The organism is Arthrobacter sp. MP_M4, assembly GCF_035984855.1.
In the GTDB taxonomy this organism is placed as follows: Bacteria; Actinomycetota; Actinomycetes; order Actinomycetales; family Micrococcaceae; genus Arthrobacter.
Map to the genome: position 1 here is coordinate 1 of NZ_JAXCHX010000003.1, position 55,514 is coordinate 55,514.

The 55,514-nt window shown below is 66.5% G+C and carries 55 protein-coding genes (1 of these 55 running past the window's edge); 20 read left to right on the forward strand and 35 right to left on the reverse strand.

The window, feature by feature from the left end:
• Positions 1–563: 563 nt before the first annotated feature.
• Genes rpsN through rpmB form a run of 3 tightly spaced genes read right to left on the reverse strand, consistent with a single transcriptional unit; the run spans position 564 to position 1,277 of the window.
• Positions 564–869 (reverse strand): 30S ribosomal protein S14, encoded by a 306-nt coding sequence (gene rpsN, locus RCH15_RS04575; RefSeq protein WP_011693742.1) that lies wholly within the window; start codon positions 867–869, stop codon positions 564–566.
• 4 nt (positions 870–873) lie between these two features.
• A complete protein-coding gene (rpmG, locus tag RCH15_RS04580; protein ID WP_011693743.1) occupies positions 874–1,041 on the reverse strand; it encodes a 50S ribosomal protein L33 in 168 nt (55 codons plus the stop codon).
• Positions 1,041–1,277 (reverse strand): 50S ribosomal protein L28, encoded by a 237-nt coding sequence (gene rpmB, locus RCH15_RS04585; protein WP_056342125.1) that lies wholly within the window; start codon positions 1,275–1,277, stop codon positions 1,041–1,043. The genes rpmG and rpmB overlap by 1 nt, the downstream gene beginning before the upstream one ends.
• A 477-nt stretch (positions 1,278–1,754) precedes the next feature.
• On the opposite strand from rpmB, the gene RCH15_RS04590 reads away from it, so the two are divergent.
• The 3 genes from RCH15_RS04590 to RCH15_RS04600 all read left to right on the forward strand — a co-directional run bounded on the left by RCH15_RS04590 (position 1,755) and on the right by RCH15_RS04600 (position 4,583).
• On the forward strand, positions 1,755–3,191 hold the full coding sequence (locus RCH15_RS04590) for a ferredoxin reductase family protein (RefSeq protein WP_326958525.1): 1,437 nt from the start codon (positions 1,755–1,757) through the stop codon (positions 3,189–3,191).
• Complete coding sequence (locus RCH15_RS04595; protein WP_326958526.1) at positions 3,188–3,712, forward strand: FMN-binding protein; 525 nt, start codon at positions 3,188–3,190, stop codon at positions 3,710–3,712. The genes RCH15_RS04590 and RCH15_RS04595 overlap by 4 nt, the downstream gene beginning before the upstream one ends.
• 109 nt (positions 3,713–3,821) lie before the next feature.
• Positions 3,822–4,583, forward strand: a complete 762-nt coding sequence (locus RCH15_RS04600) for an FAD:protein FMN transferase (RefSeq protein ID WP_326958529.1) — start codon at positions 3,822–3,824, stop codon at positions 4,581–4,583.
• Here the strand turns inward: RCH15_RS04600 and RCH15_RS04605 are convergent.
• From RCH15_RS04605 to RCH15_RS04615, 3 genes are read right to left on the reverse strand one after another with little or no spacing between them, the layout of a single operon-like run.
• Complete coding sequence (locus tag RCH15_RS04605; RefSeq protein WP_326958532.1) at positions 4,580–5,341, reverse strand: SGNH/GDSL hydrolase family protein; 762 nt, start codon at positions 5,339–5,341, stop codon at positions 4,580–4,582. The two genes, RCH15_RS04600 and RCH15_RS04605, sit on opposite strands and share 4 nt — an antisense overlap.
• Positions 5,342–5,382: 41 nt before the next feature.
• Positions 5,383–7,200 (reverse strand): glutaminase A, encoded by a 1,818-nt coding sequence (glsA, locus tag RCH15_RS04610; RefSeq protein ID WP_326958534.1) that lies wholly within the window; start codon positions 7,198–7,200, stop codon positions 5,383–5,385.
• Positions 7,201–7,243: 43 nt separating this feature from the next.
• Positions 7,244–7,732, reverse strand: coding sequence for a MarR family winged helix-turn-helix transcriptional regulator (locus RCH15_RS04615; RefSeq protein WP_326958536.1), 489 nt, complete (start codon positions 7,730–7,732; stop codon positions 7,244–7,246).
• A 102-nt stretch (positions 7,733–7,834) separates the two neighbouring features.
• Between RCH15_RS04615 and RCH15_RS04620 the strand changes: the two genes are divergently transcribed.
• Entirely contained in the window at positions 7,835–8,122 is a 288-nt protein-coding gene (locus RCH15_RS04620) for a YciI family protein (RefSeq protein WP_326958538.1), read from the forward strand.
• 15 nt (positions 8,123–8,137) lie between these two features.
• Here the strand turns inward: RCH15_RS04620 and RCH15_RS04625 are convergent, their stop codons facing one another.
• From RCH15_RS04625 to RCH15_RS04665, 9 genes are all read right to left on the reverse strand, one after another.
• Positions 8,138–8,986 (reverse strand): SGNH/GDSL hydrolase family protein, encoded by an 849-nt coding sequence (locus tag RCH15_RS04625; protein WP_326958540.1) that lies wholly within the window; start codon positions 8,984–8,986, stop codon positions 8,138–8,140.
• A gap of 78 nt (positions 8,987–9,064) precedes the next feature.
• On the reverse strand, positions 9,065–10,075 hold the full coding sequence (locus RCH15_RS04630; RefSeq protein ID WP_326958840.1) for a siderophore-interacting protein: 1,011 nt from the start codon (positions 10,073–10,075) through the stop codon (positions 9,065–9,067).
• Between the two features lie 65 nt (positions 10,076–10,140).
• Positions 10,141–10,977: an ABC transporter ATP-binding protein gene (locus RCH15_RS04635; RefSeq protein ID WP_326958542.1), complete on the reverse strand. Its 837-nt coding sequence runs from the start codon at positions 10,975–10,977 to the stop codon at positions 10,141–10,143.
• 1 nt (position 10,978) lies between these two features.
• Positions 10,979–12,004 carry a FecCD family ABC transporter permease gene (locus tag RCH15_RS04640; RefSeq protein WP_326958545.1) on the reverse strand — a complete coding sequence of 342 codons (1,026 nt, stop codon included), beginning with the start codon at positions 12,002–12,004 and terminating at the stop codon, positions 10,979–10,981.
• Between the two features lie 89 nt (positions 12,005–12,093).
• Positions 12,094–13,167, reverse strand: a complete 1,074-nt coding sequence (locus RCH15_RS04645) for a FecCD family ABC transporter permease (protein ID WP_326958547.1) — start codon at positions 13,165–13,167, stop codon at positions 12,094–12,096.
• 10 nt (positions 13,168–13,177) lie between these two features.
• Positions 13,178–14,278, reverse strand: a complete 1,101-nt coding sequence (locus RCH15_RS04650; RefSeq protein ID WP_326958549.1) for an iron-siderophore ABC transporter substrate-binding protein — start codon at positions 14,276–14,278, stop codon at positions 13,178–13,180.
• A gap of 175 nt (positions 14,279–14,453) precedes the next feature.
• Positions 14,454–17,936 carry an ATP-binding protein gene (locus RCH15_RS04655; RefSeq protein WP_326958551.1) on the reverse strand — a complete coding sequence of 1,161 codons (3,483 nt, stop codon included), beginning with the start codon at positions 17,934–17,936 and terminating at the stop codon, positions 14,454–14,456.
• Positions 17,933–18,772 carry a DUF4194 domain-containing protein gene (locus RCH15_RS04660; RefSeq protein WP_326958553.1) on the reverse strand — a complete coding sequence of 280 codons (840 nt, stop codon included), beginning with the start codon at positions 18,770–18,772 and terminating at the stop codon, positions 17,933–17,935. The genes RCH15_RS04655 and RCH15_RS04660 overlap by 4 nt, the downstream gene beginning before the upstream one ends.
• A gap of 2 nt (positions 18,773–18,774) precedes the next feature.
• On the reverse strand, positions 18,775–20,223 hold the full coding sequence (locus RCH15_RS04665) for a DUF3375 family protein (protein WP_326958554.1): 1,449 nt from the start codon (positions 20,221–20,223) through the stop codon (positions 18,775–18,777).
• Between the two features lie 263 nt (positions 20,224–20,486).
• On the opposite strand from RCH15_RS04665, the gene RCH15_RS04670 reads away from it, so the two are divergent.
• The 3 genes from RCH15_RS04670 to RCH15_RS04680 all read left to right on the forward strand — a co-directional run bounded on the left by RCH15_RS04670 (position 20,487) and on the right by RCH15_RS04680 (position 23,920).
• The gene (locus RCH15_RS04670; protein WP_326958556.1) at positions 20,487–20,825 is read left to right on the forward strand and encodes a hypothetical protein; all 339 of its coding nucleotides are present in this window, start codon (positions 20,487–20,489) and stop codon (positions 20,823–20,825) included.
• Between the two features lie 64 nt (positions 20,826–20,889).
• Entirely contained in the window at positions 20,890–22,902 is a 2,013-nt protein-coding gene (locus RCH15_RS04675) for an acyl-CoA dehydrogenase family protein (RefSeq protein ID WP_326958558.1), read from the forward strand.
• Between the two features lie 163 nt (positions 22,903–23,065).
• Entirely contained in the window at positions 23,066–23,920 is an 855-nt protein-coding gene (locus tag RCH15_RS04680; RefSeq protein WP_326958560.1) for a YrzE family protein, read from the forward strand.
• Here RCH15_RS04680 and RCH15_RS04685 read toward each other — a convergent pair.
• Entirely contained in the window at positions 23,917–24,348 is a 432-nt protein-coding gene (locus tag RCH15_RS04685) for a YchJ family protein (RefSeq protein WP_326958562.1), read from the reverse strand. The two genes, RCH15_RS04680 and RCH15_RS04685, sit on opposite strands and share 4 nt — an antisense overlap.
• A gap of 220 nt (positions 24,349–24,568) precedes the next feature.
• Between RCH15_RS04685 and RCH15_RS04690 the strand changes: the two genes are divergently transcribed.
• The 4 genes from RCH15_RS04690 to RCH15_RS04705 all read left to right on the forward strand — a co-directional run bounded on the left by RCH15_RS04690 (position 24,569) and on the right by RCH15_RS04705 (position 28,423).
• Positions 24,569–25,276 carry a hypothetical protein gene (locus RCH15_RS04690; RefSeq protein WP_326958564.1) on the forward strand — a complete coding sequence of 236 codons (708 nt, stop codon included), beginning with the start codon at positions 24,569–24,571 and terminating at the stop codon, positions 25,274–25,276.
• A 40-nt stretch (positions 25,277–25,316) separates the two neighbouring features.
• Positions 25,317–26,321 (forward strand): aldo/keto reductase family protein, encoded by a 1,005-nt coding sequence (locus tag RCH15_RS04695; RefSeq protein ID WP_326958566.1) that lies wholly within the window; start codon positions 25,317–25,319, stop codon positions 26,319–26,321.
• Positions 26,322–26,325: 4 nt separating this feature from the next.
• Positions 26,326–27,180: an SDR family oxidoreductase gene (locus RCH15_RS04700; protein ID WP_326958568.1), complete on the forward strand. Its 855-nt coding sequence runs from the start codon at positions 26,326–26,328 to the stop codon at positions 27,178–27,180.
• A 112-nt stretch (positions 27,181–27,292) separates the two neighbouring features.
• Positions 27,293–28,423: a sulfite oxidase gene (locus RCH15_RS04705; protein WP_326958571.1), complete on the forward strand. Its 1,131-nt coding sequence runs from the start codon at positions 27,293–27,295 to the stop codon at positions 28,421–28,423.
• A gap of 23 nt (positions 28,424–28,446) precedes the next feature.
• Here the strand turns inward: RCH15_RS04705 and RCH15_RS04710 are convergent, their stop codons facing one another.
• The 9 genes from RCH15_RS04710 to RCH15_RS04750 form a co-directional block, all read right to left on the reverse strand.
• A complete protein-coding gene (locus RCH15_RS04710) occupies positions 28,447–29,226 on the reverse strand; it encodes an SDR family NAD(P)-dependent oxidoreductase (RefSeq protein ID WP_326958573.1) in 780 nt (259 codons plus the stop codon).
• An 82-nt stretch (positions 29,227–29,308) separates the two neighbouring features.
• Entirely contained in the window at positions 29,309–30,109 is an 801-nt protein-coding gene (locus RCH15_RS04715; protein WP_326958575.1) for an anti-sigma factor domain-containing protein, read from the reverse strand.
• A complete protein-coding gene (locus tag RCH15_RS04720; RefSeq protein ID WP_326958577.1) occupies positions 30,096–30,722 on the reverse strand; it encodes an RNA polymerase sigma factor in 627 nt (208 codons plus the stop codon). Before RCH15_RS04720 ends, RCH15_RS04715 begins: the two co-directional genes overlap by 14 nt.
• A complete protein-coding gene (locus RCH15_RS04725) occupies positions 30,722–31,141 on the reverse strand; it encodes a class F sortase (protein ID WP_326958579.1) in 420 nt (139 codons plus the stop codon). The genes RCH15_RS04720 and RCH15_RS04725 overlap by 1 nt, the downstream gene beginning before the upstream one ends.
• A gap of 425 nt (positions 31,142–31,566) precedes the next feature.
• Positions 31,567–32,403 carry a DUF4397 domain-containing protein gene (locus RCH15_RS04730; RefSeq protein ID WP_326958581.1) on the reverse strand — a complete coding sequence of 279 codons (837 nt, stop codon included), beginning with the start codon at positions 32,401–32,403 and terminating at the stop codon, positions 31,567–31,569.
• A 135-nt stretch (positions 32,404–32,538) separates the two neighbouring features.
• Entirely contained in the window at positions 32,539–34,197 is a 1,659-nt protein-coding gene (locus RCH15_RS04735; RefSeq protein ID WP_326958583.1) for a DUF4389 domain-containing protein, read from the reverse strand.
• A 37-nt stretch (positions 34,198–34,234) separates the two neighbouring features.
• Entirely contained in the window at positions 34,235–34,681 is a 447-nt protein-coding gene (locus RCH15_RS04740; protein WP_326958585.1) for a flavodoxin family protein, read from the reverse strand.
• Positions 34,678–35,733, reverse strand: a complete 1,056-nt coding sequence (locus tag RCH15_RS04745) for a zinc-dependent alcohol dehydrogenase family protein (RefSeq protein ID WP_326958587.1) — start codon at positions 35,731–35,733, stop codon at positions 34,678–34,680. Before RCH15_RS04745 ends, RCH15_RS04740 begins: the two co-directional genes overlap by 4 nt.
• Positions 35,730–36,032, reverse strand: coding sequence for a hypothetical protein (locus RCH15_RS04750; RefSeq protein ID WP_326958589.1), 303 nt, complete (start codon positions 36,030–36,032; stop codon positions 35,730–35,732). Before RCH15_RS04750 ends, RCH15_RS04745 begins: the two co-directional genes overlap by 4 nt.
• Before the next feature lie 402 nt (positions 36,033–36,434).
• Here RCH15_RS04750 and RCH15_RS04755 point away from each other — a divergent pair, with 402 nt between their 5' ends.
• Entirely contained in the window at positions 36,435–37,922 is a 1,488-nt protein-coding gene (locus tag RCH15_RS04755) for an amidohydrolase (protein ID WP_326958591.1), read from the forward strand.
• A 9-nt stretch (positions 37,923–37,931) separates the two neighbouring features.
• Here the strand turns inward: RCH15_RS04755 and RCH15_RS04760 are convergent, their stop codons facing one another.
• Positions 37,932–38,441 (reverse strand): hypothetical protein, encoded by a 510-nt coding sequence (locus tag RCH15_RS04760; protein ID WP_326958593.1) that lies wholly within the window; start codon positions 38,439–38,441, stop codon positions 37,932–37,934.
• 319 nt (positions 38,442–38,760) lie between these two features.
• On the opposite strand from RCH15_RS04760, the gene RCH15_RS04765 reads away from it, so the two are divergent.
• Together RCH15_RS04765 and RCH15_RS04770 are read left to right on the forward strand one after the other, a co-directional pair.
• Positions 38,761–39,378 (forward strand): uracil-DNA glycosylase, encoded by a 618-nt coding sequence (locus RCH15_RS04765; RefSeq protein ID WP_326958595.1) that lies wholly within the window; start codon positions 38,761–38,763, stop codon positions 39,376–39,378.
• A gap of 28 nt (positions 39,379–39,406) precedes the next feature.
• Positions 39,407–40,363: an L-lactate dehydrogenase gene (locus RCH15_RS04770; RefSeq protein ID WP_326958597.1), complete on the forward strand. Its 957-nt coding sequence runs from the start codon at positions 39,407–39,409 to the stop codon at positions 40,361–40,363.
• On the opposite strand, the gene RCH15_RS04775 is transcribed toward RCH15_RS04770, so the two are convergent.
• Positions 40,360–41,451: a cation diffusion facilitator family transporter gene (locus tag RCH15_RS04775; RefSeq protein ID WP_326958598.1), complete on the reverse strand. Its 1,092-nt coding sequence runs from the start codon at positions 41,449–41,451 to the stop codon at positions 40,360–40,362. The genes RCH15_RS04770 and RCH15_RS04775 overlap by 4 nt on opposite strands.
• Positions 41,448–41,783: an ArsR/SmtB family transcription factor gene (locus RCH15_RS04780; protein ID WP_326958600.1), complete on the reverse strand. Its 336-nt coding sequence runs from the start codon at positions 41,781–41,783 to the stop codon at positions 41,448–41,450. Before RCH15_RS04780 ends, RCH15_RS04775 begins: the two co-directional genes overlap by 4 nt.
• Positions 41,784–41,949: 166 nt before the next feature.
• On the opposite strand from RCH15_RS04780, the gene RCH15_RS04785 reads away from it, so the two are divergent.
• Entirely contained in the window at positions 41,950–43,266 is a 1,317-nt protein-coding gene (locus tag RCH15_RS04785; RefSeq protein WP_326958602.1) for an ATP-binding protein, read from the forward strand.
• 73 nt (positions 43,267–43,339) lie between these two features.
• Here the strand turns inward: RCH15_RS04785 and RCH15_RS04790 are convergent, their stop codons facing one another.
• On the reverse strand, positions 43,340–43,972 hold the full coding sequence (locus RCH15_RS04790; RefSeq protein ID WP_326958604.1) for an HD domain-containing protein: 633 nt from the start codon (positions 43,970–43,972) through the stop codon (positions 43,340–43,342).
• A gap of 9 nt (positions 43,973–43,981) precedes the next feature.
• On the reverse strand, positions 43,982–44,878 hold the full coding sequence (gluQRS, locus tag RCH15_RS04795; protein ID WP_326958606.1) for a tRNA glutamyl-Q(34) synthetase GluQRS: 897 nt from the start codon (positions 44,876–44,878) through the stop codon (positions 43,982–43,984).
• A gap of 326 nt (positions 44,879–45,204) precedes the next feature.
• Here gluQRS and RCH15_RS04800 point away from each other — a divergent pair, with 326 nt between their 5' ends.
• On the forward strand, positions 45,205–45,714 hold the full coding sequence (locus tag RCH15_RS04800; protein ID WP_326958608.1) for an Lrp/AsnC family transcriptional regulator: 510 nt from the start codon (positions 45,205–45,207) through the stop codon (positions 45,712–45,714).
• Positions 45,715–45,749: 35 nt separating this feature from the next.
• Here the strand turns inward: RCH15_RS04800 and RCH15_RS04805 are convergent, their stop codons facing one another.
• From RCH15_RS04805 to RCH15_RS04825, 5 genes are all read right to left on the reverse strand, one after another.
• Positions 45,750–46,106: a nuclear transport factor 2 family protein gene (locus RCH15_RS04805; protein ID WP_326958610.1), complete on the reverse strand. Its 357-nt coding sequence runs from the start codon at positions 46,104–46,106 to the stop codon at positions 45,750–45,752.
• Positions 46,107–46,178: 72 nt separating this feature from the next.
• Positions 46,179–47,168 (reverse strand): hypothetical protein, encoded by a 990-nt coding sequence (locus RCH15_RS04810; protein ID WP_326958612.1) that lies wholly within the window; start codon positions 47,166–47,168, stop codon positions 46,179–46,181.
• Positions 47,169–47,206: 38 nt separating this feature from the next.
• The gene (locus tag RCH15_RS04815) at positions 47,207–47,707 is read right to left on the reverse strand and encodes a DUF456 domain-containing protein (RefSeq protein WP_326958614.1); all 501 of its coding nucleotides are present in this window, start codon (positions 47,705–47,707) and stop codon (positions 47,207–47,209) included.
• Between the two features lie 96 nt (positions 47,708–47,803).
• The gene (locus RCH15_RS04820; RefSeq protein ID WP_326958616.1) at positions 47,804–49,012 is read right to left on the reverse strand and encodes an NAD(P)-dependent malic enzyme; all 1,209 of its coding nucleotides are present in this window, start codon (positions 49,010–49,012) and stop codon (positions 47,804–47,806) included.
• Between the two features lie 399 nt (positions 49,013–49,411).
• Complete coding sequence (locus RCH15_RS04825) at positions 49,412–50,737, reverse strand: MFS transporter (RefSeq protein WP_326958618.1); 1,326 nt, start codon at positions 50,735–50,737, stop codon at positions 49,412–49,414.
• Between the two features lie 186 nt (positions 50,738–50,923).
• Between RCH15_RS04825 and RCH15_RS04830 the strand changes: the two genes are divergently transcribed.
• The 4 genes from RCH15_RS04830 to RCH15_RS04845 all read left to right on the forward strand — a co-directional run.
• Positions 50,924–52,021, forward strand: a complete 1,098-nt coding sequence (locus RCH15_RS04830; RefSeq protein ID WP_326958620.1) for a thermonuclease family protein — start codon at positions 50,924–50,926, stop codon at positions 52,019–52,021.
• A 70-nt stretch (positions 52,022–52,091) separates the two neighbouring features.
• Positions 52,092–52,568 (forward strand): ribonuclease E activity regulator RraA, encoded by a 477-nt coding sequence (gene rraA / locus RCH15_RS04835; protein WP_326958622.1) that lies wholly within the window; start codon positions 52,092–52,094, stop codon positions 52,566–52,568.
• A gap of 103 nt (positions 52,569–52,671) precedes the next feature.
• On the forward strand, positions 52,672–54,327 hold the full coding sequence (locus RCH15_RS04840) for an MDR family MFS transporter (RefSeq protein WP_326958623.1): 1,656 nt from the start codon (positions 52,672–52,674) through the stop codon (positions 54,325–54,327).
• 133 nt (positions 54,328–54,460) lie between these two features.
• A protein-coding gene (locus RCH15_RS04845; RefSeq protein WP_326958625.1) for a sugar porter family MFS transporter crosses the window boundary here: on the forward strand, positions 54,461–55,514 show its 5' portion. Its footprint extends 398 nt past the window's final position; 1,054 of the gene's 1,452 nt are visible here — the first part of the coding sequence; the start codon lies at positions 54,461–54,463; its stop codon lies beyond the right edge, outside the window.

A 55,514-nucleotide genomic window follows, 5' to 3' on the forward strand; every position in this document is an offset into this window, starting at 1 on the left:
ACACCATGCGCCCCCGGGAAAACGGGACACACACAATGCACAAAATTTGAAACCAGCTGTAAAAACCAGACCACACCACGGGGTGGCGCAATCCAGTCAATTCAACCAATTCAATACAATAAACTGGTATCAACAAACTTGGCACACTATTGAGTTCTCAAACAACAGACACACCCGGCACCACCACAACCACAGGCCATGGATCGCTCCGGAGCAACTTCCCAAACTTACCCGATACCGCGAAGCTTCGCAAATCAACGTTTCCGCGATTCCCCACTCCACCAACAGGATCCCCACCCAAAAACAGCGCGTAACTCACCACGCCATATTCCAGGCCATTCAGAAGGGGGTCGGTCGCACTCTCCGCAACAGCGGCGGCGACTCGAACAACAATACACACCCCCACGACCAACCACAAATCCACCCCCCGCGCCCTCCATCACACGCAGCGCCCATCGGCGGCCGTACCCTTCCACGCATCCGCTGCCGGTCCTTAAGCGCGGGAAAGGCCGGCGCCATGAGGCGCCGGCCTTTCCCATGCCAGTGGCAAAAAGCTTACTGAGTTACCAGGAAGACTTCGTGATGCCCGGGAGCTCACCGCGGTGAGCCATGTCGCGGAAGCGAACACGGGAGATGCCGAACTTCTGGAAGGTACCGCGGGGGCGGCCATCGATGATGTCGCGGTTACGCAGACGTACCGGTGAGGCGTTGCGGGGCAGCTTCTGCAGGCCGAGGCGTGCAGCTTCGCGTGCCTCATCGGTGGACGCGGGGTCAACCAGAGCCTTCTTCAGTTCGAGGCGCTTGGCAGCATAACGCTCGACGATGACTTTACGCTGTTCATTCTTAGCGATCATTGACTTCTTGGCCATGTGTTTAGCGCTCCTCTCGGAATTCGACGTGCTTGCGGATACGGGGGTCGTACTTCTTCAGGACCATGCGGTCCGGGTCGTTACGACGGTTCTTGCGCGTCACGTAGGTGTAACCCGTGCCCGCGGTCGACTTGAGCTTGATGATCGGACGTACGTCCTTGTCCTTAGCCACTAGAGCTTCACTCCTCGTGCCAGGATGGCGGCTACGACGACGTCGATGCCACGCACGTCGATGGTCTTGATGCCCTTTGCAGACAGCTGCAGAGTGACATTACGGCGCAGGGACGGAACCCAGTAGCGCTTCTTCTGGATGTTCGGGTCGAACCGACGCTTGTTGCGTCGGTGCGAGTGCGAAATGCTGTGTCCAAAGCCCGGCTCGGCTCCGGTCACCTGGCAATGTGCTGCCATGACGACTCTCCTCAAAAAATATATGAAACGGCTGCAGAGTTCCCGCCAGACCGTGCGACAGGCGGCGTCCGCATCCAGCGCCCACACTCGATGGTTCCGCAATGTTCAAGCAGGCGGCGTAAGCCGGCTGTCTCGTTCACTACGGCGAAGATTGTGGACCACGGTCACCGGCCGCTGACTCCAAATGGAAGGCCGCGACGAAGTACCGGGATGCTGGGCGAATACAGGAATGCACGCAACTTGAGCCCCTAACTACCGGCCTACAGGACTCCCGGTATTACCGGAAAGTCCCGCCAACCGGAGCAATTGCGCACGCTCCGCGCCACCTAGCGCCTACCAAGTCTACGAGCCAGAGGAATTAAAGACCAATCCGGGAATCCCAGGTGTATAAGGCGAGCTGGCGCTCCGGCAGAAAGTCACATCGGCACCCTAGTGCTTTCACAGCAAATTGATAGGCCGCGGGCGGACGGTGGAACCATGAACTCTTTACTCCGGACGACCGAACGGGACACGGCCCGGCCCGCCCCTGTTGAGCGGTTCCGCGGTCAGTCCCGGCGCCGGCTGTTCCGGGCCGATCTGCTGACAGTGCTGGCCTGGGCATCGGTTGCTGCTGCCATTGCGCTCTGGCTCGCCGACGGCGGGGCGGCCGGGTTTTCGACCCTGGCTGGGACTTTCACCGCCCTCGGGATCGTCGCCGGCCTTGCCGGTATGGATCTGGTGTTGCTGATGTTGCTGTTGGCCGCGCGGCTTCCCGTGATCGACAGCGCCGTGGGGCACGACCGGGCCTTGGAATTCCACCGTAAGCTCGGCAAACCGTCGCTGTACCTGCTGCTCGCCCACGGCATACTGATCGCAACCGGTTATGGGATGGCCGAAGGGCTCAACCCCGTCAGCGAGCTGGTGTCACTGTGGGTCCTGGTTCCCGACATGTGGCTTGCGATCGTCTCCCCCGCGCTGTTCATTGCCGTCGTTGTCACCTCACTGGTGGCCGTCCGACGCCGGTTCCCATACGAGTTCTGGTACGCCGTCCACCTGCTGACCTACGCGGCCGTCCTGACCGCGATCCCGCACCAATTCAGCACCGGCGCTCTCTTCGCCGAGGGCACGTGGCAGCGCTGGTATTGGCTGGCCATCTGCATCGGTACCGGCGCCGCCTTGGTCCACTACCGGGTTCTCGAGCCCCTTGTCGCCACCGTCCGGCACCAGCTGACGGTGCGGCGCGTCGTGACAGAGGGTCCCGGCGCCGTAAGCATTGAACTGGCGGGCCGCCACCTCGACGAACTGGCCGGCAACGGAGGCAGGTTCTTCATCTGGCGGTTCCTCGCACCGGGCGCCTGGTGGCACCCGCACCCCTTCAGCCTTTCCGCGGAACCGGTAGTGTTCGATTCCTCCGGCCGCGGCACGCTGAGGATCACGGTGCGCAACCTCGGGCGGGGCTCGGCGCAGCTGGCGCGGCTGCGGTCCGGGACCAGGGTGGCCATCGAGGGTCCGTACGGGCTGTTCAGCACCGCGGCGCGCAGCAGGAACCACGTTGTGATGATCGGAGCCGGCATCGGCATCACCCCCATCCGGGCACTGCTGGAACGCACCCCGTTCGAACCGGGCAACGCCACGGTGATCCTCCGCGGGCACAGTGAGGCCGAGCTCTATCTGGGCACTGAAATCCTGGACCTTTGCCGCCGACGGGGCGCCACGTTGTTCCATGTCACAGGGCCGCGGAGCGCCGGCGGCCCGACCTGGCAGTCCGAAGCGGCCGTCAGTTCAGGGCACCGGCTGGCCAGCTACGCCCCGGACGTCGCGGACTCCGACGTCTACATCTGCGGCCCGTCCGCATGGGCCCGCAGCGCGATCAGCGACATCCGTGCGGCGGGCGTGCCCGACGAGCAACTCCACTACGAAAGGTTCGACTGGTGAGAATACGCCCAGCAGTTTCTGCAGCATTGGCCTCCGCGGGGATACTCCTCGCCGGCTGGCAGTCCGGCGCCCACGTCGCGGAGACGGGGAGTGCGGCGTCGGCCACGTCGGCCCCTGCCACGTCCGGAATAAGCAAGGGCGGCGGAACTACCGGTTCCAGCGGCACGGCCGGTGCTTCCGGAACCGCGAGCGGAACAAGCGGCTCGAGCGGCTCTTCCAAGACTTCCGGAACCGCGGCCCAGGCCGCCGGAACCTTCACCGGCGCGGAGGTCCAGACCCGTTACGGATCCGTCCAGGTGCAGATCACCGTGGAAGCCGGGGCGGTCTCGGATGTCACGGCTCTGCACTTGACCGACGAAGACCGGAAGTCGGTGCAGATCAGCAATCGGGCCGCTCCGCTGCTGCGTGCCGCTGTCCTCAAGGCCCAGTCGGCGCAGGTGCAGACCATCAGCGGCGCCACTGTCACCAGTGATGCCTATTTGACTTCGCTTCAGGCAGCCCTCGATGCAGCCAACCTTTAAGCCCTCGCCCGCCGCCATTCCGGCAGATGCCGGACTCAATTCGGCCACCGCCCGCCCAGCTGGCTCCGGCCAGGACGGTCCTGACCTGAGAAGCAGGACGTTCCGGTGCATGGGGACCGTCATCAGCCTGACCCTGCCGGTGGATGAGTGCGGAACGCGGGAGGCCGAGCCGGTGCTGGACGCTGCCACGGTCGCCGTCGAACGCGTATTCACCGGCTTGGACGAGACGTTCAGCCTGTACCGCCCGGATTCGGAGGCCAGCCGGCTGGCCCGCGGCGAAGTGACACTCCGGGACACCTCGGCGGCGTTCCGGGCGCGGTTTGCGGACGCCACGGGCTGGCGGTTGCTGACCGACGGCTTCTTCACCCCCGAGCGGCCCGACGGCGTCCTGGACCTCTCCGGCATCATCAAGGGGTACGCCATTGACCAGGCCGCCACTGCCCTGGCGGCTGCCGGCGTCACTGAGTGGTGCCTGAACGCCGGCGGCGACGTGCTGGTGAGCGGCTCACCCCAGCCGGAATGGGGGACCCCCTGGATGGCCGGCATCGTGGATCCGCAGGACCGCGGGGCACTGCTCTCGGGCTTCGCGCTCGGCGGCACCGAACGTTGCGCCGCCCTGGCGACGTCCGGAACCGCCGAACGTGGCAACCACATCTGGCGTGCCGGAGCGGGCCGCGCCGGCAGTCGACCCATCGAGTTCCGCCAGGTGTCGGTGGCCGCCCCGGACATTCTCACCGCGGACGTGCTGGCCACGGCGATCGTCGCAGGCGGCCAGCGGATGCTGGACTGGGCTACGGACAGCTGGGATGTCGAGGTGCTGGCCGTACGCGGGGGCGGGGAGCTGCTCGCGACGCCGGGCTTCCGCGCCTAGAGGTGCGTGAGCGTCCCGTAGCGCGGTGCCAGCCCGTCGCCCGAGGACTTCCCCGTGACCCGGCGGACCACCCAGGGTCCGGCGAATTCGCGTACCCAGCGGGCGTTGGCGCGCACTGCCTCGGCCCGGCCGAGCTCCGGAACAGGGGTCATGGGTGGAACGTCGATCGAGTGGTCATGTTCCAGGACGGTGAGGACGCGCTTGGCCATGTTCGCGTGGCCGGCAGGGGACATGTGCATCCGGTCGGTGGCCCACATGCCCCAGTCGTAATACTCGCTGAAGCGCCAGTAATCCACCAGCAGGGCGCCGTGGTCACCGGCGATTCCGCGGACCAGTTCGTTATAGATTGCCGTGCGGCCGCGGGTGGTGGCGAAGATCTTTGAACCCCGGGAGTCGAACCCCGTGAACATCACCACGGTGGCGCCGGTGGCCTTGAGCTTGCGGATCCCGGCGTCGTACTCCACCAGCAGATCGTCGATATCGACCTTGGGCCGGAGGATGTCGTTGGCGCCGGCGTAGATGCTCACGAGGGTGGGGTTGAGTGCAACGGCGGCATCGACTTGCTCTGCCATGATCTGGCGCAGTTTCCGGCCCCGGATGGCGAGGTTCGCGTAGCCGAAGGCCGGATCAGCGGCGCCAAGCTGCTCGGCGACCCTGTCTGCCCAGCCCCGGACTCCGTTGGGACGGGCTGGGTCGTCATCGCCGACGCCTTCCGTGAAGGAATCGCCAAGGGCAACGTAGCGGGACGTGAAATCCATGGCTCCAGTCTGCCAGCAGTTGCCCCAAGCAAACAAAAAAACTATTCCCGGATCCGTACCGCCGATTCGCGCAGGTACTGCTCCACCCGGGTGTAGGCATCGCGGGTCAAGGCCTTCCAAAGGGCGAGGGCCAGGCGCGGGTCGGCGGTTTCCAACTCGGCGATTGCTTCCGCGCTGAGCACCATGACCTCCACCGGCCCGACGGCGCGCACCGTCGTCTCCTGCCGGTTGCCGCTGCCCAGCGCAAGTTCACCGAACGTCATACCGGCGCTGAGCGTATTGAGCTTAACCCGTTCCGCAGTGGGCCCGGGTGAGGTGCTGCTGACCCGGCCCGCGGTGATGAAGTAAACCCCGCCGAACCGCAGGCCGATGCGCCGGATGACGTCGCCGTCGCCGTATGAGCGCGGGGTCATGAGGGCTTCCAAAGCCGCGGCGTCAGTCTCTTCCAGCGGCGCCAGGGCCGGCGACGCCGTGACCGGAACGTGGTCGGGCAGGAGCAGATGGTCCCCGTGCCGTTCCAGCAGACGGTTTTCGGAGTATTCGACGGCGGCGCTCCGGGTCGCGAAGGACGGCACCAGCCGTTGTTTCAGCGGTCCCAGGGCCTCCGCGACGGAGCCGTCCGCTTCAATCAGCACCAGCTCCCGGCCGGTATCGGCCATCCCCTGCCGGGCCTTGGCCAGCATGCGCACGGCTACCTCGCTGATCTGGTCGGTGCGGCGCAAATCCAGAACCACCAGGTCGACGTCGTCCGGCAGGCTGCTGAGCTCGCGCACCATGGACTCGGTTCCGGCGAAGAGGAGGTCGCCGTTGACCTCGATCACGCGGGCCCGGTGCCCATGGGCACGGAGGACATCCGCAGCTTCGTCATTCCGGCGGATGCCCGAGGGCGTTTCGGTCACGTCGTAAGCGGCGAGGATGGCGGACCGGCCTGTCCGGGCCGCGCGGACGAAGTGCAGTTCCATGTCCTGGGCGAGCCGTTGCGCGGTGGCCAGGCCGCGGACGCTGCTGCCGTGCTCATCCAGCGGCGGCGAATAGACCGCCAGCCCCACCTGTCCGGGCAGCACGGCGATGATCCCCCCGGCCACGCCGCTCTTGCCGGGCATGCCAACGCTGCTGATCCAGGCACCGGCGTCGTCGTACATTCCGGAGGTCATCATTACCGACAGAACGCGTTCCACCGGTCCGATCCCCAGCACCTGTTTGCCGCTGATCGGGTTCCGTCCGCCGTTGGCCAGGGTGGCGGCCATGATCGAGAGGTCGAAGCAGTTCACCAGCACGGAGCACTGGCGGAAGTAGTCTGCCAGCACCGGGGTGGGGTCGTCCTCGATGATGTCGAACGAGCGCAGGAGGTACGCGAGCGCCGTATTGCGGTGGCCGTGCTTGAGTTCGGATTCGAAGACCTGCTCACTGACCGAGAGCTGGCGGCCGGCGAAAGCGGAGTACGTGTTGAGGATCCGCTTGAAGCCGGACTGCCCGCCCGAGCCTCTGATGAGCGAGGTGGCAGTGAGGGCCCCCGCGTTGATCATTGCGTTGGCCGGCCGGCCGGTACCTTCGGCCAGGGAAATCTCATTGAAGGAGTCCCCGGATGGCTCCACGTCCACTTTGGCGTCCACGGCCTCGTCACCGAGGTCTTCGAGGGCCAGTCCGTAGGTAAAGGGCTTGGAAATCGACTGGATGGTGAATTCCTCGCGGGTGTCACCAATTTCGTACACCGTGCCGTCCACGGTCGCGAGGGCGATGCCGAAGTTATCCGGGTCCACATTGGCCATGGCCGGGATGGTGCTGTAGGGCAAGCCGTCCTTGAGCTGGGCGATCTCGGCGTGGATTTGGCGCAAGTAGCTGTCGATCGGCGATTCCATACTGCCAACACTAGGGGACATCGCACCGCGGCCGTTGCGGGCCCTAGGCCTGCTCACCCTCCCGCAGGATCCAATGGTCCCGGTCCAGCCTGCCCACGATCTTCTCGCCAATCCGGGCGAGTTCGGCGACGTCTTCCTCGCTCAGGGCGTCCAGGAAAAGCGAACGGACAGCGTCAACGTGGCTGGGGGCGAGTTCCTCAATGGTCTGCATCCCGGCGTCGGTGAGGTGCGCCGTCGTCACCCGGGCATCGCCGGGGTGCGGGCGGCGCTCCACCCACCCGCGGTTCTGCAGTTTGGTAACCACATGGGAGAGCCGGGACAGTGAAGCGCTGGTGCGGGCAGCGAGTTCACTCATGGGCAGGAAACGGCCGTCGGCCTCTGAGAGCATCGCGAGGACGTTGTAGTCGAAAAGGGAGAGTTTGCGCGCGTGATGAAGCTGGGTGTCCAGCGCTGCCGGCAGCAGGGTATTGATGCTCACTTGGGCCAGCCAGGCCCGTCGTTCGTCGGCATTCAGCCAGCGCGGTTCAGTCATGGCTACAGTCTAGGAGCATTGATGATTGACGGTTCAACTTCGGTGGGGCCTGCCCCGGATGATTCCCGTCACGGCGTGCGGGACTGGCGGTAGGCTGACCCTATGTATGTAGTCTCGCTGACCTACAAGGTCCCCGAAGAGATCGTTGACTTCCATCTGCCCGCCCACGTGAGGTGGCTGGAGGACGCGTTTGACCAGGGCATCTTTCTGGTTGCGGGGCGGAAGATCCCGCGCACCGGCGCCCTGCTGCTCTCCAATGCAGACCGTGGTGCCCTCGATACCTCCTTGGCCGGCGATCCGTTCTACGTCAACGGCGTAGCGGAATTCGACGTCGAGGAATTTCATGCGAGCCGGGTGGCGCAGGGCTTTGAGAACCTGCTGGACAGCTGACGCCGGGCGCCCAGATCAGGAGTGTGGACCAGCCGCCGGGACCTTGGCGGTCAGTTTCTTGAGTCCGGCCCTTGGCGGGACCCGGACGGGCTCCGGCCAGCGGGGGCTGAGCTCATCGCCCAGCGTGATTCCCCGGATCTTGCGCCCGAACAGCGGGACCACCCAGTCGGAAACCCAGCGGCGCTGCCGGCGTTCCCAGCCGCGCAGGCCAAGCCGGGCCGGCGGCGCCCATTCCTTGCGTTTGACCGTGTGCTGCACGCCAAGCTGGTCCAGGACCTGGCCGGCAAGATACTTGTGCCCCGCCTTGGACATGTGCAGCCGGTCCGAATCCCACATCCGCGGATCGTAAAACGCATCGAAGCACCAGTAGTCCACCAGCACGGCCCCGTACCGCTCTGCCACTTCGCGGACCCGCCGGTTGTATACCGCGTTTCGGCGTTTGAGGGGCTCCAGCAGGGCTGAGACCCTCACATCGAACCCGGTGAACAACACCACCGTTGCCCCGCTGGCGGCAAGCCGGGCGACGAGGAACTCATAATCCTTCATCAGCGCGTGGATGTCGGTGCCGGGATCCAGAATGTCGTTCCCGCCCGCGTACACAGTAACCAAGGTGGGTTCCATGGCAAGGGCGGCGTCCAGCTGTTCGGCCATGATGTGCCGCAGCCTCTTGCTGCGGATGGCAAGGTTGGCGTATTCCCATCCCGGGTCCGCTTTGGCCAGCTGCTCTGCCACGCGGTCCGCCCAGCCCCGGACCCCGTTCGGGAACCGGGCGTTATAGTCCCCCACGCCTTCGGTAAAGGAATCCCCCAGGGCAACATAGACCCGCCGCCCACCAGGACCAGGAGCTAAAAGGTTCTCGGCCATGCCGCCACGGTAGCCGGGCCGAACGACGTCGGGGTGAACAAGCGGGGCACAACAGGTGAGCCGAGCACAAGGCCGCGGTTAGAGCTCAGACTTCCCCTGCCGCCAGTACCCCATAAACGACACCTGCTTCCGGTCAATCCCTACGTCCCGCACCAAATACCGGCGCAGCTCCTTCACCACCCCGGCTTCCCCGGCGATCCAGGCGTAGAACGGCATGGCACCGGCCGGTATGTCCGGATTCCTGCTGGCACTGACCGCCGCGGCATCCATCCTGCCGGGGGTTTCCCACAGGATGTCGTGGTCCACGTTGACGTCCTCAGGTTCTGGCCCGGCCGCAGGTCCGCGGGCTGACCGCAACCCCACCCAGCCGGGCAGGCTGACGGCGGCCCGGACCGCTTCCTGCAGCAATTCTCCGTGCGGCCGTGAAAGGCCGGTCGCCGCACCGCGCGCAAGCCAACTGACCTCAACATCGGCAGCTGTGGTGAGGTCCTGGAAGTCGCCGGCTTCCGGAACCTCGAGGATGGCGTGCCCGCTTACGTAAGAGGGCAGGCTTGCGAGGATGGCGCTGATGGCGGGCACCGCTGTCTCGTCTCCGGCGAGCAGGATCCGCTGGGCCAGTCCGGGCCGCCATTCGATCCCGGAATACGTCTCCGCGGTGACGCAGTGCGCGGCCCGGTTGTTGGGTCCGATCAAGGTCAGGGAGTCCCCCGGTTTGGCGTTACGGGCCCAGGTGGCGGCCGGCCCGCCGTGGCCGGCGGCGTCAATGTGCAGCACGAAGTCGACGTCGAGTTCCGGGTAGACGGTGTCGAGGCGTTCCTGCCGCACGGTGTAGGTGCGCATGGTGCCTCGGGTCGCAGGATCCATGTCCAGCCACTCGCGGTACCAGCCGGGCTGCTCCGTCCGGAACTCCGGCAGGGGCAGGACGGTACCGTCGGAGGCCAGTGACGGGATCACCAGTTTGATGCGCAGGTCCAGAGTGTTGCCGTGGACGCCGAAATTACGCAGCGAGTAGCCGCCCAGCGTGATCCGCCGGAAGTGGGGCCCGAGCTGCTGCACCGCCGTGACCTGGACACCGAAGGCGCGGGTCATGGGTTCGGCGGCCCGGGGGGAGTCATGCTCTGTCCGGGTGCGGACCGGGGTGGCGTTTGTAGCAGTCATGGAATTAGCTCCAGGGTGGGTGGACGGCGTACATCGGCATGATGGCGGCCGAGCGGGATGATCAGGGGTGCGCCGGATACCGGGTCGGCGAGGACCCTGGAGTCCAGGGCAAACACCTCACGGACCAGGTCCTCGGTCACCACGGCGCGGGCTGCCCCTTGGGCAAGGATCCGCCCCTCCTTCATGGCGATGATGTGGTCTGCGTACCGCGCGGCGAGGTTGAGGTCGTGCAGCACAATGGCCACAGTGGTGCCGCGCCGGCGGTTAAGGTCGGTGATGAGGTCCAGTACCTCCACTTGGTGGGTAAGGTCCAGGTACGTGGTGGGCTCGTCCAGCAGCAGCACTTGCGTTTCCTGCGCCAGGGCCATCGCGATCCACACCCGTTGCCGCTGTCCGCCGGAGAGTTCATCCACGTTCCGCCCGGCAAGCTCCAGTGTCTCGGTGGCCGCCATGGCCTCCTGCACGGCCCGTTCGTCCTGCGCCGGTCCGTCGGCGGCCCGGCTCCGGAATCGGCCCTGATGCGGGTAGCGCCCCCGGCCCACCAGATCCCGGACGGTGATGCCATCGGGCGCGGTGGGATGCTGGGGCAGCAGGCCCAAAGTGCGGGCCACCTCGCGGGCGGGACGGCGGTGGATGTCCTGCCCGTCGAGGGTCACGGTGCCCCCGGCAGGCTTGAGCAGCCGGGCGAGGCCGCGCAGCAGGGTGGATTTTCCGCAGGCGTTGGCCCCGACGATCATGGTCACCTTGCCCTCCGGGATTTCCACGCTGAGTTCCTCAATTACGGTCCGCTGATCGTATTTCAGTGTCAGGTCCGAGGTCTTCAACGATGCCAACTCAGGTGTCCTTTCGGGTGGAAGTGGCGAGTTGCCAGAGCAGGAAGGGAGCACCGAGGGCGCCGGTGACCACCCCGACCGGCAGGACCGTTCCGTCCAGCAGCAGCGGGGCAATGTTGGCGGCGATGTAGTCGGCACCGAGAACGATCACGACACCGGCGAAGGCCGAGGCCGGCAGGCTCGATGTGCGGACAAACCGGCGGGCGATCGGTCCGGCGAGGAACGCGACAAACGAGACCGGCCCGGCGGCCGCCGTCGCCGCCGCGGCGAGCCCGACGGCTGTGACCACTATGCCCAGCCGGACCGCGCCCACCCGGACGCCAAGGCCGGCGGCGGTGTCGTCGCCGAGTTCAAGGATGCGCAGCGGCCCGGCGAGGACCAGAACAGCGGGGACCAGGGCGGTCAGGGCAAGTCCAAGGACTCCAGCCCGGTCCCAGGTGGCGGAGTTAAGCGAGCCGTTGAGCCAGATCAGGACGTCAGCGGCGGTGCGGATGTCCGCCCGGGTCAGCAGGAAACTCACCACTGCGTGCAGGGCGGCGGCGATGCCCACCCCGGCCAGGATCAGGCTGCTGTCTGCGGCGTCACCCCTGCGGCCGCCGGAACCGAAGGATCCGCTGCGGGAGATGGAGTAAATGAGGCCGGCGACGCCCAGGGCTCCGGCGAACGCGGCGCCCGCGACTGCGGCGCCGGATGCGCCGAAAACCACCATCGCCGTCACGGCAGCGGCGCTGGCCCCATAACTGATGCCGATCACGTCCGGGCTGGCAAGAGGATTGCGGAGCATGGTCTGGAACAGCGCGCCGGACAGTCCGAAGGCGGCACCGATCAGTGTTCCCACGAGCGCGCGCGGCAGCTTGTGTTCCATCACGATGAAGCTGGCGCCGGGGATCTTTTCACCCCCGGTGACGTGCGCCGCCAGGATTCTGAGGAAATCGGGGACGGTGACGGTGTAACTGCCCAGGAGCACGCACGCGGCGAAGAGCCCGGCGGCGGCCAGGGCCAGCAGGGCGGTCCGGGTGGGGACCATCCGCTGGTGCCCTTTTGTGCGAGTTGGCAGATCACGGCAGTGTTTGCGGGTGGCATTGCCGAGAAGTGCCACCCCGGCGTCGGGTCCCCTCACAGTCCGGCCGCCTTGCCGCGCCGGATCAGCCACACGAACACCGGCGCTCCGAGGAGGGCAGTCAAAATTCCCGCGGGGACTTCGCCGGGCAGCAGGATGATGCGGCCTGCCACATCGGCGGCCAGCAGCAACGCCGGGGCCAACACCAGGGAACAGGGCAGGATCCAGCGGTAATCGGGACCGGTCAGAAAGCGGACAGCGTGCGGAATCACCAGGCCCACGAAGCCGATCGGGCCCGCAAGTGCCGTGGCAGAGCCGCAGAGCAGGACGATGCCGAGGGCGGAAAAGCCGCGGCTGAGCCCCACCCGCTGGCCCAGGCCGCGGGCGAGGTCATCGCCCAGGGCGAGGTTGTTGAGGATCCGGCCTGTGCAGAGCACCATCGCGGCGCCCAGCAGCAGGAACGGGAGGGCCGGAAGAATCACGGCCCAGTCGCGGCCGGCGATCCCGCCTACCTGCCAGAACCTAAAGCGGTCCAGTGTGTCCCGGCTGGAGACCAGGATGACGTTTGTGAGCGAGGAAAGGCCCGCGCTCAGGGCGGCCCCCGCGAGGGCGAGCTTCACCGGCGTCGCACGGTCCCTGCCGAGCGAGGCGATCACGTAGACCACGACGGCGGCAGCCGCGGCGCCGAGGAAGGCGAACCAGATGTACCCGGTCAGTGTGGTGACTCCGAAGACGTAGATTCCCGTCACGATGGCCAGCGCCGCGCCGGCGTTGATGCCGAGGATGCCCGGGTCCGCGAGGGGGTTGCGGGCCACCCCCTGCATTGCCGCGCCGGCGAGACCCAGGGCGCCTCCGGCGAGCAGCCCGAGGATGGTCCGCGGGATCCGCGCGTGGACCACGGCGTGGTCGCCGCTGGCCGGGTCGAAGCCGGTCAGCGCCTGCCACACGGTTCCAAGATCCAGGCCGCGCGCACCGATGGCGAGCGAGGCCCCGGTCAGCAGCACCAGCACGGTGACGGCAGCCATCAGCCAGAGTACCTGTGGTCCCCTGGCCTCGCCGGTAGCGGGCGCGGCGTTCTTCGGGGCGGTGCGGGCGGCAGTGCCGGGCGCCGTCGTCGTGGCTGGGCTCATGGAACGGTGCCTACTTCACCGCGGCAGGAACTTTGTCTGCCGCGGCCGCCAGCTTTGGCAGGAAAGTGTCCAGCGCCCAGGGCAGGCTCAGGGGCGAGGAGGCGGAAATGGACAGGGTCAGCGTGTTATCCGAGTCGGCGACCAGTGCGCCGCTCTTGATCGCCGGGATCTGGCCCAGCAGGGGGTCGGTCTGGATGGACCCGGCGGTTTGCGCGTCCGGAACCCAGGTCACAAACACGTCGGAGGTGAGTTCGTTGGCTTTCTCGGCGGACCACGGGATGAAGAATGCCGTGGAGCCCTGGGTCTTGTCTGCGACCACGGGGGCCAGTGTCATGCCGATTTCGCTGAGGAAGCGGGGGCGGTTGTCGTTGGCGGTATAGACGTTGACGCCGTCGCCCTTCGCCGGTTCCAGGTTGCCGTAGATGAAGGTCTTTCCGGCCAGCTGCGGGTATTCCGAGACCTTGTCCTTGATGGTTGCTTCGGTGGCGGTGATGAGCGTGGCGGCTTCGGCTTCCTTGCCAAGGGCTTTACCGGTGATGGCCGTGGAATCCTGCCACGACGTACCGTAGGCGACCTCCGGGTGGGCCACCACAGGGGCGATTTCGCTGAGCTTTTTGTAGTCCTCTTCCGTCAGGCCGGAATAGGCGCCGAGGATGATGTCCGGGTTGAGCTTGGCAATCTCGGTGAAGTTGATGCCGTCGGCCTCGGAGAACTGGGCGGGCGCTGTCGCCGAGCCGAAGCCTGCGCCGAGCGTCTCGAGCGCGGAGTCTTTCCAGGGAGTAGAGCCCTGGCTGTTGCCGCCCCATTCATTCTTTGGCACGCCCACCGGCACGACGCCGAGGGCGAGGGCGACGTCGTCGTTAACCCAGGAGACGGTGACGACACGCTTCGGCTGGTCCTTGATGGTGGTTTCGCCAAACACGTGCTTGATGGTCACCGGGAACGCAGCGCTCGCCGGTTGGTTTACGGCCGCCGACGAGGTCGATCCCGCCGGGCCGGTGGAGCAGCCGGTCAGGGAGAGCGCGATGGCGGCCAGAACGGCGGTCGCCTGGCCGGTGGCGCGGAGGAAGCGGCGCCGGGGCACGGCGCGGCTCGGGGTAGGGAGAGGCATGGGATTCCTTAGGTCAATGAAGCGAACCTAAGTAAGGGTAGCCTACCCTTACGCTAATTACGCAAAACTTTCATCACGTAATTGCGCGAAGGCAAAAAGCGGTCACGTACGACGCGTCCGGACGGGACGATGGGCCGTAAGTGACGCCGCGGTGTGGTTGAAGGAGGCCGGTCGGTCAGCGCAGGACGATGTCCACCGGATTCGCCTCGGAGCGCCACGTACCAACCACCCCGGGGCGCGGCCCGATCACGGGAGCCGTGAGCACACCGGAGCGGTTGGTCCGTTTGTCCCGCAGGATTTCGGTGACAGAACCTAAGTGACGGGACAGGTCAATGACGTTTTCCGGCGCGGCCAGCAGCAGCTGGAAACCGAACTCGTGCAGGGCTTTGATGCCGGCGCCCGCGAATTCCTCCGAGGCCAGCACGAAGGCCTCGTCCATCATCACGGTGCCGTAGGTGGTGAAACCCTGCTCAGCTATGCCTAGCTGGTAACTCAGCGCCGCGGCCATGATGAACGCCGTGAAGCGCTGCCGCTCACCGCCGGACATCGCTCCGGTATCCGCGTGCATGAAGACCTCGGTCCTCCTCGGCCCGCCTGCGGACGCCGTGGAACCGGGCCTCCGGACCTCGCGGTGTTCCTTGCACTGGATGAAAAGATGCCCGCGGACATCCAGCACCTCGGCACGCCAGCGCCGGTCCTCCGGCGTCTGTGATCCCAGCCTCTTCACCAGTGTCTCGAGCGATTTGTACCGGTTGGTGAGCTCGGCGTCGTCATCCCCCTCGGCGCTGGCGGCACCGGACACCGGCGCGGGCGCCTTTCCCGGACGGGTGTGCCGGACCTTGAGCGCGTTCTGGATGGCGTCCTTGAACTGCTTCGCCGGCGCAGGCAGAGTCTGTTTGATGTCCAGTTCCAGGAAACTTCCTTCGTGGAAGTTGACCTCGGAGAGGATGCCATTCAGCGGCAGGATCCGGCTCGTAATGGAGCGGCGTTCCTCATCCAGCAGGTGCAGCAGGGTGCTGAAGGATTCGTGCGTGCGCTGGTTGAAGAACTGGCGGAACTCGGCTTCCTGCGCGGGCAGGCCGTCGCTGACAATGGCGTGGTACCGGGCCTCGAACTCGCCCGCGGCGCCGATCGAGGTACCGTGATCCGCGGAAACCGCCGTTCCCCATTCCCGGGCGAAGCCCTCGAAAATCCGGGTGAGCCGCTCCGAGGTGGCCTGTCCGCGGGATTCGGCCGCGTGCAGCTCGGCCAGGAGTCGGGTCCGGACCTGGTTGGCAAGGTTGTCCAGCTCGTGCATTTCCAGGATGTCGCCCGGGCCGGTGAAATACGGTTCCAGTGCCGTGACGGCCGCGTCCGACGGCGGCGACTGCGCCAGCCGCATCCGTGCGGCCTCCAGCAGCGAATCTGCCGCGGTGAGCTGCGCGTCGAGGGCCTTGTACTCGCTTTGCAGCACGGCGGCGGTCTCAGTGCTGGACTGGTGCTTGTGCCGGGCAACCTCAATACTGGCGCGCAGCGGTTCCAGGTCCGCCTGCGCGGCGAGGGCATCCCGGAGGCGCTGCTCGATCCGGGCGAGGTCCTCCGCGGCCACGGCGGCCGAGACCTGTTCCCAGGGGCGGTGGTCTTCGGCGACCCGGCGCAATGCCTCAAGCTGGCGGCTCATCCCCTGGTGCGACTCCTCCCGGCTCTGCGCGAGTTCGGCGGCCCTGGCCAGTTCCTGCTGCAGGTCCGCCACCTGCGCGGCCACGAGCTCCAGCTTTGCGGCGTTGTCGAAACCGAGGACGTAATCCTGCCGGGAGACGAAGCGGTCATCCTTTTCCACGGTGTGGCGGTTGCGCTTGACCACTCCGCCCAGGCTTAGGCCCCTGTCCAGCCCGGCCAGCTCGTCCGGATCCTCGACGCACGGGTACGCGAAATCGAGGGCGATCCGTTCGCGGATCCACTCGCCCGCCTCCGCGGCGGGCCCGGCGGTGAGGATGTCCAGTTTGGTGAGCAGCTCGCCGTCGGGCGCGTCCTCCACGGCCAGCGCGCCGCCGGGCAGCGGCTTCGAGACGTCCACCGCGCGCAGCGCACCCCGGACGGAGTGGTCGTTGAGATACCGGGTGACGGCGGTGAAGTGCTCGCCCGGGACCAGCAGCGTGGTGGCGAGGCTGCGCAGGGCACGCTCGGCAGCCGGCCGCCACTGTTCCTGGCCCTCGGCGAGGTCCATCAGCTCGCCGCCGAACGGCATTTGCTCCTCGGGAATGCCGGTGGCCGCGGCGATGACGGCGCGGTTTTCAATGCTCGACGGCGGCAGCAGGGACTTGCGCGTCTTGAGCGATACGAGTTCCTGCTGGGCCGCGGCAAGCTCGCGCTTACGTGTCGCGTGGCCGTCGAAGGCTTCGAAGCGCAGTTCCTTGAGCGCTTCCGAGTCGTCTTTCAGTTCCGCGGAGCGGGCGGCCGCGTGCTCGTGGGCCTGTTCCCAGCCGGTGGCGGACCACTCCAATTCAAGGCCGGCGTCGGCGAAGGCTTTCCGGGCGGAGTCCTCCACCTGCCGGCGGAGCTTGAGCCCCACCTTGGCGTTCTCGAGCGACTGCTCGATCGCGGAGATCGCGTTGCCGCCCTGGTTGTTGTAGTCGGCCTCGAGCTGGCGGAGCTCCTTGGCCAGGACGTCACGGACGCCGCGCTCCGCACCGAGTTCCCGGGCCTTCCCCTGCGCCAGTTCCTTGAACCGGGCGAGCGTCTTCTCATGGACGGTAACGGCCAGTTGCTGCCTGTATGCCTCGAATTCTTCGCTGGCGAGTTCCCTCAGCCGGTTCGAATCCAGCAGGGACTGGGCATATTCCTTGTTCAACCCGGGGACCGGCGCCAGCTGGTCCCGTTGTTGCCGGACGTCCTCGAGCCGTTGCCGGATGGACATCAGGTTACTGAATTCCTCGACGACGTCGTCCGCGGCGGTCAGTGTGGCCGGCGCGTCCAGGACCTGGTCGCGGAAGAAGTTGTTCACGCTGCCGCCAAGGCCCTTGCCGGCCTGAATGACGCGCAGCAACGGCAGCGCCTGGTCTGAATTGATTCCCAGCAGGCGCCGGAAGCGTTCCGCGAAAGCCTTGTGCACGTCGAAGACCTGCGCGTCCGGGAAGATCGTGTCCAACGCCGACTTGGTAAAGCGCTTTTCCGCGATGCCCTCGATTGCCACGAGATCCAACGGTTTGTTGTCGATCAGGTAGTACCGGCCGACGCTGGACTCGGTGCCGTTTTTGGGCAGGTCGAACAGGGCCGATACCGTCACCCGGGTACCGGCGGCGTTGTCGAACGTCAGGGCGACAGCGGACCACGTGGCACCGGGTCGTTGGAATGCGCTGGCCGAACCGTCTCCGACGGCCTTGTCCCCCACCTTGCCGCGCATGTACGTGAAGGTGGTGCGTTTGTCCTCCACGGCGCCGCCGGCGCGCTGGGCCGCGGCTTCGTTCGAACGCGGCCGTGCATCGAAAACCCGCAGCATAGCGTCGAACAGCGTGGACTTGCCGACGCCGGAGTTCCCGGTCAGCAGGGTGCCGTTGCGGTCCACGTGCATGGTGTGGGCGCCATGGAAGGTGCCCCAGTTGACCACCTGCACCAGGGCGAGCCGCATCTGGCCGGGGTTAGTGAGCTCGCCCATGGGCAGCATGGTTGCAATGCTCACTTGGCTGCCTCCGCTTCGGTGTGGTCACCAATCGCGGAGCCACCCGGCGGAGGGGCGGGGGCGGCATCGGCGTCGTCGCTCTCCTCCTCCGCAGAACGGTCGCCGTCGAGCTCCAGGAGGGGTTCGGTACCGGCGGGGTCGGTGGAGGCTGCTACGAGGGCTTCGATTTGGGCGGGGATGTCGCCGATGTTCTCGAACGGGAGGGCCAGGGGGAGGGCGTTGGAGATGGTGTAGACCTCATCCAGGCCGGTGGGGAGGAGGAGCTGGCGCGCCAGGAGCTTGGTGATGGCACGGTTGACGACGTCGGAATCGCGCAGGGCGTCCTGCTGGCCGGCGGGCTGGTAGTGGGCCACGAGCTCCCCGATTTCCTCGCGCGTGATCGTGGGGTCAGTCTGGGCTGTGACGTGGCGGTCCAGGAGCAGGCGCAGGCGCAACAGCACGATGGTTTCGACCCGGCTCAGGGCCCGTTGCTGGCGCAGGATGCTCGAACGGGTACTGCCACCAATGGCCTCCGGGTCCACCGGGCGCAGCACTGCCACCTTGCGTTCGTGGTCCAGCTGGAGCGTCAGGAAGAGCTCGGACAGGCGGCTGCGCAGGATCAGTTGGTGGTCCAGCAGGGTGGTCCAGAGTTTCTCGTCCCGGCCGCCGTCGACGTAGGGGCCCTTGAGGAGCTTCACGAGGGCCTGGCGGACCTTCATGGGGAGCACTCCGGTGTCGCCCGGGAAAAGGGCGGCGCCGTCGAGGAAGGTGTCACGCGCGGTGACGGTGAAGGGGTCGGCGTAAACGTGCTGGGCAGGCTCCGCAGGGGTGGCCGCCGTCGGAATGTCTTCAGTCATCTTCAATCCTTCTTGAGCGTGACGATCGGCAGGTACGCGGTGCGCGTGGAGCCGTCGATCTGTTCGAAGTCCAGCGTGTCCCAGGCGTCGCGGTCAAAGCCGGCGCCGCCGAGCAGGGCGGAGGAGAGCAGGGCGCGGATCGAATTGATGTGGCGTTCCCCGGCCGGAAGCTGCCCCCAGGCCTCAGCCAGGGTGGCGGTGCCGGCCATGGCTGCGCGGATTGCCGAAGGGCTGGCTTTGCCGGTCCGCGGCGACCGCACCCGGTCCGAGTCGCTGAACGCGATTGGGTCGGCCAGCTTTGGCGGGGCCGCGAATTCGTCCGGGTCGAACAGCTTGACCATGGCCAGGGATTCGAACCCGGCGTTGAAAAGTACCGGGCCTCGGACCAGTCCGGGCCTTTCACGCTCGTACGGCAGGGACCTGACAGCCTGTTCGGCCTCGCGCAGGACCTTGCGGAGGCGGACAGACTGGCGGAAATCATCGCTCTGGACGTAGGTGTTGAGGCTTTCGCTGAGCTTGCCGTAGATCCGCTGGATCTGGCTGTGCTGGGTCCGCAGTTCCGCCACCAGGTTTTTCAGCGTCTCCCGTTCGTCGTGGCTGAGGTCATCGGCGAACTGCCGGCTGAGTACCTCGCCGATCGCTGACCGGAAACGCAGTTGCTGCTGCGGGTCCTCCAGGAATGCCGTGAAGGACCGGAATGTTCTGCCCTCGGGGCTCTGCCGGAGCCGTTTGTCCGCTTCCAGCACTTGGGCCATCGTGGCGCCCTTGCTGAGGGATTCTTCGATGATCTGGTTGCGGAGCTCGCCCACCAGCTCCTCGATCCGGTCACGCATCTTCTTATAATCTGCGGGCAGGCTGGCGGCCAGGTCCAGGATGTTGCCGGCGGCCTCGACTGCTTCGTCGTCGTCGAGCAGCCCGTCAACGCCGCCGGAGCTGATGTCCAAGATCAGCTGGCGCCGTTCGCCGATCTCCTCCTCGAGGGATTCCAGCCGGGCGCTTTGGTCAGGGTTGGTCTCGTTGGCAAGCTTCTCGACGTCGCCGAGCAGGGTGCCGAGCCGCGAACCGTTGAGCGTGGAACGCTCACTGGAGAGGCTGTCTAAAAAGGCGAGGACCCGGGCGGCGGGTTCGGTGACCTCGTACACGATCTGCCCGGACTGGTTGCGCCGGGTCAGGAAGTTCTTGCGGGTCCACTCGTCGCCGAACGATTTCCCGTTGGCTGTTCCGCCCAGCACAGGGTCCTGGCGGCGGAGCTGCTCGAGGAAGGCGTCGACGTCGGCGTGGAACTGTTCCAGCGGAAGCTGGGGCCTGGTGCGGGTGAAAGAGGCCTGCAGCACAGCGATCACCCAGGGCGCCGAGCGGGTCAGGGCCCATGCCGGGCCCTTGGTCAGGAGTTCAAGGTCCCGCAGCCTGGCGGTGATGGCGTCGGCGGAGGACAGGGCGGAGCGGGACACGCACCCTCCTTTAACTGCCGTGGGATCTGGGTTGGGGCAGCGGAACAGGAAAAACTGCCAGCTACAAGGTTAACGCAGGCCCGGGCACGTCACGGAAGCCCGTCCGGGCGGAGTCTCCGCAACCGCTCCGTGACCTACGCCCCAGTAGTATTTCGATCCCATATCAAGAGCCCCGGCACGCGTCGTGGACTCTGGCTGGCACGCTTTCGGCACCCTACGCTCGGGCTACTGATTGAACAGATGCAAATGGTGCAGGGGGAAAAATGCAGTTTGACCTTAGCGCGGTGGAGACGGCAACACTGGTCTTTATCGGAACTCTCGTGTTTGCCCTGGTGATCGCGGCGTTCATGATGACGGCGGCCTTCGTGGCCATGGTCCTGGTGGGTGTGGGACGGTTTACCTGGCTTGTTGCCGCGAACGTCCTGCTGGGCCTGGTCCACGGCATCAACCACGCTTGGGACCGGCTGGTGCACCATGCCTCCCGGGCAGGGCTCCCGGGCGACTTTTCCGGTGACTTCGTCGGGGACATTGCGGCCGAATTTAGGGGTCAATCGGCCCCTAGCACGGGCACTTACCCGCGGGTAGTATTGCGGGACAGCTGAAGGGTCTTCCACCCACGGCGGATCCAGGGCTCGAGCCGGTAACCCCGGTTAGAGGAGATGCCCGATGAGCTCCGCCGTTGAGAACCCAGCCACTGGCACTGCAGCCGACAGCCCTGCCGCGGATGTCCCCATCCCGACCGAGGCGATCGGCCCGGACGCCACCGCGGCCGATGCACGGGCCATCACCGAGGCCGCCCGGGACACCAGCTGGGACCGGCCCAGTTTTGCCAAGGGCCTGTACCTGGGCTCCTTTGACCTCAGCCTGATCCACCCCTGGCCGGAGGCCCCTGCGGACGACGTCGAACGCGGGGAGGAATTCATGGCCCGCCTCACCGACTACTGCCGAACTATGTCCGGGCGCACCATTGAGCGCGACGCACAAATTCCGGACGAATACCTCAAGGGCCTCGCCGAGCTGGGTGTTTTCGGCATGAAGATCCCCCGGGATTACGGCGGCCTCGGCCTCTCACTCGTGTACTACGGACGCGCGCTGGGGCTGCTGGGTTCGGTCCACCCCAGCCTCGGCGCCTTACTCTCGGCACACCAGTCCATTGGCGTACCGGAGCCGGTCAAAGTGTTCGGCACTCCGGAACAGAAACAGGAATACCTGCCGCGCTGCGCGGCCGGGGCCATTACCGCGTTCCTGCTGACAGAGCCCGACGTCGGCTCCGACCCTGCCCGGATGGGCAGCACCGCCGTCCCCTCCGAAGACGGGAAATCCTACCTCCTGGACGGAGTTAAGCTCTGGACCACCAACGGCGTGATCGCCGAGCTCGTGGTGGTCATGGCGGTGGTTCCCTCCCGCACAGGCGATGACGGCACCGTGCACAAGGGCGGAATCAGCGCCTTCGTCGTCGAGATGGACTCCCCCGGCATCACGGTGGAAAACCGCAATGCGTTCATGGGCCTGCGCGGCATCGAGAACGGTGTCACCCGGTTCCACCAGGTCCGGGTGCCTGCCGCCAACCGCCTGGGCCGCGAGGGCCAGGGCCTGAAGATTGCCCTCAGCACGCTCAACACCGGCCGGCTCGCGCTTCCTGCGCTCTGCGTCGCCTCGGGTCGGTGGAGCCTGAAGATCGCCCGTGAGTGGTCCAATGCCCGCACCCAGTGGGGCCGCCCGGTGGGCGAACATGAAGCCGTGGGCAAGAAGATCGCTTTCATAGCGGCCAGTTCTTTCGCACTCGACGCCGTCTTCGAGTTGTCCGCCGAGATGGCCGATGCCGGCCAAAAGGACGTCCGGATCGAGGCCGCTCTGGCCAAGCTGTGGTCCACCGAGATCAGCTGCCGGATCGCCGATGAATTGGTCCAGATCCGCGGCGGCCGCGGCTTTGAGACGGCGGACTCGCTTCAGGCACGGGGTGAGCGTGCAGTGCCGGCTGAGCAGCAGCTCCGTGACCTGCGCATCAACCGTATTTTCGAGGGATCCTCGGAGATCATGAAACTGCTGATCGCCCGCGAGGCCGTGGACGCGCACCTTGCAGCGGCCGGGGACCTCGCCTCCGCGGACGCCAGCCTGTCCGAGAAGGCCAGGGCTGCGGTCGGAGCGTCCGGTTTCTACGCAAAATGGCTGCCCCGGCTGGTGGCCGGGGCCGGCATGGACCCGCGGTCCTACACCGAATTTGGCCGGCTCGCGAAGCAGCTGCGCTTCGTGGAGCGGTCCTCCCGGCGGCTGGCGCGGCAGACGTTCTATGGCATGGGCCGGTGGCAGGCGAAGCTTGAGCACAAGCAGGCGTTCCTGGGCCGGATCGTGGATATCGGGGCCGAGCTGTTTGCCATGGCCGCGTCCTGTTCCCGGGCGGAAATGCTGTTGCGGACCGCCCCGGAGAAAGGCGCTTCCGCCTACGAACTTGCCGAGGCGTTTTGCGAACAGGCCCGGGTGCGGGTTGATGAGTATTTTGATCAGCTCTGGAGGAACACCGACGACAGCGACCTGGTTGTCTCCCGAAAGGTCCTGGCCGGGAACCATGAATGGCTGGAGGCAGGTGTGCTGGATCAGTCCGAGGGCACCGGTCCGTGGATAGCCGACGCCGGCCCGCGCGCGTCGGTCAAGCCGAATCTGCACCGGAAATACCGTTGAGCGGGCGCGTCGGCGCCAGACAACCCGGCGGAGGGAAATAGTAAGCATCCTTGCTACCTTGTACCGCCCGTGCTTAGCTGGACACGATTCGAACGCCGGCCCGCGCCGTGCGGCAACCGGCCCACCAACGGCCCCGCAATTTCAGTGAAAGTGAGCAGTCCTCATGAGCAGCCCAGTAGGCCCCGAAGATCGCGATCCTCGACGCGTCCGGAACGAGGAAGCAGGCGCCAGCCCGGACGCCCGGGTCCACGACGCCCGCCAGGATGCAGACCGCCGCGAGGACACCCGCACCACTGAAACCCGTGTCATCCCCGCCGGAGCCGGGACCACCGCACCCACCCGCGCTCAGGATGTGGTCCGCACCGGGCCGGTGACCGCCGTGCGCCACGAAGAGCCGGTGCGCCAGGAGCAGCCAGCTTATGAGACCGTCCCCGAGGTACCTACCCGCGAAAGCGTCGTGGCCCGCGAGAAGGAGCAGTTCGGTGGCATCAAGGTTGGCTCCGCATTCTTCGGCTGGCTCGCTGCCACCGGCATGGCCGTGTTGCTGACCGCGCTGGTTGCAGCCGCCGGCACCGCCGTCGGGCTTGCCACGAATACGGACGTCAATGCGGCCGTCACCTCCGGCAATGAGACTGTGGGGCTCGTCGGCATTATCGTGCTGCTGGTGATCCTCTTCGTGTCCTATTACTGCGGCGGCTACGTCGCGGGCCGGATGGCGCGCTTCAATGGCACCAAGCAAGGCTTCATGGTGTGGGTCTGGGCGCTCATCGTCGCGGTGATCGTTGCCATTCTCGGCGTGGTGGCCGGCCAGAAGTACAACGTCCTGGCGCAGCTTAACAGCTTCCCGCGCATTCCGGTCAATGAGGGTGAATTGACCACCACCAGTATCCTTGCCGCGGTGGTGGTGGCTGCGGTGGCCCTTGTCGGCGCCGTCCTCGGCGGAACGGCGGGCATGCACTTCCACCGCAAGGTGGACCGCGCCGGGTTCACCCCGGCGGACAGGACCGGGGAACGCTAAGAGACGGCATCAAGGTAATACCAGCGGCGGTCAACCCGCCGGAAGCGGCTCGTCTCGTGGTGGACGCCGCGTTCGCCGCCGTGCCGGTAATGGGCCTTGAACTCGACGGTCCCCTCCGTATCGAATGGTCCGCCGCCCGAGGTGGAGATGATGTCCAGCCGACGCCAGGTGGTATCAGGTTCCAAGTCCACCGCGCCCGGCCGTGAGTCCGGATGCCAGGTCCGCAAGAGGTAGCCGGCGTCGAGCACCACGAAGGCGCTGTACCGGGAGCGCATCAGCCCCTCGGCTGTTGAAGCGTGCCCTTCACCGCTGTGGTACCGGCCACAGCACTCGGCGTACTGTTCACCGGAAAGGCAGGGGCAGTTGCCAAGGAACGGGACCGGGCCGGGACCGGGGGTCCCCGGGCTGTTGGCTGCTGGGGGTGTCACAGGGTCCTCTCCGGAGGCCGGGGGCGCCGGCGGGGCTGCTACCGACTATAAACCACCGTCCAGCGGCACCACAGGGCGGCCGGTGTAACAGCTTCGACACGACTTGGCCGGGAAGCCGAATACCTGCGTCTCCGGGGGAAAAAGTCCGTATGGTTAGGGGTGCCGCGACCCGCCGTGCCAGGCGGGCGCGTCGCGTTGAAGGCCAGTGAGGAGAGGTGAAATGGGAGATCCGACAACCATCGCCCTGAACCTGACATTCTTTGGCACCTTGGCAGTGGCGCTCGTCATGTTCTTCGGCCTGTTCCTGGTCTTCGTGGCCACCTTGGTGATCGCGGGCCTCGGCCGGCTGTGCGCAGTGACCGTCATGGGCCTGGGGCGCGCGCTGTTCAGGACTGGCCGCAAGACCGCCGGAACTTCGCAACGGAACACCACCGTCCGGTTTGCCGGCACCACCGGGAATCGCCCGCCGGCCAAAGGGCCCAAGGCTGCCCCACCGGCCAAGCCGGCGAGGCCTGCCAAGGCCGCCAAGAACGAAGCCACCCTTTCGCCCGGCTGGGCCGCCGCCGTTGCGCGGGCTGACGGCCGTGCCGCCGCCCGCGCCAAGGCGGAAGCAGCGCCCGCGGTCAGGGTCTCTGTGCGCGAACTGCCGGACCCGGCCGCTCCGGCGCGCGACCTCACCGCCGTCGCACCGCTGGTGGAATCGGCCACCGACCCGAACGGCCGGCCCGGCACCGGGCCGGCCGCCTTCAAGAAGGCGCCGGTGCCCGCTGTGAACTCCCTGCTGGACACGGGTTCGCTGGTATCCCGCCCCGGCCGGTTCCCGCTGCCCCGGAAATCCCAGGGTGCGCCCGCGGCCGAAGCTGCAGGCCAGCAGGCCAACCACCGGCCCAAGCCCGCGGCCCATGCCCAGGAACGCAAAGCCGGCTGAGGCCTTACCCCCGGCAGCCAAGTCGGCTACGGTGAAACCCATGGAATTCAGATACCTCGGGAACAGCGGCTTCAAAATATCGGAAATCACCTTCGGCAACTGGCTCACACACGGGTCGCAGGTGGAGAACCAGGTTGCCACCCAGTGCGTTCGAGCCGCGCTGGACGCCGGCATCAGCACCTTCGACACCGCCGATGTGTACGCCAATACGGCGGCGGAGACCGTGCTGGGTGGGGCCCTCCGGGAGGAGCGGCGCGAATCGGTGGAGATCTTCACAAAGGTCTTCGGCCCCACCGGCCCCAAGGGCCACAACGATCTCGGGTTGTCCCGCAAGCACATCATGGAGGCCATCAACGGGTCCCTGACCCGCCTGCAGACCGACTACGTGGATCTGTACCAGGCCCACCGCTATGACTACGAAACCCCGCTGGAAGAGACCATGCAGGCCTTCGCGGACATCGTGCGGCAGGGCAAGGCCCTCTACATCGGCGTGAGCGAATGGACCGCCAACCAGATCCGCGACGGCCACGCCCTCGCCAAGGACCTCGGCTTCCAGCTGATCTCCAACCAGCCGCAGTACTCCATGCTGTGGCGGGTTATCGAGGCCGAGGTTGTTCCAACATCAGAGGAGCTCGGCTTGTCGCAGATCGTCTGGTCCCCCATGGCGCAGGGTGTGCTGAGCGGGAAATACCACCCCGGCAAACCGGCCCCGGAGGGCAGCCGCGCCACGGACGCCAAGGGCGGATCCAAGATGATCGAGCGCTGGATGTCCGACGAGGTCCTCACCGGTGTGCAGCAGCTCAAGCCAATTGCGGACGAGGCCGGGCTGACCATGGCCCAGCTGAGCATCGCCTGGGTCCTGCAGAACAAGAATGTTGCCTCCGCCATTATGGGCGCCTCCCGGCCTGAGCAGATCGAGAAAAACGTCGCGGCAGCCGGCGTCAAGCTGGACACCGGGATCATGGACAAAATCGACGCCGCAATCGGAGCCCTGGCCGAACGCGACCCGGCACAGACCAAGTCTCCCGCCTCCCGGGAGGCCTAGGTCCGTGGCCGGCGCGCCCACGCTCGCCGTCACCGGTTCCACCGGACATCTGGGGGGCCTGGTGGCGCGCCAGTTGGCCGACGCCGGCAGCCGGCAACGGCTGCTCGTGCGCGACCCCGGCCGGGCACCGGAATTGCAAGGAGCCGTGCCCGGCATCTTCACCTACGCTGACCGGATACTCTCGGAATCAGCCCTCACGGGAGTGCAGACGCTGTTCATGGTGTCCGCTGCGGAGGCTGAGGACCGGCTGCAACAGCACCGCACCTTCGTGGACGCGGCGGCAGCAGTTGGCGTGCAGCACATCGTTTACACCTCGTTCTTCGGTGCCGCCCCCGACTGCACCTTCACCCTGGGCCGGGACCACTTCGCCACAGAGGAGCACATCAGGGCCTCCGGGATGGAGTTCACCTTCCTCCGGGACAACTTCTACCTGGATTTCCTGCCTCTGCTGGCCGGGGACGACGGCGTTATCCGCGGGCCCGCCGGGCAGGGCGCCATGGCGGCTGTGGCCCGGGCGGACATTGCCCGGTCCGCCGTGGCCGTGCTCCGGGACCCCGCCCTGCATGTTGGCCGCACCTACAGCCTCACAGGTCCTGAGGATATCTCCCTGGCCACGGCCGCGGACCTCCTCACCGCCAAGACCGGCCGCACCATCACATTCCAGAACGAGACGCTGGAGGAGGCTTACGCTTCAAGGGCCCCGTTCGAGGTTCCCCGGTGGCAGGTGGACGCCTGGGTGAGCACTTACACTGCGATCGCCGCCGGGGAACTGGCCGGGCCGACGCCGGCGGTCCACGAACTCACCGGCCGCGAGCCGCTCAGCCTGACGCAGTTGCTGGACGATTCGCACAAGATTTAGCGGGCGGTTGCCGGGCCGGCCCGGTCTTGACGGCTTCCGGGGTGCGGCGTAGACCTGACTACAGGTGACACCGGTCCAAAACCGGGCTGGTCCGGACCAGAATCGCAGTGCCATGCCAAGACAGCCCTCCCCCCACTCGTCCATCCTGAAAACCGCGCGCTCCGGCCGGAAACCCGGGGAACACGCCGGTGAACCCAGCTACGGACCGCTGACAGGCGAGGAACTCCAGCTCGCGGCGCGGAATCATTCGCTGCCGCTGGAGGCGTTGCGGGAAGACCTGACGCCGCCGGGCCTGCATTACGCGCTCACGCACTTCGATATCCCGTTCCTCGAGGCCGAGCGCTGGCACCTGCAGATCAGCGGGGCCGTGCAGCGGTCCCTGGAGTTGAACCTCAAAGCACTCCGCCGGGCGCCGCGGGTCAGTATCCCTGTGACCCTCGAATGCGCCGGCAACGGCCGCTCGCTGCTGCGGCCCCGGCCGCTGAGCCAGCCCTGGCTCCTCGAAGCCGTGGGCACCGCCGTCTGGGCCGGAGTTCCACTCGCTTACCTGTTGACCCAGGCCGGGGTGCAGGACGGTGCCGTGGAAGTCCTTTTCACCGGTGCCGACACGGGGATCCAGGGCGGGGTGCGGCAGCAGTTCGCCCGGAGCCTGCCGATCGCCGAGGCGCTGCGGCCTGACATCGTGCTGGCCTACCGGATGAACGGAACCGACCTGTCCCCGCAGCACGGCTACCCGGTGCGCCTGGTGGTGCCCGGCTGGTACGGCATGGCCAGCGTCAAGTGGCTCTCCACGATCAAGGTCCTGACTGCACCGTACGAGGGTTTCCAGCAGGCGGTCGCCTACCGTTACCAGCAAAACGCGGACGACGCTGGCGTCCCCGTCACCTGGATGAAAGTGCGCTCGCTCATGATCCCGCCGGGCATCCCGGACTTCTTTACGCGGCACCGGGTGCTGCCTCCCGGCCCGGTGATGCTGGCCGGGAAGGCGTGGTCAGGCGGAGGTGCGGTCCAGCAGGTCGAGGTGGGCATCGACGGCACATGGAGCCCGGCACAGCTCGAACGCCCGGCAGCCCCCTTCGCCTGGTGCGCCTGGTCCCTGCCCTGGATAGCTGATCCTGGCGAACACGAGCTGGCCTGCCGCGCCACGGACGCCAGTGGTGCCACCCAGCCGCTGGAACAGGTCTGGAACTATCAGGGCATGGGCAACAACGCCGTCCAACGGATCAAGGTCACGGTCCAGTAGGGGACCGGCCGCCTCTGCCGTCGCTAATAGTCCACGATCGCGCCGGCAGAAATGTTGACCGTGGCGTCGGTGATGGCACCGGCCTTGTCCGAGGCGGCGAAGCAGGCCACGTTTCCGACGTCGGCCAGCGTTGCGGTGCGGTTCAGGTGCGCGGACCTGGCGATCTCCTCGACGATCTCTTCCCGGCCCTCCGCCTGCCAGGGAATCGTCTCAACAATCCCGCCGGAGACCATGGTCACCACGCGGATTCCATGTCTGCCGAGTTCCAGCGCCCATTGCCGGCGCAGCCCTTCCATCGCGTCCAAGGCCACTTTGAAGCCCCCGAGACCAGGCAGCGTCTGGGGTCCGGAGCCGCCGAACATCAGCACCACTCCGGAGCGTTGCTTGATCATGTGGGTCGCCGCCGCCCGGGTGGTGAGGAAATGGGTGCGGCTGGCCAGGGTGACTGGCTGGATGAAGTCATTGACGTCGATCTCCATCAGCGGCTGTTGGACGTCGCCGAAGGAAATGGCGTTAAAGGAGATGTCTATCCGTTTGCTTTTCCGGGCCGCACGGCCCACGAAAGCGTCCACCTGTTCCTCGTCCAGGGCATCCACGACGGCGGTGTCCGCCTGTCCGCCGGCTTCCAGGATGTCCCGCGCTACTTTTTCCAACGCAGGCTCCGTGCGTCCGGCGAGGTGCACAACGGCGCCCTCTGCCGCGAAAGCCCGGGCCACGGCGCCGCCAATGGAACCTCCCGCGCCGTAAACCAATGCGGTCTTGCCCTCCAGCAAACCGCTACCCGGCACCTCGTTGTTCCGCATGATCGCCTGCCTCCCGGCTGGAGTGGTAAATTCCCTCCACTATGTTCTCGCCGGACACTGCTGGCAAGAGGGGCGGGCACGATCAGGAAGCGAGAGTTCCGCGGACGATGCTCACGCTCGAGTGCGCGGGATCGCCGTCAACCGGTTCATCGGATACGTCCACGATCGGGTAATCACCCAGATTCAAGCCCGCCGGCACCGAAAAAATGCCGGAGTCCGAGGTCATCACGCCCAGGCTCACGAGCCGTGACAGGTCCGGCGCGATCAGCCAGACCTCCTGGTACCCTCGGGCCTCGTTCTTGTCGACGTGGATCTCCAGGGTGCGCTGACCGTCCTTGGACTCAACCACCCGGGCCGAGCCGGTGGCTGAATGCTGGTCCACGGGCGCGAGTAGTGCCCGGGCCAGCGGGGTCACGGCCGGTTGGTTCTGTTGCACGGACCAGAAGACGCCGGCGGCCAGCAGCGCTGTGGCGGCAGCCGCCGCCAGCCATACCCCGGGGCGGCGGAGCCAGCCGCGGCCGCCGTCGACGTCCCGCAGCCCGCCGCGGCCCGTTAGACGGAGCGGCTCGGCGGCACCGGACGGTGGGGCAGGGCCGTCCGGTGACGGTGACGACGGCCCGGCTCCCGCCGTCGGGGTTCCCAGCGGATCGGCGGCCACGGCGCTGGACAGCCCCAGGGCACCATGGATTCCAGCCCACACCTGCGGCCCCGGCGCTTTCAGCGCCGCGGAGTCCGGGCCGGGCCGCACCGCCACGACAGCGCGGCGAAGTCCCGCGTAGTCCCCGGCGCATGTGGCGCAAGAACGGAGGTGGTGTGTGGCGTCATCTCCGAGCTCTTCCCCGAGGGCCAGCAGGCTCAGGGACTCCGGATCAAGATGTTGCACGTTCTACCTCCAATCGGCTTCTGAGCTGGGACAAACTGCGGCGGATGTGGCTTTTGACCGTACCAAGCGGCAGGTCCAGTTTCTGTGAGATCTGCGAATGCGTCAGGTCCTCGTAAAAGGCGAGCTTGAGGATGGATCCCTGCGGCTCACCCAGCCTTTCCAACTCACCGTCCAGCAGCAGCCGGTCCGCCAGCAGCTCCGCGGCCGCGTGCCCGGCGCCTTCGTCGGGAATCGGTGAGAGCTCGACGGCGGCCAGCACCTTCCGGGTTTCCCTCGTGGAGGATGCCTGGGCGTCGTTAATCACATTCCTGGTGATGCCCACGATCCAGGCCGGGAGCCTCGCCTTCGTCGGGTCGAACGCCGACCGCGAGCGCCACACCCGAATAAAGACGTCCTGGGTGACGTCGTCAGCAGCAGCGTTGTTCCGCAGTGAGCGGAGCGCCAAGGCATGCACCATGGGAGAAAACTGACGGTACGCCTCGACCAGCACGGTCTCGTCGCCGGCAGCAAACGCGTCGTTCAGCCCCGCATCCCACACGGAAGAGCTCTCGAAAGGTGCCAAGCCTGGCTCCTTTCCGCTGCTGATGGCGACGACAAGCGCAGCGTCCCGCATCAAGCCGGTACCGCCGTGACAATCACATTGTCGCCGTAGTCCTGTTGTTCGTCCAGCCATCGGCCGCCGCAGGTTACGAGCTTGAGCTGGGGAGGTCCGTCGCGCCGGAAGACGGACGCACCGTCAAACGCGTCCTTGGCCATGAGCTCCACTCCGGTCACCCGGTAGGTCAGGGCCGGGGCTCCCACCCGCTGCACCTGGACGAGGGTGCCCGGGACAACTGTCTTGAGTTGGGAGAAGGGAGCATTCTCCGAGGTCGTGTCAACGTGCGCCGCCAGGACGGCGGTCCCGGCGGCGGCTCCGGGAGCCGGCCCGAAGCGGTACCACCCGGCCTCATCAAAGGGTTCGGGGATCTCCATGGCACCGTCCGGGCTCACGCCTACCTGCACCACCGGCAGGTTGATGGTGGTCCCGTCCACGCTGAGGAAACTTGGGGCCGGATCCGGGGCCGGCTGGCTCAGCGGGCTTGCGGGCCGGACCGGGACAGCTGGTTTGGGAACGGCTGCAGGTGTGGGAGGCGCCGCGGGCAGGGCCTGTGGTCCAGCTGCGGCCGGGCGACTGGCGCCCGGGCCGGCCGCCCGGAGTTCACTTCCCTCCGCGGCCACTGGCGTCTGAACGGTCCCCGCGGCAGCGCAGCCACCGAGCAGCAGCACCGCGCCAACGGCAGCAGCTGCCAGGCGTGCGGGGAGTCGCCGCCGTCGTGCTGCCGTCCTCCGGTCACGAGCCGGCGGCCGGACGGTGGCTTCCGCCGTCGCGGTGGGTTTCATGTCCGTCCTTCCTGGGGAGGAGCAGCGGCCGGCCGCCCGGAGGGGGAGCCGGGCGGCCGGAAACCGGTTGCGGGGTGCTAGCTGTTGCGGCGGACGGCCGGCTGCCTGCGGGCAAAAACGACCCCGCCGGCGAGCAACAGGAGCGCCGCGGCGCCGACGCCTACCGTCGTGGCCGTCTGACCGGCTGAGGCGGTCCCGGCGTCAGACGCGCCTGCGCGTGCCCCGGGAACGCCTCCCGGTGCAGAGTGCAGACCGTCAATGGTTTGTACCGCCAATTGCAGGTTCTTATCCGCGAGGCTGCCCCAGGCGTACACCACCGTGTGGGTGCCTTCTGTGACTGTCACATCTGCCGGTCCAATCACCGGGGCCGTCGTGCCGGCTGCCGCCACGGCAGCGGACAGGGTGCCGGGATCCAGCGTCAGCGTTTCCTCCTTGGGGTTGGCGAGGCCGGAAATCACCGGAGACCCGCCGGCCAGAATGTCCACGGCCGGGGCCGCTGCCGTGTGGCGGACCGTGAGCTTGCCCTTTCCGGCATCGATCTGCGAAACGTCGTTGGTAAAGAAGTTGGCCGTCGGCTTGCCCTCGGCGTCAAGGTTGGCCACGGCGGTGTAGTTACCGCTGGCGGCAAGAGTGACCTTGACGGGGCCGATCACAGGGGCTGATGCGTCCGCCGCATCAGCGGCGGTGATGGCCAGGTCATAGTCGCCGGCCGGCAGGGCCAGCGGCCCGGCAAGGGTGCCCGGCGCGAAATCGTCAAGGGTGCGTTCACCGTTGACCCACACGTCAACAGTCAGTCCCGGCACGCCGTGGAGAACGGAAAGCTGGGCGTCGGACTCGGCCGCCTGGGCAGGGCCGGCAAGGGTAAGAGCTGCCGCGATCGCCACGGCTCCTGCAGTGAAAAGGCTGGTACGCATGTACATCTCCTTCAACGGCCCGACCAGCGGGCGATTTTTGCTTACACCCCTACTACCGGCGGGGTGGGGCGTTTGGATGCACATGCATGGAAAAATTTATGGGGGCGTTGGCGGGCCCCATAACCGCGGCGGGTTCTAGGTGCGCGGCGCAGCGTCCGGTCCGGGTGGCGGGGCCGGGCTGGCGGCGGAAGCAGTTCCGGCCGGGGGCGCGGTGGCGGCAAGTCCGGCGGTGTCACCCGGATCCTGCGGGCCCATGTCCAGATGGAATGGCGGGTATTCATCGCGCATCAGGGAAACGTAGGTCATCACGCGATAGATCCACCGGTTCAGCCCCATCAGGAAGTCGAAGAGCCCCCTCGTATAGACGCCGGTGAACAGCAGGATTAATCCGGCGATCAGGACCAGGAGCCCGAACAACGAGAAACCCGCCCCTCCCTGTACCCACTGGCCGTCGCGGTAGACCCAGGCCTGGGTGGTGCCGGTCAGCAGCGAGATGATCAGCAGGTGCGGTATGGCCAGAAGCCAGGATTTCACCAGTACCAGGCCGCGGGAGAGCTTCTCGGGGTACTCGACGTCGAAGTCTGCCGGATAATCGGTGCGTGCCAGGGTGAACGGCGGATACATGTCCGTGCCAAGAGCCCCGTAGGAGTAAAACGATACGCGCCAACTCCAGCGGAGGACGCCGACGTTGAAGTTGAACAGGGAGCGCGGGTACCGGCCGGTGAAGAGAATCGCAAACCACGCCACGATCACGACAACCGCGAAGGCAAACCACAGGAAGAACAGGACGATGAAGTGTGGGATGGCCAGGAGCCACTTAACCAGCCACAACCAGCGGGACAGGTTGGGATCCAGATAACCGCTGAGCCGGGCCGGATAGACGACGCCGGCAGCATGGGGAGAGACCGATACTGCACCCGGGCCGGGGCCGGCCGCGTAAAGCTGCGGGGCTGCTGCCGCAGGCAGGGCTTGTGGGTAGCCCGGCTGGGCCGGGGCTCCGGGCAGGGCTTGCGGGTAGCCCGGCTGGGCCGGGGCTCCGGGCAGGGGCCCGGGATGGCCTGGCGCGGCTTGCGGATCTCCAGGCTGGGGCTGCCGCTGGCCGGGCCGGGGCGGTCCGTTGCTGTCGCGGCCCAGCCCGATGGCGCCGAGCACGATCAGGGGAACGCCAATGAGCAGCAACACGATCCCGCCGGTCAGCAGCCCGACGAAAACAGGCCAGAGCAGATCCGAGCGTGCTCCGGCTTTCATGTCCACGGTCACGGGGGCACTGCCGTCGGCATTCATGATCACCACGGCCCAGTTGCCGGACCGCAGGTCCCATTCCAGCTGCTGTTCCCCCGCGCCTGTGGCGGATGCGGCCCAGAAGCTTTGGTCAGCCGGCCTGGTCGGAATTTGGGCTCCGGCCACATCCCGGTACAGCGCCCGGAAAGGGTTGAAGCGCACGGCGGTGATCTCCGAATGACTGACGCCGTCCAGATAGGCAGCGACGTCGCTCTGCGGGCCCACTCCAATGAAGATTTCCTTGCCGGCATCCGCGGAGCCGCTCAGCATGAGACTTCCCACGACGCCCACCGGAACGGTGTCCGGCACGCCGTTCTCGGTCATGATGTCCAAGCGGGGCGAGGTGAGGGCGTAGGAGTTCGTGACGTAGCGTTCCGCCGGGGTGGTGAAGTACCCGCCGTCGCGCTGCAGGTAGTTGGCGAAACCCGCCGCGCCGGCACCGGCGAGCAGTGCCAGTCCGAGGAGGGCGCTGATCGTGCCCAGTACCAGCATAACTATCCGGCCTGCGCGCATGGCCGCCGTCCTTTCCGATGACTTAGCCCAGCGTGATTCAGCTCGCGACCGAGGCGAGAAGCTTTTGTGCCCAGCTTTCGGCTTTCCCAATTTCACCGTCGCGAAGGGGCCCCTCGCTGCCCCGGACGTAGAAGGGCATGGGGGCAGCGATGAGGTCTGCCCCGCCGGCCTTCAGTGCGTGAGCTATTTTCCTGGCGGCGTCGCCGTGGACGAACATCCGGACACGAGTGTCGAACGCCGCAGCCTTCACCCCCCGGAGCGACCCGTTTCCCAAGTCAGAGAGCAACGCGGTGATCTTCAACGTCGGACGCCATCCATTGATGGGGCTGCCGACCACGAGGAGGTCCCCCGGCGCGAGCGACTCGGGCTTGAAGTCGCCGACGGGAATGGAGCTCGCCTGCAGTCCCCCCAGCGAACCGGAGATCGCCTCGGCGACAGCCTTAGTGTTGCCGTACGCGGAGTCGTAGACAACGAGGGCCTTCATGCCGTGATCACTACCTTGAGCGCCTTTGTTTCGGCCGCCCGGGAAAACGTGTCGTACGCCTCCAGGAAGTTCTCAAAGGTGAAGTGGTGGGTGGCAAATTTTTCCGCCGGCACCTTTTTCTGGGCGACGAGCTTGAGCAGCATCGGGGTGGTGTTGGCATTGACCAGGCCCATGCTGATGTTGATGTTCTGGATCCAGAGGTTTTCCACATGCAGTTCCACGGATTTGCCGTGCACGCCGACGTTGGCGACGTTGCCGCCGGGACGCACGATGTCCGTGCACATGCTGAAGGTCGCGGGGATGCCGACAGCTTCGATCGCGACATCCACCCCCTGCCCGTCTGTCAGCGCGAGCACTTGTTCCTTCCAGTCGGCATCGCCTGACAGGACGACGTCGGTGGCACCGAACTCGCGGGATTTCTCCAGCCGGTTCGGGTCAAGGTCCACAGCGATGATGGTGGCGGCTCCGTAGAGGCCAGCCGTGGCGATCGCGGCGAGACCCACCGGACCCGCCCCGACGACTGCGACCGTGTCGCCCGGCTTGACGCGGCCGTACTGCACCCCGATTTCGAATCCGGTGGGAAGGATGTCGGACAGCATGACGGCCTGTTCATCGGTGACGCCCTCCGGAAGCAGGTGAAGGGAGTTTTCGGCGTAAGGCACGCGGACGTACTCGGCCTGGGTGCCGTCAATCAGGTGGCCGAAGACCCAGCCGATGCCTGATGCTCCTTCCTCGCCCATGCAGTGCGAGTACAGCCCGGTTTTGCAGTTGGCGCAGTGGCCGCAGGACTTTATGCAGGAGATGATGACCCGGTCGCCCACCTTCAGGCTGGTGACCGAGGAGCCGATTTCGGTGATGGTCCCGACGCCCTCGTGGCCGAGGATTCGGCCTTTGGTCACGGCAGGAACGTCTCCCTTGAGGATGTGGAGGTCGGTGCCGCAGATGGTGGTGGTGTCCACCTTGACAATCACGTCGCTCGGATTCTGGATCGTGGGATCGGGAACGTCTGTCCAGGATTTCTCTCCGGGACCGCCGTAAACGAGGGCTTTCATGCGTTCTCCTTGATTCTGAGGATGTCCGGCGGATCCACGATGCGCAATTGGCACGGTGTTACCGACTCGTCGATGCCGGAAGACACGACTGACCGGCGGGCGTGCTCGTGGAGGTCGTCCATGGCCTCGGCCGTGACGCGGGCGTGAGCCAGGTCAACCACGATTTCGTAGCCGGGAAGCTTTGCTGCCACCCGGCGGCACACCACATGGAGAGCCCTGATGTTTGCGGGTGTCACCACGCCCCGAACGTTGACGCGTGCCGACTTCTCTACGGCGTCAATGCGGATGAGGACCCTCATGCGGGGATCCCCGTGTGAGGGGTGTGCGTAGTAGGAACTGGACCGGTTGCCGTGTTGTCTGTGGGTCACGGGGCATCAGAGCTCCCGCGCAAATTGCGGGCGGACTCAACGATGCAAATAACACTGAAGACTGTCATGGTGGCTGCGGTCTCCCGCCCCGTCCCGCAGGCGCGGTAAGGAGCGGAATGCCTTTTCCTTCCCCAAGGTTCGAGCGAGACCGTATATCTGTAAGCGAGCGGTCCCTTCCCCAAAGGCCGTGCAGGACCCGCCCCGAATCCAGCATGGTTGATGCACCGTCCGGGGATAAGGGGCGAAAGTCCCTTCCCCGCCTGCCCGCCCGGTTCCCGGCGCAGGGGCAGGTTCGGCTAGGTGCACCGCGCTGCGGCACCTAGCCTGTCTCATATGCCTGAGACTCCTGATGATGCAGTGAACGACCTCGTGCTTGCCTCGGTGCGGATCCCCGGCGGGACGGCGCTGTACGACATTCACGTGGCCAGGGGCGTGGTGTCACGGATCGTTCCCGCGGGGAATCCGGGCAGCTCCGGATCCAGCGTGGTCAGCCTGGACGGCCGGTACGTCATTCCGGGGCTGTGGGATGAGCATGTCCACATGACCCAGTGGGCCCTCGCCGCCAACCGGATCGACCTTTCCGGCGCCGTCTCGGCGCACGGGGCAGCCGGCGTCGTGCGGTCTTATCTCTCCGGCCGGAACGACGGTGGCCGGACGGCGGTGGGCGTCGGCTTCCGGGACGCTGTGTGGGCGGATGTCCCCAGCCTGGCACTGCTCGACGGCGTCACCGGGGGTGTGCCGACGGCGCTGCTGAGCCATGACCTGCACTGCGTCTGGCTTAACAGTGCGGCGGCGTCCCGCTACGGCGTGGCGGTGGACGCATCCGGGCTGCTGCGGGAGGAGCCAGCCTTTGCACTGACGCGTGAGCTGGGCAAGCTGCCGGAGGCCGTGGTGGACGCTTGGGTACAGGATGCCGCCAAGGTGGCGGCAGCCCGTGGCGTCGTCGGCATTGTCGACTTCGAGATGACCTGGAACCGTGACGTCTGGCTGCGCCGTGTTGCTGGCGGATTCGATTCGTTCCGGGTGGACGCCGGCGTCTATCCGCAGGACCTGGCGCGGGCCGTCGGCGACGGCATGCGCACCGGGCAGGAGTTCGACGGCGGGGCGGGGCTGCTGCGGACGGGCCCGCTCAAGGTGCTGATCGACGGCTCACTGAACACCCGCACGGCCTACTGCGTGGATCCGTATCCGCACGGCGGACGCGGACTGCTGACGGTGAGCGAAGCGGAACTGCTGGACCTGTTGGTTCGGGCCGGGGACTCCGGGTTTGTCCCGGCCGTGCATGCGATCGGCGACGGTGCCAACGAGGTGGCACTTAACGCCTTTACGGCCGCCGGGATCGCCGGGCGGATTGAGCATGCCCAGTTTGTCCGCGCTGCGGACTTCGCCCGGTTCGGCGAGCTGGGCCTGACGGCGAGCGTCCAGCCAGCCCATGCCCTGGATGACCGTGACACTGCCGATGCGAACTGGGCGGGGCGGACGGACAGGGCGTTCCCGCTGCGGTCGCTGCTCGCGGCCGGGGCGAGGCTGGCGCTCGGTTCGGATGCGCCGGTGGCGCCGCTGGAGCCGTGGACCGCCATGTCGGCGGCCACCACCCGTGCCCGGCTGGACGGGAGGGAGCCCTGGCACCCGGAACAGGCACTCTCCCGGCAGGAGGCGCTGGCCGCTTCCACGCGCGGACAGGGCAGCATCACGGTCGGGGCTGCGGCAGATCTTGCGGTCCTGGACGGCGACCCGCTGTCGGTATCCGATGCTGCCTTCGCCGCGATGCCTGTAGCCGCGACGCTGGTGGCGGGCCGGTTCACGCACGGCGGGGCATAACCGGCCGTGCTAGCTGCCCTTGACCCGCGCCCGGACCAGGTTGGCGAACGGCAGGCGGCCGTACTGATCGACGAACGCCGTGTGGCACCCTGCCTCGGCCTCGTTGAGCTGCTCTACGGGCAGCTCTTTCCATGCCAAGATCAGAGACCCTGCCGCCGCGAGCTGCCAAATCAGGCGGCCGTCCCAGTGGCCGGGCGGTTTGCCTTTTCCGAAGTCGACAAATTCCTGAATCTGCCGCCGCAGGCCGCGGTTGCCTTTGCTGCCGGGGCCGGCTTTGCCGATGTAGAGGACGTCTGCGCCGTCAACCCACTCGGCCACCAGCGCTTCGGCCGCCGCAGTGGGATCCTTCTTTTTGAAGATGCCGGCCGAACTCCGGGCAAGGAACTGCGGCCGCAGGCCTTCAGGCTGGAGCACCGCAAAGATCCCCGGCTTTTGCGGAATCCGGTTGATGTCCAGGTCCCCAAGCGGCCGGAAACCGGTAAACCCGTCCTGCTTGAGCGACTGTCTGTTGATCGGCATGGGTTCCTTGGGTCGGGGCGCTGCGGTCCTGTAAAGCTTAGGGACGAGGATGCAGGCCCCGCTTATCCGCCACCAATGACATGCAAAGGCCTGCAGGTACCTTCGCGATCTCGCTATGAGATGGCTCGGACATTTTCATGTCCTGAACGACCCGGCTACATCAGATGGCTACCTGCAGGCGATTTAAGCCTACGCCTGCCTGCGCGTCGTGACCAGAGGTCCGTGGCCTCTCCCGCGGTCCGAGAAACGCCCCAGCGCTCAAAAGCGTACAGTGGAACAGGACGCCTGATTCTGGACGCCGAGCGCTGAGGGAGAGATCGTGACGATTGACTGGGACGAAAAGAAGACCTTGCTGCAGGAACCGAACATTGCCGCTGTAACGCAGCTTTGCGACGAACTGATGGAAAAGAAGCCGGGGTCTGTCGTCCCCTACATCGATCCCGTCCACGACGAGGACGAGTGCCGGATCGTCAGCCTCCACATTGCCCCGGGCAAGGGCACGGAGTCCGGTTTCGTTTCCCATTTCAACGACGATGAGACCGCCCGCCGCGCCACGTCCATCTACGAGGCGGTCGAACTCGATCCCCGCTACGTGATGCCGTGGAACGCCTACCCCTGGGTCCGCGATCCCGAGCTTCCGTCCGCGTTGAACGTCCAGGAGAAAACGGACGGCCTGCGGCCCTTCCGCCAGTTTCTGAAGATCAATAAGCGGGTCTCCGCGGTGATCGCCCACGGCGCCGACGCCCACGCGTTCCTGACCCTCTTTGAGAAGACCTACCACTCTTCGCTCAAGAACCGCGGCGTCAAGATTTACAAGGCCACTGCCCTCGGCGGACGCGCATTCGCAGTCTCAGCAGCAAAGCAGGAAGAACTCCTCGGCAAGAACGTCGAGGTGTACAGGGACGCCATGCAGCGGGCAGGCATCCAGCACCTCTAAGCGTCCCCTGACCGAAAAGGTGACATCCGTGTCCCAGAATCCCGGGTCCAAACTTGCCATCGTCGGCGCGGGAAGCGTCGGCACCTCCCTCGCCTACGCTGCGCTGATCCGCGGCTCAGCCGGCCGCGTCGCGCTCTTTGATGTCAACGCCACCAAAGCCGAAGCCGAGGTCTTGGACCTCGCCCACGGCACCCAGTTCGCTGCCGCGGCGGCAAGCGTCACCGGCGGCGGGGACATCGCCGCGACGGAGGGGGCCGACGTCGTCGTCATCACGGCCGGGGCGAAGCAGGCGCCGGGCCAGACCCGGCTGGACCTGGCCGGCACCAACGTCCGCATCCTCGAACAGCTCATGCCCGAACTGCTCGCGCATTCACCGAACGCCGTCTACGTCCTAGTGACCAATCCCTGCGACGTGTTGACGGTCGCGGCCCAGAGGATCTCCGGCTTGCCGTCAGCGCGCATCTTCTCGTCCGGGACGGTGCTGGACACGTCCCGGCTGCGCTGGCTCCTGGCGCACAAGGCCGGCGTCTCGGTTACCAGCGTCCACGCCAGCATGGTGGGCGAGCATGGCGATACCGAGTTTCCCATCTGGTCCGGCGCCACGATCGGCCCGGTCCCGATCCGCAACTGGGAGGTCGACGGCGAACGCGTCTTCACGTCCGAATACCTGGCCGGAACCGCCCGTGAAGTGACGCAGGCTGCCTACAAGGTGATTGCCGGGAAGGGCGCCACGAACTATGCGATCGGGCTATCCGGCGCGCGCATCGTCGAGGCCGTGCTGCGCGCTGAGAACGCCGTCCTGCCCGTGTCCACCGTACTGGCCGGCCAGTACGGGATCACCGGGGTGGCGCTGTCCCTGCCCAGTGTCGTGGGGAGCGGCGGTGTCCGGTCGGTTCTGGACACCCCCATGGACGACGCCGAACTCGCCTCGCTGCACCATTCCGCCGAGACGCTGCAGCAGACCCTGGCCACACTGGGACTCTAGGGGGTCAGGACGGGTCCGGCCGGCGCGAAGTCCGGCACCACTGCCACGGAGCCGAGGTGCGGCAGGGTGTCCCGGAGAGCGCGTTCCACGGTGGACGTCACGGAGGCGAGGTCCGCCAGGTGGCCGTACCGCTCGACCGGCAGCATGACTTCGACGTGCAGCCGGTGGCCGGACCATCGCAGCCGGGCACTTCCGCCGCGGGGTGAGTGCGCTGCGATGACAGCCTCGACCCGCTCGGTCAGGTCAGGGTCGACGCCGTCCATCAGCCGCCGCCCGACGTCGCGCACGGTGCCCCACAGGAGGACCACAATGGCGGCGGAGATCAGCAGGCCCACGAGCGGATCCGCGAGCGGGAAGCCCAGCCAGACGCCAATAACGCCGGCGACAACGGCCAGCGAGGTGAAGCCGTCCGTCCGGGCGTGGACACCGTCGGCGACCAGAGCCGCGGAACCGATCCGCCGGCCGACACGGATCCGGTACATCGCGACGAGTTCGTTGCCGGCGAAGCCCACGAGTCCGGCGGCGAGAACCCAGCCCAGGTTGTGCACCGGCTGGGGTTCAAAGAAACGGCGGATGGATTCGACGGCGGCCACCACCGCAGAAAGCGCGATCATGGCGACGATGAACAGGCCGGCCAGGTCCTCTGCGCGGCCGAAGCCATAGGTGTAGGTCCGGGTGGCCTTACGGCGGCCCAGCAGAAAGGCGATCCAGAGCGGAACGGCGGTCAAAGCGTCGGAGAAGTTGTGCACGGTGTCCGCCAGCAGCGCCACCGAGCCGCTGATGAGCACGATCACGAGCTGGAAGAGGGAGGTGGTCCCCAGCCCGATCAGGGATATCTTGACTGCGCGGATTCCCTGCGAGCTGGATTCCAGCGCCTCGTCGATGGAATCCGCGGCATCGTGGGAGTGCGGGACGAAGATCGACTGAAGCCGGCCTTTAAGACCCGTGGCGTGCGTATGACCGTGCGGTCCATGGTTGTGTCCGTGACCGTGGTCAGTGCCGTTGTCGTGCGAGTGGCCGTGGCCATGGCTGTGGTGGTTGTCCTCGCTGCTGCTGTGCTTGTCCACAGCGTCCGACGGGCGGTTCATGCGCCATGCCGCGGGGCCGTGCCGAGCGCGTGCTCCGCCTGGTGGACTGCATCCATCACCAGTTGACGGGCGTGGTCATTCTGCAGCCGGTAATAGACTTTGGTGCCCTCCTGGCGGGTGGCGACCATGCCGCCCAGCCGCATTTTGGCCAGATGCTGCGAAACGGCTGGCGCCGGCTTCCCCACGCGCTCAGCGAGGGCGTTGACCGGCAGCTCGCCGTCGCCCAGGACAAGGATCAACCGGACGCGCGTGGCATCGGCGAGCATGGCAAACACCTCAACGGCCAGCTCCACATGGGGACTGTCAACCTCAACCCGCGTATCTGCATTCATATGCAGATACTGTCATACTTGTCCGGAGCGAACAACTTCCGAGAGCCGTCGCCCCAAGGGGGCGGCCGTAACGCAACGTCCCGGCAACCTCCCGTGGAGGCAGTTCGCATATGCTCAGGAGACAGACTCACACTGGCTCAGCGACGAACCACCCGGGAGAAACCTCATGACCAACTGGCGAATCAGGGACTTCCATTCCGCCGATCTGGACGGCATCCTGCACCTCTGGGAGTCACTCAAAGCCACCAACGTGGAGCCGGTTTACGCGCTCTCCGAGGTGCTGGCCTCCTGCGAGAAAGACCATGCCGTCGTGGCGGTGCAGGGCGACCAGGTGGTGGGAGCTGCCGTTGGACGGGCGGCCCACGACCAGGGCTGGATTGTCTTCCTGGCGACGCTCCCCGAATACCGCGGGCGCGGAATCGGCACCTCGTTGCTGGCCGCCGTCGAGAACCGGATGGCACCGCACGGTCTGAACAAACTCTCCGCGCTCATGCCCGAATCCGAGACCCGGGTGGAGGCGTTCCTGGGCCGCGGCTTCGTGCTTAAAAAGAACCTGCGCTACTTCGAACGGAAGATTCCGGTGCAGCGCCAGGAACTTGAGCCTCTCGGCCAGCTCGGCGGTCGCATTTTGGCCCGGGACCTCTGGGAAAACGTCGCCGGGATGCGGAATGAAAAGGAATTGCTGGAACGCCGGCTGGTCCTGCCATTGGCAGAGGCGGACCTTGCCGATGAATACGGGGTGGTGCCGCCGCGCGCCGTCGTCCTCTTCGGGCCGCCGGGTACGGGCAAGACCACCTTCGCAAAAGCGATCGCCTCCCGCCTTGAGTGGCCGTTCGTGGAGGTCTTTCCGTCGCGTCTGGCCGCCGATCCCAAGGGCCTTGCCGGTGCGCTGCGCGAGACGTTCCTGGAAATTGCGGAACTGGAACACGCCGTGGTTTTCATCGATGAGGTCGAGGAGATTGCGTCACAGCGGTCCGGGGAACCGCCGTCGCCGTTGCAAGGCGTCACCAACGAACTTCTCAAGATCATCCCTGCCTTCCGTGAACAGCCCGGCCGGCTCCTGGTCTGCGCCACCAACTTCATCCGCGCGCTGGACACCGCGTTTCTGCGTCACGGCCGCTTCGACTACGTCATTCCGATTGGCCTGCCGGACCGGCAGGCGCGGGAGGCCATGTGGCAGCGTTTCATCCCCGCCACGGTGGTGGACGATGTCGACGTGGAGCTGCTGGTGGACCGCACCGAGGGCTTCTCCCCGGCTGATATCGAATACGCGGCCCGAAGCGCGTCCCAGCGTGCGTTGGAAAAGGCTGTTTACGACGACGGTGGGCTGGCCTCCGGGGGCAACGCCTCCGTCCGCGAAGCCATCCGGAAAGGTCCCGCAACGCAGGACTACCTCGATGCGGTCGCGGACACCCGCACCACGGTCAGCGAGGAAGTCCACCAGCAGTTCCTTGAGGACATCGACGCCCTGGGCCGGGTGTAGCCCTGCAGGACGCCGGGAAGTCGGCTGCGGCCGATGCCGGGCGTCCGGATGGGACGCGGGTGACCCCGAGTTGCTAGGGGGTGGTGGTTGCGGGTTCCGCGGGGTCGTCGTAAGAGAGGTTCTCGTAGTCGGTATCGTCCGCGTCGTCGAGCATCTCGTCCAGTTCATCCAGCAGCCAGGGGTTGACCCTGGCCAGGACCATCCGGATCTCCTCCACCGGCACGGCAGCGTACAGGACCGGGCGGGCCTCGTCGTAACGGGTGACCGGGGGTTTGTCCGGCCACTTCTCCGCGAGCGCCCGGACACGCTCGGGCAGGGAATTGTGCGCATTGTCCGCGATTTTCACGAGCGCAGCATCGTGGTCCCCGGCGATGTAGCGGATGCCGGCCTGGTAGTCGTCCGGGTTTTCGTGCAGTCGCTTTGTGACCCGCTCAATGATGTCTACCGCCCGCTCGGAGACACCCATGTCCAGCAGTGCCTGCCGGGTCATGGGGGTGTCCTCGGCGATGTCGTGCAGGTACCCGGCGATCCGAATGTCGTCGTCAAAATCGGCCAGGGCATCACCGACGGCGATCACGTGCTCGCGGTACGGGCGCTTGAGCTTATCCTTCTGCCGGTTGTGGGCCACCTCGGCGAGCACCTTCGCTGTCTCGACGGTGAACGCCCGCTGCGGGCTCTGCGGTTCCATCAACTCTTGGTCTGCCATGCATCCAGCCTACGCGCCGCTCCCGGCCATCCCGCGCCAGATCCACGGCTCCCGCGGCAGCCTGGCGGGATCAAAAACGGCCAGCGAGCGCCCCGGCGGTCCGGCCGGAAGCCCGAGGGATGCCAGCAGCGCGTCCCGCACGTCCGGCACGGGTACCCCAGCCGCGGCAAGGTCAGCGAGCGTCACCGCGCCATCGCGCTTGGCCAGCCGGGCGCCGTCGGTATTCACTACGAGCGGGACATGCGCATATTCCGGGACAGGCATGTTCAGGAGGGATGCGAGGTAGGCCTGCCGGGGCGTGGACGGCAGCAGGTCATCACCGCGGACCACCTGATCGATGCCCTGGGCGGCATCGTCCACGACGACTGCCAGGTTGTACGCCGCTACTCCGTCGTTGCGGCAGAGCACAAAGTCGTCAACCACCCCGGTGTAGCCGCCGCGCAGTACGTCCTGGACAGTCGCCCGCGGGACGGCGGACCGGAGCCGGATCGCCGCAGGCCGGCGGGCGCGCTTCTCTTCACGCTCGGCTGAGGTGAGGTTCCGGCACGTGCCGGGATACGCGCCCTGGGGGGCATGCGGCGCGGACGGGGCCTCTTGAATTTCCCGGCGGGTACAAAAGCACTCATACGTGAGGCCTGCGGCGCTCAGTCCGGCGACGGCCTCCTGATAGAGCGGTTCGCGGTCGGTCTGGCGGACGACGCCACCATCCCACGTGATGCCGATCGCGGTCAGGTCCCGTAGCTGCCCAGCCTCGGCACCGGACCGTGCCCTGTCGAGATCCTCGACGCGCAAGAGGAAACGGCGCCCGGTGGAGCGGGCAAAGAGCCAGGCGAGAAGGGCCGTACGGAGGTTCCCGACATGCAGTTCGCCGGACGGGCTGGGGGCGAAACGGCCGGCAGATGTCATGCCACCAGCCTATGCGCCACCAACACAAGAGCCCCTCAGCTACCGATGACTTCGCCAGAATCCGACGTCGGTGGCTCAGGGGCTCTTGCCGTGCCGGGCCCGGGCGTTGCTCCGGGTCGTGGCACTGCGTTGCGGAGATTTGTGCAGAGTGACGATGGTGTGAACAAGAGTCAATCGGCCGGCGGGATCCTTGCGGGAAGCCTTGTCCAGGGTAACGGGTGGTGTGCCGGTGCCTTGTAGCCTTCAGGATCCGGCGGTGGCCTCGTCCCTTTGTTGTCACTATTTCAACAGAAGTCCTACAGTTGGTGCAATGACCTTCCAACGACATGGTCAGATTGATCAATCATCCGGTCGTCCACGAACAGGAAGTGGTCATTTTGCAGAACTTGGACGCCACGGACCGTCGGATCCTCCTCGCCCTCGACGAGGATCCCCGGCTGCCGATCATGGTGCTGGCGCAAAAGCTGGGCCTGGCCCGCGGCACCGTGCAGTCACGCCTTGAGCGGATGACGGCGTCGGGCGCTCTCCGACCCAACAGCAGCCGTGTGCTGCCTTCGGCGCTGGGCCGGGGCGTGGCGGCCTCGGTCAGTGCCGAACTCGACCAGAGCCACCTCAACGAGGCGATCGCAGCACTCCGGAACATCCCTGAAGTCCTTGAATGCCATGCGCCGGCCGGGGAGACCGACCTCCTGATCCGGGTGGTGGCGATGAGCCCGGACGATCTGTACCGCGTCTCCGAAGAGATCCGGCTCTGCCCGGGAATCGTGCGGACCTCCACCAGCATGTTCCTGCGTGAGGTCATCCCGTACCGGACCACGGGGCTGCTGGGCTCCTGAACCCGCCGCGTCTTGCCGGCGAGCCTCTTATCCCGTCATGTGCGCGGCATATACCACTCGGTGAACGCTGTGGCACGGCCGTCGACCGTGAGCTGGATAACCCAGAGATTGTCATAACTGCGGCTGTCCTCGCGGTAGTCCGTCCGGCCTTGCACAAAAGCCCTGCCGCCGTCGACGCCGAGGAGCCTCCACTCGAAAGCCCAGTCCCCCGCCTCGTCCTGTGCGGCAATCCAGCGCTTTACGATCTGCTCGCGTCCGTCCCATGGCTCGGGATCATCCGGGCGGGTCGCGTAAACGGCGTCCTCCGTGAAAAGCGCCCGGATATCCTCCGGATCGTTGGACGTCCAGGCTGCGATGTAGTGCTGCACCCAGCGCGTCGCCGCATCTGTCATTCCTCGGTTCTACCCCTGCTTCGGCGCGCCCGCAAGAGCAACCATTCCGGACCGGACACAGGGCAATGCGGTTCAGTCGTCGTCGGAAAGACCGTATTCGCGGTCCCACAGTTCGTGCAGCTCGGCATCCTTGCGGAGCGTGCGGACCGTCTCCAGTTCGGTGGGCTGCCGGTGCTGCCATTCAAGCCCGATCAGCACCTTCCGGCCGTTGTCCAGCAGGAGGAGCGCCCGGTCCGTCAGGGCATCACTGCGGAGCGTGAAGTCGGTCCCGCGCCGGCGCAGGACTTCCTGCAGGGCCGCCCTGGCTTCCCGGTTGGCGCCAAGCTTTCGCAATGAACGCGCACGCACCAGCAGCAGCGCTGCCGAGAGGTCATCCCCGTTGAGGAGTCCTTCCGTGTCCGCCACCACGTCCATGTCCTGTCGCAGGGACGCGGACAGCGAGCAGCGGGCCAGAGCCATGGGCAGCGACGGCGGCAACCCGGCCAGCGCCGCGAGGGCAGCCCTGCTCTGTCCGGTTTCACGAAGGGAGTGTGACAAAGCCAGAAATACTGCTTCTTCGCTGAACAGGACCGGAACCTCCACCCGTTCGCCCACGGCAACCCGGGTAAGGACACGGGCCAGGTAGGTGGAGGCGTAACGGTTCGCGTCGTCGTCGTTCCTGATGAGCAGGCCGCGCTGAAGGAGTTCAGCGGCCCGCAGGTGGCCGCCCTGGCCGTAGCTCTGTAACCCGGCCATGAGATAGCACAGCCCGGCCCATCCGGGGTAGGCGTGTGCCAGCGCGATCAGCCGGTCGGGATCGGAGCTGCCGAAGATGGCGGGGTGGACATTCTTCGCTGCTTTGCCGGGTGTTCTGCCGCCGACTTTGCCGAGGCGGGGAGCGCCGCCCTCCACGGGCAGGGAGCTGCGGATCCGCCCCGCGAGGACCCCGGCCACTTTTCCGCTCACGCCATCGGCGATTCCGCGGACGGGTGTCCAAATCACCGCTGACCGGAACGGCGTGAGGTCGCGGTGGTCGCGGTACACGGCTGGTCGGGGTGCGGATTCCCCTGCTCCGGCGCTCATGGTTCCATGCTAGTCGGCGCGGGGTGGGCGCGGGGAGACTAGGCCGCTGCCGAGATCCACACGCCGATCACCCAGGTGCTGCCCGCGAGGCACGCGAGCCCGAATTCCACGATCATTCCCAGTCCCGTGGCTTTCAGGGCTTCCCAGCTGGATGCAACGGCGGTGCCAAGCGTGCGCGTGCGGTGCAGCTCGCTCAGCAGCAGGCCGGCAGCGAAGCCGACGAACAGTCCCACAACAGGGATGATGAACATCCCCACCACCCCGAGGACCAGCCCGGTCACAACGGAGCGGCCGGGAATGCTGTGCTGTTTGAGCTTGCGGCCGGTCAGGACCGCGCTGGCGGCCATGCCGGCCAGAACGAAGATCATTCCGACGCCGAACACCACCCAGCCCGTGGTTCCGGCACCGCCCCAGATGGCCCAGGCAAGCAGGCTCAGCCCAATCAGGAAGCTGCCGGGAAGCACGGGGATGATCGTGCCGGCCACGCCCACCAGGATGGCCAGGCCGCACAGGATCGTCACAACAGTCTCAGGGTTCATCCCAACAGTCTAGGGTTCCGGCCGTGGCCGCCCGCCCGGACCGTGACGGCGGCACACCGCAGGAATGCGCCGCCGTCACGGTCTGTTCAGCTGCGGCTACCGCGGTTCAACCGCCGCGGCGACCGCGGCGGATACCGCTGGCGCCACCCGTGGGTCCAGCGGGCTGGGGACGATGTAGTCGGCGGATAATTCCGCATCGGCAAGTCCGGCAATGGCACGGGCCGCCGCCAGCTTCATGGCCGGCGTGATCCGGCGGGCGCCGGCGTCGAGGGCTCCGCGGAAGATGCCGGGAAAGGCGAGGACGTTGTTGATCTGGTTCGGAAAGTCGCTGCGTCCCGTAGCGACGACGGCTGCGTACTTGCGGGCCACCTCCGGCAGGACTTCGGGGTCCGGGTTGGACAGAGCGAACACGATGGCGTCCTCGCTCATGAGCTTGAGGTGTTCCTCGGCCAGCTGGGAGGACGAGACGCCGATGAAGACGTCGGCCCCCAGGAGTGCCTCGGCGGGGCCGCCGGACACGTCGCGCAGGTTGCCGCCCCGGGCCAGTTGGGCTTTCCTGCCGGCGGGGTCGGCGGCGATGTCGGCCCGCCCGGTGTTGAGGACGCCGCGGGAATCCAGCAGCACGACGTCAGTGATCCCGGCGGTCAGCAGCATCTGGGCGACGGCGATTCCGGCAGCGCCTGCGCCCGAGACGACAACCCGCAGTTCCTCGAGTCCGCGTCCGGTCACCTTGGCGGCACCGGTGAGGGCGGCGAGGACCACGACCGCGGTGCCGTGCTGGTCATCGTGCATCACGGGGCAATCGAGGGCTTCGATGAGCTTCTCCTCCAGTTCGAAGCAGCGCGGCGCTGAGACGTCTTCGAGGTTGACGGCACCAAAACTCGGACGCAGGCGGACGAGGGTCTCCACAATTTCGTCGACGTTGGTGGTGTTCAGCACCAGGGGGATGGAGTCGAGTCCACCGAAGGCTTTGAACAGGGCAGACTTGCCCTCCATGACAGGCAGTGAGGCGCTGGCCCCGATGTCGCCCAGGCCCAGGACGGCTGTTCCGTCACTGACGACGACTACGAGGCGCTGGGCCCAGGTGAGGGTTTTGGCGAGTTCCGGGATCGCGGCGATAGCTCGGCTGACCTGGGCGACGCCGGGCGTGTAGGCGATGGAGAGGTCACGTTTGCTGGCCAGTGGCACGGTGCTCGAAATTGCCAGCTTGCCGCCGTGATGGGCGGCAAAAATTTCTTCGTCGCTGAGCACTTGTACCGGCTCTGCGGGGGATGTGGTGTCGGTGGGGATGGTCTCAATGGACACTTCGTTGTCTCCTTGGGGCTCACTGTGGGCACACGGCTCATGAAGCTCGAGCACGGGAACGCCTAAAGATGGTCTGGGAAACGGCGGTAGCGGCCCGGGGTTGGTGGGCCGGGGTTTGACGCTTCGGGTGCTGCAGGCGGCGGCGCCGCTCCGGTGCTGCAATCGTAAACACCGCGCCCCCGGCGGAAGGGCGGCCGCGGCCCGTTCCGACCCTTGGTGAAACCTTTATCCACAGCGTTTGTGAGATAGGTCACCCCAAAATGCCGCTACCGGGCGGTAGAAAGCCGGACTGGTCTAGGCCAGTTACGCCGCGGGGCAGCCGGGCGTTTCCGGAAAAGGCCCAGTTTCGGGCCGTTCCCGGCAGTGCCAGAGCCGGCAGTGCCATAAGCGGCCACGGACCTAGTCGACGCCCTTGATTTTTACGACAAAGACGGCGCCCAGCAGCCCGATCGCCGCAGCCGCCACGTACAACGAGACATAGCCTCCCCACAGGGTCACGAACGGGAAGGCGATAAGGGGCGCGAGCACCTGGGGCAGGGAATTGGCGATGTTGAGGACGCCCAGGTCCCGGCCGCGGCTCAGGGCTGCCGGGAGCACCTGGGTGATCAGGGCGAAATCCACTGCAAGGTAACAACCGAAGCCAACTCCGAGCACCGAGGCACCCAGCAGGGCGCCGGTCCAGTTTGGCGCAAACGCCAGGATCAGCGAGGCCACCGCGATGATGCCCGAAGACATGATGACAAGCGGCTTCCGCTTTCCCATCCGGTCACTCAGCCGCCCGCCGATCACGCTGCTGATAATCACCATCACCGCGTAAAGTCCCGTCAGGACGAGTACGCCGAACTCCGGCGCAATGCCCTGCGTCTCTTCCAGATGGACAGCATCCTTCAGGAAGAACAGCAGGTAGAGGGTCACCATATGGTTCCCGATGTTCACGAGGAGCCGTGTCAGCCAGGCCCAGGCGAAGTCCGGGTACAGCGCCGGGGAGATCCAGAACCCCTTGGCGAAGCCGGTCAGGCTGAACGGCGGCCGGGCCTCCGCGGGAAGCCGGACGTCGTCGTTCGTGAAGTAGTAGAGTACGACGCCGGCGAGCAGCGCCACGGCGCAGACCAGGTAGCCGACGGCGAAGTTCCCGGTGACCGCCGCCGCAATGACTGCGCCGATGAGGATGCCGACCGTCTGTCCCATCGCGGCCAGGCCCCCCACCGTGCCGCGCTGCGGCACGGGCACCCGGTCCGGGATCGCGGCGGTGATGGCCGCGTAGGCGCCGTTGCACCCGGCCTGCACAAAGCACCAGAGCAGGGTCATGACGGCGACGCTCGGCGCCCCCGCCAGAGCGATGAGGGCCGCGGCTCCGAGGATGGCGCCGAAGAGCACCCACGGCACGCGCCGGCCCATCCGCGAGGTGGTCCGGTCGCTGAACGCACCGAAAAGGGGGTTGGCCACGAGGGACACTGCGGCACCCGCACCGGTGACAAGAGCCAGGATGGCCTCCTTGTCCCCTTCGCTGAAGGATGCGGCCTGCTGGCCGAGGAGCACCTGGATCGGACCGAAAAAGGCGGCGTTGATGCCGACGTTTACGAGCACCACGCCCGTGGTCCAGACGGGCCGGACGCGGCGTTCCGGCTCGGCCAGCGCCACGGAGGCACGGTCGGTGCTCGATGCTCCTGCGGCGGGCCCACGGGCTGGCTCCGGAACGGCGCCGGGTGAATCGGACAGGCTCATGTATTTCGCTTCCCCCCGGAAACTGACGATGCACGCCGAAGATCGGTGTTCAGCCAGACTATCGTGAGGACCACAATCCGCCCCGTGTGGGCAGCCCTTTAACCACGGGGCGAAGTATTGTCATAGTCATCCGCGAATCTCCACTCTGGCGTCAACGCACATCACTCATTCCTGGGGGAATACATCTTGTTATCAGAAGAACAGGGCACCGCCGCCCGTGCCAGGACTTTGGGACTGGTCGTTGCCGCTGCCCTCACGCTCGCTGGTTGCAACGCGGGAACGGCCAGCCTCAAGCGGGATGCTGCCGCGGAGACCAGCTCCCGCACCCAGGCCACAGTAGTCCGGGTAATTGACGGAGATACCTTTGAGGCCTCCGTCAACAACGAACAGAAGACGGTCCGCCTGCTCAACGTGGACACGCCAGAAACAAAAGACCCAAACGCCCCGGTTGAGTGCATGGGCCCGGAGGCCACGAAAGCACTTGAGCAGTTATTGCCCGCCGGTTCCAAGGTGGAACTGGAATTAGACAAAGAGCCGCTGGATAAATTCGGAAGGATGTTGGCAGGTGTTTTCGATTCACATGGAAAACTGGTCAACGCTGAGATCGCCCGATTGGGCCTTGGCGTCCCTGTCCTGTTCGAGCCCAACAGGAAATTCCATCCCCCCGTTGTCGCGGCTTTCGAGGAAGCGCGCACGAACGGAATCGGACTCACCTCAGCCGACGTTCCCTGCCTTCCCGCCCAGCAGGTAGAACTAGCCGTTGGGGCGGTTGAAACCCTGGTCGCTGCACCGCTGGCTGACGTCAATGTCGATCTTGACAAGAGTCACACCGCGCTCGTTGCCGCGTTGGCCTTACTTGCCGCACTCAAGGCCGCAGCCAGCGTCAAAGACCACGTCCTCTGGACTGCTTACACGACGGACCGACGGACAGTAATGGTGACCCGGCTGGACGCAGCCGCCAGCGCGGGGAAGGCGCGGCAGGCCGCCATCAGCGCGAAGAAGAAGCACATCGCGGATGCTGCGGCGGCCGAGTCCGCCCGCCAAGTCGCTGATGCCGCGGCAGCCGAGTCCGCCCGCCAAGTCGCTGATGCTGCGGCTGCTGCAGAAGCTGAGCGGCTTCGAAACGTTCCGCCCCCCGCGCCGTACGTTCCGCCGGCCCGCGTTCCACCGGCGAACGTAGCCCCTGCAGCTCCGGCACCCGCTCCGAACCCCTATCCGGGGTATAACGGTCCTCGCTGCTACGCACCAGGCGGTAAGAGCTGGACGCCGTGCAGCAAGCGGTAGTTCAATGACCGGAAACCGCAGATTTCGTGAGGCGCAAGTGACACCGTTCAAACAAATCCCAGGAGAACCCATGGACGCATCTGCCGTAAACACCGCCGATCTCTACGACGAGCGCGGTGAGGAACTCGACTCCGTGACCCTGCAATTCCAGTCACTTGGCGGCCGAACCCATTTCAGCGGCCCCGTCCGGACCATCCGCTGCTTCGAGGACAACGCCCTGGTCAAATCCACACTCGCCACCCCCGGTGACGGCGCCGTGCTGGTGGTGGACGGCGGCGGTTCTCTCCGCACGGCGCTGATGGGGGATCTGATTGCGGCGAGTGCGGTGGCGAACGGCTGGGCCGGCGTCGTGATTAATGGCGCCGTGCGCGACCGGCTCGCAATTGCCGAGCTGTCCCTCGGGGTCAAGGCGCTGGGCAGCAACCCGCGCAAAAGCGCCAAGACTGGCGCCGGCGAGACTGACGTGGAGCTGCAGATCGACGGCGTCGCCGTCCGCCCCGGCGCGATGATCTGGTGCGATCCGGATGGGATCCTGCTGGAGCGCTGACGCGGGTGGCATGAAAAGTGTGGAGCGGGAACAAAGCAGCAACTAACATAGTTACTGCAAGCAACCTTCCTGCTTGATCCCAACCCTTCCCCCGGGAGCAGTCATGTCCAAGACCCCCTCCGTGCGCGCCGCCGGTGAGGTACTGACGCATCGTCAGACCATCACAGTCATGGTGGGCCTCATGCTCGGCATGTTCCTGTCGTCGCTGGACCAGACCATCGTGTCCACCTCCATCTACACCATCGCCAACGATCTTGACGGGCTCTCCCTGCAGGCCTGGGCAACCACCGCATACCTCATCACCTCCACAGTGAGTACGCCGCTCTACGGCAAGCTCAGCGATATTTTCGGCAGGCGCCCGCTGTACCTCGCGGCCATTCTGATCTTCCTGGCAGGCTCCGTCTACGCCGGTTCGGTCCACTCAATGACCGAGCTGGCGATTGCCCGCGGCATCCAAGGGCTCGGCGCCGGCGGGCTGCTGGCCCTCGCCTTGACCATCATCGGCGACATCGTGGCCTTGAAGGACCGCGCCAAATACCAGGGCTACTTCATGTCGGTGTTCGGTATCTCCTCGGTGCTGGGGCCCGTGATCGGCGGCGCATTCGCCGGCGCGCAGTCCATCCTCGGCATCGATGGCTGGCGCTGGGTATTCTTCATCAACATCCCGATCGGGCTCGCCGCCCTCGCCGTGGTGTTCCTTTACCTTCACCTGCCGGCCAAACACGTAAAACAAAAGATCGACTACTGGGGCGCGGCCGCCATCACCCTGGCCATCGTGCCGCTGCTGCTCGTGGCGGAACAGGGCCGCAGCTGGGGCTGGACCTCCGCCAGTTCGCTACTCTGCATCGGACTCGGTGTGGCGGGCATCGTGGCGTTCCTGCTGGCGGAAAAACGCGCCGGCGATTACGCGCTGATCCCCCTGCGGCTCTTCCGGAACATGACGTTCGGACTTTCTTCGCTGCTGAACTTCATCATCGGCGTCGGGATGTTCGGAGCGATTGCGATGCTTCCGATGTACCTGCAGCTGGTCAAGGGGCTGACACCCACTGAAGCCGGCCTGATGATGATCACCTTCACTCTCGGCATTCTCACCGGCTCCATCACCGCAGGCCGGACCATTTCGGCGTCGGGGACCTACCGGATCTTCCCCATCCTGGGAACCGCCATCCTCACGGGAGCCGCCACCGTCATGGGCCTCTCGCTCGGCGTGGACACCCCGCTCTGGGTTCCGGGCGCCATCGCGGTGTTCTTCGGCCTGGGCCTGGGCTTCTGCATGCAGCCGCTCACTCTGGCCATGCAGGTTTCCGTGCCGGCGAAAGATATGGGTGTGGGGACCTCCTCCGCCGCGTTCTTCCGCTCCATGGGCGGCGCGGTGGGCACGGCCGTGTTCATCTCCATGCTGTTCAGCATGGCGGCGGACAAGGTGGCCGCGGGAATGAAGGACGCCGCGCAGAACGCGGATTACCTCAAGGTTCTCAAGGACCCCGCCGTCGCTGCCGACCCCGCGAACGCTCCGCTCTATGCGTTCTTCAAGAACGGTGCGAGCAGCGACTCGCTCAATGATACGAGCTGGGTGCACCAGGCGAACCCCGTCCTTACACGCCCCATCATTGAGGGCTTCGCCCAATCGATCGACGCCGTGATGCTCACTGCCGCTGTCCTGACCGGCATCGCCTTTCTGATCAGCTTCGCGCTTCCGAACAAGAAGCTGACGGACCCGTTGGCCGCGGCCCGCGTGGAAGCTGCCGCTGCCCACTAGGCCGTTCCAGCGGCTGCTGGGGAGTGTATGTTTTCTCTCATTTTCCGGCTTGTGACGTGCGACGCTCCGGCTCCGATGTAAGACTGGGGGCTGCGGCGCGCAGGCCGCGGAACGCGAATGCCGAGGGAGCCCGATGACAACCACCCAAGACCAGACCGCCGCCAAGATCCCCAAGCGGGTCATTTGGCTGGCCGTGGCAGGCGCCGTAGGCGGCTTCCTCTTCGGCTTTGACTCCTCCGTCGTCAACGGCGCCGTGGACGCCATCAAGGACGAGTTCGCGCTGAGCGAGGCAGTGACCGGTTTCGCCGTGGCAGTGGCCCTGCTGGGTTGCGCGGCCGGCGCCTACCTTGCCGGGAAAATCGCCGACCGCTACGGCCGCATCCCCGCCATGAAGCTCGGCGCGCTGCTCTTTCTGGTCAGCGCCATCGGGACCGGCTTTGCCTTCGGCGTATGGGACCTCATCCTCTGGCGTCTGGTTGGCGGCCTGGGAATCGGCCTGGCCTCCGTGATCGCACCGGCCTACATCTCCGAGATCTCTCCGCGCCACGTTCGCGGCCGGCTCGCCTCGCTCCAGCAGCTCGCCATCACCACCGGCATCTTCGCCGCCCTGCTCTCAGATGCCTTGTTCGCGAACTTCGCCGGCGGGGCAGACCAGGAACTCTGGTTCAGCATCGAGGCCTGGCGCTGGATGTTCCTCGCGGGCGCTGTGCCCGCCGTCGTCTACGGCTGGATTGCCTACACCCTGCCCGAGTCGCCACGATTCCTGGTGGTCCAGGGCAAGGACGAGGAAGCCCTCAAGATCTTCAAGTCCATCGCCCCGAACGACGACATGGACCGCCACCTGCGGGAAATCAAGAAGGCCATCGATGAGGACAAGCTCGCCGGCCAGAAGGGTTCCCTGCGCGGCAAGGCCTTCGGCCTGCAGCCGGTTGTCTGGATCGGCATCATCCTGTCCGTGCTGCAGCAATTCGTCGGCATCAACGTGATCTTCTACTACTCCACGACGCTCTGGAAGGCCGTCGGCTTCCAGGAAAAGGACTCCCTGACCATCTCCGTGGCCACTGCGATCACGAATATCCTCGTGACCCTCGTGGCGATCGCCCTTGTGGACCGGATCGGCAGGCGGCCCATCATGCTGGCCGGCTCCATCGGCATGGCCGCCTCATTGGGCACCATGGCACTCGCCT

Coding starts and splice junctions, on each gene's coding strand:
- RCH15_RS04625 (WP_326958540.1), bottom strand. CDS start 8,986: ATGGCCGAGAACCTTTTAGCTCCTGGTCCTGGTGGGCGGCGGGTCTAT.
- RCH15_RS04775 (WP_326958598.1), bottom strand. CDS start 41,451: ATGAACCGCCCGTCGGACGCTGTGGACAAGCACAGCAGCAGCGAGGAC.
- RCH15_RS04590 (WP_326958525.1), top strand. CDS start 1,755: ATGAACTCTTTACTCCGGACGACCGAACGGGACACGGCCCGGCCCGCC.
- RCH15_RS04710 (WP_326958573.1), bottom strand. CDS start 29,226: ATGCGGAACAACGAGGTGCCGGGTAGCGGTTTGCTGGAGGGCAAGACC.
- rpsN (WP_011693742.1), bottom strand. CDS start 869: ATGGCCAAGAAGTCAATGATCGCTAAGAATGAACAGCGTAAAGTCATC.
- RCH15_RS04695 (WP_326958566.1), top strand. CDS start 25,317: ATGGAATTCAGATACCTCGGGAACAGCGGCTTCAAAATATCGGAAATC.
- RCH15_RS04660 (WP_326958553.1), bottom strand. CDS start 18,772: ATGACTGAAGACATTCCGACGGCGGCCACCCCTGCGGAGCCTGCCCAG.
- RCH15_RS04675 (WP_326958558.1), top strand. CDS start 20,890: ATGAGCTCCGCCGTTGAGAACCCAGCCACTGGCACTGCAGCCGACAGC.
- RCH15_RS04620 (WP_326958538.1), top strand. CDS start 7,835: ATGTATGTAGTCTCGCTGACCTACAAGGTCCCCGAAGAGATCGTTGAC.
- RCH15_RS04740 (WP_326958585.1), bottom strand. CDS start 34,681: ATGAAGGCCCTCGTTGTCTACGACTCCGCGTACGGCAACACTAAGGCT.
- RCH15_RS04720 (WP_326958577.1), bottom strand. CDS start 30,722: ATGCGGGACGCTGCGCTTGTCGTCGCCATCAGCAGCGGAAAGGAGCCA.
- RCH15_RS04670 (WP_326958556.1), top strand. CDS start 20,487: ATGCAGTTTGACCTTAGCGCGGTGGAGACGGCAACACTGGTCTTTATC.
- RCH15_RS04605 (WP_326958532.1), bottom strand. CDS start 5,341: ATGGATTTCACGTCCCGCTACGTTGCCCTTGGCGATTCCTTCACGGAA.
- RCH15_RS04750 (WP_326958589.1), bottom strand. CDS start 36,032: ATGAGGGTCCTCATCCGCATTGACGCCGTAGAGAAGTCGGCACGCGTC.
- RCH15_RS04780 (WP_326958600.1), bottom strand. CDS start 41,783: ATGAATGCAGATACGCGGGTTGAGGTTGACAGTCCCCATGTGGAGCTG.
- RCH15_RS04805 (WP_326958610.1), bottom strand. CDS start 46,106: ATGACAGATGCGGCGACGCGCTGGGTGCAGCACTACATCGCAGCCTGG.
- RCH15_RS04760 (WP_326958593.1), bottom strand. CDS start 38,441: ATGCCGATCAACAGACAGTCGCTCAAGCAGGACGGGTTTACCGGTTTC.
- RCH15_RS04790 (WP_326958604.1), bottom strand. CDS start 43,972: ATGGCAGACCAAGAGTTGATGGAACCGCAGAGCCCGCAGCGGGCGTTC.
- RCH15_RS04755 (WP_326958591.1), top strand. CDS start 36,435: ATGCCTGAGACTCCTGATGATGCAGTGAACGACCTCGTGCTTGCCTCG.
- rpmB (WP_056342125.1), bottom strand. CDS start 1,277: ATGGCAGCACATTGCCAGGTGACCGGAGCCGAGCCGGGCTTTGGACAC.
- gluQRS (WP_326958606.1), bottom strand. CDS start 44,878: ATGACATCTGCCGGCCGTTTCGCCCCCAGCCCGTCCGGCGAACTGCAT.
- RCH15_RS04810 (WP_326958612.1), bottom strand. CDS start 47,168: ATGAGCGCCGGAGCAGGGGAATCCGCACCCCGACCAGCCGTGTACCGC.
- RCH15_RS04785 (WP_326958602.1), top strand. CDS start 41,950: ATGACCAACTGGCGAATCAGGGACTTCCATTCCGCCGATCTGGACGGC.
- glsA (WP_326958534.1), bottom strand. CDS start 7,200: ATGGAATCGCCGATCGACAGCTACTTGCGCCAAATCCACGCCGAGATC.
- RCH15_RS04615 (WP_326958536.1), bottom strand. CDS start 7,732: ATGACTGAACCGCGCTGGCTGAATGCCGACGAACGACGGGCCTGGCTG.
- RCH15_RS04680 (WP_326958560.1), top strand. CDS start 23,066: ATGAGCAGCCCAGTAGGCCCCGAAGATCGCGATCCTCGACGCGTCCGG.
- RCH15_RS04705 (WP_326958571.1), top strand. CDS start 27,293: ATGCCAAGACAGCCCTCCCCCCACTCGTCCATCCTGAAAACCGCGCGC.
- RCH15_RS04815 (WP_326958614.1), bottom strand. CDS start 47,707: ATGAACCCTGAGACTGTTGTGACGATCCTGTGCGGCCTGGCCATCCTG.
- RCH15_RS04825 (WP_326958618.1), bottom strand. CDS start 50,737: ATGAGCCTGTCCGATTCACCCGGCGCCGTTCCGGAGCCAGCCCGTGGG.
- RCH15_RS04645 (WP_326958547.1), bottom strand. CDS start 13,167: ATGAGCCCAGCCACGACGACGGCGCCCGGCACTGCCGCCCGCACCGCC.
- RCH15_RS04800 (WP_326958608.1), top strand. CDS start 45,205: ATGGTCAGATTGATCAATCATCCGGTCGTCCACGAACAGGAAGTGGTC.
- RCH15_RS04840 (WP_326958623.1), top strand. CDS start 52,672: ATGTCCAAGACCCCCTCCGTGCGCGCCGCCGGTGAGGTACTGACGCAT.
- rraA (WP_326958622.1), top strand. CDS start 52,092: ATGGACGCATCTGCCGTAAACACCGCCGATCTCTACGACGAGCGCGGT.
- RCH15_RS04745 (WP_326958587.1), bottom strand. CDS start 35,733: ATGAAAGCCCTCGTTTACGGCGGTCCCGGAGAGAAATCCTGGACAGAC.
- RCH15_RS04730 (WP_326958581.1), bottom strand. CDS start 32,403: ATGCGTACCAGCCTTTTCACTGCAGGAGCCGTGGCGATCGCGGCAGCT.
- RCH15_RS04650 (WP_326958549.1), bottom strand. CDS start 14,278: ATGCCTCTCCCTACCCCGAGCCGCGCCGTGCCCCGGCGCCGCTTCCTC.
- RCH15_RS04630 (WP_326958840.1), bottom strand. CDS start 10,075: ATGACCCGCGCCTTCGGTGTCCAGGTCACGGCGGTGCAGCAGCTCGGG.
- RCH15_RS04690 (WP_326958564.1), top strand. CDS start 24,569: ATGGGAGATCCGACAACCATCGCCCTGAACCTGACATTCTTTGGCACC.
- RCH15_RS04600 (WP_326958529.1), top strand. CDS start 3,822: ATGGGGACCGTCATCAGCCTGACCCTGCCGGTGGATGAGTGCGGAACG.
- RCH15_RS04640 (WP_326958545.1), bottom strand. CDS start 12,004: ATGGTCCCCACCCGGACCGCCCTGCTGGCCCTGGCCGCCGCCGGGCTC.
- RCH15_RS04735 (WP_326958583.1), bottom strand. CDS start 34,197: ATGCGCGCAGGCCGGATAGTTATGCTGGTACTGGGCACGATCAGCGCC.